The organism is Variovorax paradoxus (assembly GCF_029919115.1).
GTDB classification, from domain to species: domain Bacteria; phylum Pseudomonadota; class Gammaproteobacteria; order Burkholderiales; family Burkholderiaceae_C; genus Variovorax; species Variovorax paradoxus_O.
Genome location: NZ_CP123990.1, coordinates 3,015,498 through 3,072,874, shown reverse-complemented (window position 1 = coordinate 3,072,874; position 57,377 = coordinate 3,015,498). Strand labels below are relative to the sequence as shown.

Genomic DNA, 57,377 nt, shown 5'->3' with positions numbered 1-57,377 from the left:
GCGGTCACTTGCACCGCGAACATGTCCAACGTGGCTTTCGGCACGGTCGACCTGGTCGACGGGACCGCGCCGCCTTCGGCCAACGCAACGCTGACCTACACCTGCAACAACACCGGCAACAACGCCGAGTTCGCCAGGGTCTGCTTCAACATCGGCGATGGCGACGAAGGCTTGACCAACTTCAATCCGCGCATCATGAAGAGCGGTACGAACAGCTTGAAGTTCCAGCTCTACCAGGCAGCGAGCAGCACCATCTGGGGTTCGAACGGCAACGCAGCGGTGCCGAACCCCTTCGTCGTCACGCTGAACATTCCGGCCCGGTCGAGCAGGGGGGGAAGCGCCACCATGCGCGGGGAACTGCTTGCCTTGCAAAGCACAGTGCCTCCGGGCGCCTACCAGGACAACTTCGGCGGCATCCACACCTCGATCACGCTCTCGTCGAGCACAAATGCCACGCCGGCGACGTGCAACACCTCGATGGCGGACAACTTCGCGTTCCTGGTCACCGCAACCGTTTCCAAGAGCTGCCTGGTGACGGCCGATCCGCTGAACTTCGGCACCGTCAATGGCCTGCCGGGCCAAGCCGACCAGGACCAGACCAGCACGATCAGCGTTATCTGCACGACGCCTACCGCATACACGGTAGCTCTGACCCCGTCGAGCGGCTCGACGGCGGGTGTCGGGGCCATGGCGCCGACAGGCGGCGTACCCGGCAACACGGACACGGTGCCATACCGTCTCTATCGCAACACGGGCCGTACCAACGCCTGGGGCAGCATTGCGGCCAATACCGTTGCAGGCACAGGCAACGGCTTCGCACAAGTGCTCACCTTGTACGGCCGCGTTCTGGGTGCAAGCACCAACGTACGGCCCGACAGCTACCGCGACGTCGTGACGGTCAGCGTCACCTACTGAGCGGCGCCTGCGGGCGCTCCGGTCCGGAAAAAACCTGCTAGCCATTGGCAGGTTATGGGTAAAGAATGGCGCGCACGGCCTTCATTTTCCCGAGACTCTGCCGATAAACCTGGACAGGGCGTCAATGCGACGCCCTCCACCAGGTTGCGACGAGAGGAGGAGCTCCAATGTCCGGAAACATGTCCGCTGCAGGTGCAACTGCCCTGCGCCCGACGCGAGTGGCGCCGCCATTGGCCGCCGTCGGCATGCTGCTGCTGTTGCTGCCGCTGCCGCTGCGGCTCAGTTCGGCGGAGACGACGCATGGCATGAACAGTTCGACGGCCCGCTTCAGCGTGACGATGGTCGTCCTGCCGACCTTCAAGGTGCTCGAGGTCACGCCCGTCAAGGGTGGCCATGAATACCGCGTCTGGACCAACATGAAGTCGGTGGTCATCAAGGGCCGCGAGTACCGGTTCGACAAGATCGGCGAAACAAGGCTCATGGTGGCCGGGAACGAGGCCGATGGCCGCGACAGCCTCGCGTCCGCCTGGCAAGGCGTCGTCGGTGCGATGGCGGCGACTTCGGGCTCCGCTCCGTCGCAAGCCACCGCCCCGGCAGGGGACGGAAGCAATGCGATGCGGGTGACGGTGACCTACTGACCCCACTCCATAAAAAAAGCCTGCAGCGATGGACTGCAGGCTTTCGATCGGCAAATTCCGGCGAAACGATCTCAGAACGGAATATCGTCGTCCATGTCGTCGAAGCCCGACGACGACTTGGCCGGTGCCTGGCGCGGTGCCGCTGCCGGAGCGCGCGGTGCTGCGGCGGGCGCACGGGGGGCATAACCGCCGCCGCCGCCGCCACCGCCACCTTGCGAGTAGCCGCCACCGCCGCCGCCCTGCGAATAGCCGCCATCGTCCTCCGGGCCGCCCGACGGGCCGCCCTGGCCTTGGCGGCTGCCCAGCATCTGCATCTGGTCGGCGCGGATTTCGGTGGTGTATTTTTCGATGCCGTCCTTGTCGGTCCACTTGCGCGTGCGCAGGCTACCTTCGACATACACCTGCGAGCCCTTGCGCAGGTATTGGCCGGCAATTTCGGCCAGGCGGCCGTTGAAAACGATGCGGTGCCACTCGGTGGCTTCGCGCATTTCGCCGCTTTGCTTGTCTTTCCAGCGATCGGTGGTTGCCACGGTGACGTTCGCGACCTGGTCGCCGCTCGGGAAGGTACGCATTTCGGGGTCGCGCCCCAGGTTGCCGACGACGATGACTTTATTGACCGATGCCATATGCACTGCCCCTGATAAGTAGATGGAGGAGGAGGTTGAAAGGAACCCTCGATTGTGCCCCAGGCAGCCGCCGGCATCCCCGCCGGATGCCAGAATGAGCGTTCCGCATGAACAGAGAACCCGACTTCCTCGAGCACCTGCGCGCCGAATTGCGCGGTGGCCGCATCTGGCTCGACCGCGCCATCGTGCTCGGCTACGCCATTGCGGCCGGGCTCTTCGTGGTGGGCTTCACGGTTGCCAGCGACTGGGTCTTCGGCCAGTTCCATCGCTTCTACCAGGCCTGGCCCTGGGCGGTGCTGCTGACCACGCCGCTCATCACAGCGGCCATCGTGTGGTTCACGCTGCGGTTTTTCCCCGGTGCGGGCGGTTCGGGCATTCCGCAGATCAAGGCCGCGCTGCATCCGGCGCTGCCGGAGGAGCGGCGCTTCGTCTTCGCGTCGCTCCGGCTCACGGTCGCGAAAATCGGGCTTGGCGTTGCGGGCTTCGCGGCCGGACTGTCGATCGGGCGCGAAGGCCCGTCGGTGCAGGTTGCGGCGGGCGTGATGCAGCATGCGCGGCGCTGGCTGTCGCCCAACACCACCATCGATTCCCGCGCACTGCTAGTGGCGGGCGGCGCGGCCGGCATTGCGGCGGCCTTCAATGCGCCGCTGGCGGGCGTGGTGTTTGCCATCGAAGAACTGTCGGGCCGCCTGGAGGCGCGTTCCAGCGGCCTCATCATCACGGCCATTGTGCTGGCGGGCCTGGTGGCGGTGTCGGCTTTCGGCAATACCAGCTACTTCGGCGTGATCCGCGTGCCGCGGCTGGGCTGGGACGCGCTCGGGCCCGGGCTGCTGGTCGCGCTGCTGAGCGGCGCTGCGGGAGGTCTGTTCGCGCGGCTGCTGATTGCCTCGCTGACCGGCACGGCCGGGCGCCTCAATCGCTGGCGGGCGCGCTTTCCGGTGCGGTTCGCGGCCTGCGGCGGGCTGGCGGTGGCAGTCATTGGGCTGGTGACGGGCGGGGTCACCTTCGGTGCCGGGTCCGAAGCGGTCAAGCAGATGCTGCTGGGCCATGACGAACTGACGCCGCTCTACACCGCGCTCAAGTTCATTGCCACCTGGCTCACCGCCTGGTGCGGCGTGCCCGGCGGCATCTTCGCGCCTTCGCTTTCCATCGGCGCGGGCATCGGCGATGCGGTGGCCGGACTGGCGGGCAATGACCTCGGGCCCGCCCTCATCGCGATGGGCATGGCCGGCTTCCTGGCCGCCGTCACGCAGGCGCCGCTCACCGCCTTCATCATCGTGATGGAAATGGTCGACGGCCACTCGATGGTGCTGAGCCTCATGGCTTCGGCCATGCTGGCCAGCCTCGTCTCCCGCATGATCAGCCGGCCGCTCTACGAGACGCTGGCCGAGCACATGGTGGGCCGGGCCATCGGCAGCACCGCGCCGGTGCACCGGCCGGGGCCCGAAGCCCCCGCAGAAAAACCTTCTCAACCCGCCCCCTCGCCATGAAATGCAGGGCGGACTATCATGCTCGGTTGCCCTCGGACGATCGAACCCTTGAAATCCCCCGCCACTGACAACCCGGAACGCGACGCCTACCTGGGCGCCGTGCTCGCGCAGCAGCGCATCAGCATCCGCGGTGCGCGCACCCACAACCTGAAGAACGTCGACCTCGACATTCCGCGCAACAAGCTGGTGGTGATCACCGGCCTGTCGGGCTCGGGCAAGTCGAGCCTGGCGTTCGACACGCTGTATGCCGAAGGACAGCGGCGCTACGTGGAAAGCCTCTCGGCCTATGCGCGGCAGTTTCTGCAGCTCATGGACAAGCCCGACGTCGACGTGATCGAGGGCCTCTCGCCCGCCATCAGCATCGAGCAGAAGGCCACCAGCCACAACCCGCGCTCCACCGTGGGCACGGTGACCGAAATCCACGACTACCTGCGCCTGCTTTACGCCCGCGCCGGCACGCCCTACTGCCCCGAACACCACCTGCCGCTGCAGGCGCAAACGGTGTCGCAGATGGTCGACGCCACGCTCGCCATTGCCAATGAGCCGCGCCTGATGATCCTGGCGCCCGTCGCGCGCGAGAAGAAAGGCGAGTTTCTGGAACTCTTCGCCGAAATGCAAGCCGCGGGCTACGTGCGCTTTCGGGTCGACGGACAAACCTACGAATACAACGACCTGCCCAAGCTCAAGAAAACCGAGAAGCACGACATCGACGTGGTGATCGACCGGCTGCGCGCGCGCCCCGACATGCAGCAGCGCCTGGCCGAGAGCTTCGAAGCCGCGTTGCGGCTCGCCGAAGGCCGCGCCATTGCGCTGGAGCTGGGCACCGAGGGAGCGCCCGACAAGGAGCACCTGTTCAACGCCAAGTTCGCGTGCCCGATCTGCCACTACTCGCTCTCGGAACTGGAGCCGCGCCTCTTCTCGTTCAACTCGCCTGTGGGCGCCTGCCCGAGTTGCGACGGCCTCGGCCACCGCGAGGTGTTCGACCCGGCGCGCGTGGTGGCCTTTCCTTCGCTCTCGCTGGCCAGTGGCGCCATCAAGGGCTGGGACCGCCGCAACGGCTACTACTTCAGCATGATCGAGAGCGTTGCGAAGCACTACAAGTTCGACGTCGACGCGCCCTTCGAATCCTTGCCCGCTTCGGTGCAGCAGGTGCTGCTGCACGGCTCGGCAGCCGAGGAGATCAAGTTCAACTACACCATGGAGTCGGGCAACTTCGCGGGCAAGAAGCTCACGAAGAAGCACCCCTTCGAGGGAATCATCCCGAACATGACGCGGCGCTACCGCGAGACCGATTCGGTGATGGTGCGCGAAGACCTTGCGCGCTTTCGCAACCTGCAGCCGTGCCCCGACTGCGGCGGCTCGCGCCTCCGGCCCGAGGCGCGCAACGTGTTCCTGGTGGACGAGGCCAATCGCCCGGCCGATGGCGGCGAGCCGCCGCGCATGGCGATCTTCGAACTGAGCCATCTCACGCTGCGCGATTCGCTCGCCTGGTTCCAGAACCTGAAGCTGCGCGGCGCCAAGGCCGACATTGCCGACAAGGTGGTGCGCGAAATCGGCCTGCGCCTGAAGTTCCTGAACGACGTGGGCCTGAACTACCTGAGCCTGGACCGCAGCGCGGAAACCCTTTCGGGCGGCGAGGCGCAGCGCATTCGCCTGGCCTCGCAAATCGGCTCCGGCCTTACGGGCGTGATGTACGTGCTCGACGAGCCGAGCATCGGCCTTCACCAGCGCGACAACGACCGCCTCATCGGCACGCTGAAGCACCTGCGCGACATCGGCAACAGCGTGATCGTGGTCGAGCACGACGAGGACATGATCCATGCCGCCGACCACGTGATCGACATGGGCCCCGGCGCCGGCGTGCACGGTGGCCGCGTGATGGCGCAGGGCACCTACGCCGAGGTGTCGGCCAACCCCGATTCGCTCACTGGCCAATACCTGTCGGGCACGAAGAAGATCGAAGTGCCCAAGCACCGCACCGCCTGGCTGCCGGTCGTGAAGAAGCCGGCCTTCAACGAAGGCAAGAAGGCCTCGCGCTTTCCGCCGAGCCCCGCGGCCGAGCGGCGCGCCGCGCGCGAAGCGGCGCACCTTGCCTCGCAAACCGACCTGCAGGAGATCCGCGTGGTCGGCGCCACCGGCAACAACCTGAAGAACGTGAGCGTGGCTTTTCCGGTCGGCCTGCTCACCTGCGTCACGGGCGTTTCGGGCTCGGGCAAGTCGACGCTGGTGAACGACACGCTCTACACCGCCGTGGCGCGCACGCTCTACCGCGCGCACGAAGAGCCGGCCGCGCATGAATCGGTCGAGGGCATCGAGTATTTCGACAAGGTCATCAATGTCGACCAGAGCCCCATCGGCCGCACGCCGCGCAGCAACCCGGCCACCTACACGGGCCTGTTCACCCCCATCCGCGAGCTGATGGCCGAGACCAACACCGCGCGCGAACGCGGCTACGGCCCGGGGCGCTTCAGCTTCAACGTGGCGGGCGGCCGCTGCGAAGCTTGCCAGGGCGACGGCGTGGTGAAGGTCGAGATGCACTTTCTGCCTGACGTGTACGTGCCCTGCGAGGTGTGCCACGGCCAGCGCTACAACCGCGAGACGCTCGAGGTCCAGTACAAGGGCAAGAACATTGCGCAGATCCTCGAGATGACGGTCGAGGTGGCGCACGAATTTTTGAAGGCCGTGCCGACTATCGAGCGCAAGCTGCGCACGCTGCTCGACGTGGGCCTTTCGTACATCAAGCTCGGCCAGTCGGCCACCACGCTCTCGGGCGGCGAGGCGCAGCGCGTGAAGCTGGCGCTGGAGCTCAGCAAGCGCGACACCGGCCGCACGCTCTACATCCTCGACGAACCGACCACCGGGCTGCACTTTGCCGATATCGAGTTGCTGCTGAAGGTGCTGCACCAACTGCGCGACGCGGGCAACACCATCGTCGTGATCGAGCACAACCTGGACGTCATCAAGACAGCCGACTGGCTCATCGACATGGGGCCGGAGGGCGGCGCCGGCGGCGGCACGGTGGTGGGCGAAGGCACGCCGGAAGATATCGCCGCGAATGAGGCGAGCCACACGGGGCGCTACCTCAAGCGGCTGCTGTAGTAGCCGGCGCCGGCTTCCTGCACGAATGCGCAAGCCGCGCCACAATCGCGGCCCATGCCTTCCTTCACGCCGCGCCAGTTCGTCCTGCTCGTTCTCCTGACCCTTGCATGGGGCCTCAACTGGCCTGTGATGAAGCTCGGCGTGGCGGACTATCCGCCGCTCGCCTTCCGCGCTATTTCCATCTGGCTGGGCCTGCCGGTGCTGGGCCTCGCGCTGGTGTGGATGAAGGTGCCCTTTCGCGTGCCGCGAAGCGCGTGGCCCGAACTGGTGTGGCTGGGCGCCACCAACATGTTCGTCTGGCATGCCTCAATCATCCTTGCGGTGAAGGCGCTCTCTGGCGGGCGCGCGGCAATCCTGGGCTACACGATGCCGGTGTTCTCGGCGGTGATCGGCGCCGTGCTGTTCTCTGCCGTGCTCACGCGGCGCGCATGGATCGGCGTGGGTGCATGCGCGGTGGGCGTGGGGCTCTTGCTGTGGCACGAACTCACCGACCTTGCAGGACGGCCCGGCTACGTGGCGCTCGCACTGGCGGCTGCCGCAACATGGGCGTTGGGCACGCAGCTGCTGCGGCACACGCGCATCGGGCTTCCCACGCTCACGCTCTCGTTCTGGATGACCGCAATGACGGCTGTCGTGATGACGGTGCTCACGCTGCTCTTTGAGCGCGACCAATGGCGTTGGCCGGGCCAGGTGACCTGGGGTTCGATTCTCTACAACGCGGTGCTGATCTTCGGCTTTGCGCACGCAGCGTGGTTCTACCTGGCGCGCGGCCTTCCGCCGGTGGCATCGACGCTCAGCGTGATGTTCATCCCCGTGCTCGGTGTGTTCAGCGGCGCGGTGTGGCTCGGCGAGGTCGTGCACTGGCAGGACTGGGTCGCCGTCGCGCTGATGATGGTGGCGATCGCCTCGGTGCTCTGGCCCTCGCGCAGCGCCGCCGCCAAGGCCTGACGAAGACGGCTCAGGTCGTCGTCTGCACGTGCAGCCGGCTGGTCTTGCAGCGGTGCAGCGCGCGGTAGTGCTCCAGCGGCCGTCCGTTGGCACCGTAGGCAATCGAATCGATGCGCAGCAGCGGCTCGGGCTGCGGCAGGTCGAGCAGCTTGCAGGTTTCGGCATCGGGCAGCACGGCATCGATCCAGCGCTCGGCGCGCACCAGCCGCAGCCCGTATTGCCGGCGCAGCACGTCGTACAGCGAGCGGTCTTCCAGGCGTGCTCGGTGCAGCCCGGGTGCAAGATCCGCCGGCACCACGGTCTCGACCAGCAGGCGCAACTCGCCATCGACGCTGCGAAGGCGCTTGAGCGCGACGACTTGCGTATCGTCGGCCAGCCCCAGTGACGAGGCCTCTTGCGCGGTGGGCGCGCGCAGTTCCTGCGTGAGGATCTGCGTGCGCACCGAGCGGCCCTTGCGCTCCATCTCGTCGGAGAAGCCCAGCACGGTCGAAACAAAATCTTCGTCGCGCTCGCGTGCCGACACGAAGGCGCCGCGACCCTTGATCTTGTAGATGAGGTTGTTGCGCACCAGGTCGGCCAGTGCCTCGCGCACCACGATGCGCGAAATGCCGAACTGCTCGCCCAGCTCCGCTTCGGAGGGCAGCTTGGCGCCGATGGGCAGCACGCCTTGCAGGATCTGCAGGCGAATGGCGTCGCGAAACTGCGCCCACAGCGGCGATTCGGAGTTGCGGTCGAGCACGGTCGACATGTCGTTGGGACTGTTCACTTTTAGGCTTGGCCAAGCACTGGGTTGGCCATCAATGATGCATCGAAAGAAGGTTGTTCGCCTGCCGGCACGGCATGAAGGCGTACGTTGTGCCGCTCGCGCAGCGCCGTGGTGCAGGCGCACAGCTCGTTGTGGGCATGCACGGCGTCCCAGCCCAGCGCCTCGGCCGCAACGCCCGCGATCTCGGCCAGGGCTGCGTCGGTCACCAGGCCGCGAATGGCCAGCAGCGTGCGGCGAATCACGAGGTCGTCCAGGTGCACCACGCCGGTTTCAAGGCACAGGTACGACAGCTCGACGGCCGAATAATCCGGCGCATGCTCGAGCGGCACGTCACCCGACGCCGCAAGGCGCTGCGCAAGCGGCAGCGCCTTCGAGCCGTAGCGCGCCAGCAGGTTCAGCGCGCGCGTGCGGCCCATGCCGGAGGCCGCCATCATCTTCTCGATGAAGCGGTCGGCCGCCGCTGCATCGGCCGGCAGCTCCGCGCCACCGCCAATGGGCAGCAACTCGGTCGATGCGGTGCGCGAGCGGCCCAGCAGCTGCATCACTTCGTTGGTGGCTTCTTCGGCCAGCGAGCGAAAGGTGGTCCACTTGCCGCCGACCAGGCCGACGATCGCAATGTCGCGCGTCGCATTCGGCGGATCGACCACCACAGAATGGTCGCGCGAAATCTGGCCCGGCTTGTCCGCATCGGAGCGCGCAAGCGGCCGCACGCCAACGTAGGTGTAGACCACGTCGCCGCGGCCGAAGGCCATGTTGGGGAAAACCTCGCGCAGCACGTCGATCAGGTAGTCGACCTCCGCCGGTTCGGTGACGATCTGGTCCGGGTCTTCCACCGGGATGTCGGTGGAGCCCACCAGCACGCGGTCCAGGAACGGGTAGACGATGCACACGCGCCCGTCCACCGCCTCGAAGTAGGCCATGCGGCCATCGAGCGCGTCGCGCAGCGCCGGGTGGTCGAGCACCAGGTGCGAGCCCTTGGTGCCCATCACGCGCGGACCGCCGCCGCCGAGCACGGCCGCGCTGCGGTCGAGCCATGCGCCCGTGGCATTCACCACGGTGTCGGCCGTCACGCGCACCAGTGCGCCGGTGATCTCGTCGCGCAAGGTGAGGATGTTGCCCGCGCAGCCCATCACGCGGCAGTAGTTCGAGGCCGCGGAGCGCGGCTGGTCGCGGCAGGCATCGCCGATGAGCTCAAGGATGAGCCATTCGGGATGGCTGATCCACGCATCGAAGAAGGTGGCGGTCCAGCGGATGGCCGCGCGGAACAAACCACGGTCGGCCGAAGGCACGCGGCTGATGCGGTGCCCCGGCATCACGCGCTGGCGGCGCCCCAGCAGGTCATAGAGCCGCAGGCCCAGCGCCACCGCCAGCAGGCCGCGTGTGCGCTGCGGCGGCGTACGGCCGAAGAACTTGAGCGCGCTGCTCATCAGTCCGCCGAAGAAGTTGGCAAGCGGCACCACCGTCTTGAGCGGCCGCACCAGGTGCGGCGCATTGCGCAGCAGCAGGTTGCGCTCGCGCGTGGCTTCGGCCACCAGCGAGAAGCTGCCGCTCTCCAGGTAGCGCAGGCCGCCGTGGATCATGCGCGAGGGCGCGCTGCTGGCGCCTGCGCCAAAGTCGCCCTTGTCGACGATGAGGCAATCGACGCGCTGCAGCGACAGGTCGCGAAACACGCCGACGCCGTTGATGCCGGCGCCCACGATCACGGTGGAAAAATGGCGACCCGCCAGCGAGGCGGGACGCACGAAAGGAAGTTGCCAGGCGCTCATCTCGCACTTCCCGAGATGGGGGTGAATACAGGTGACATGCTGTCGATCAGTTCGTTGAAACCGGCGTTGAAATCCGCATGGGCGCTGGCGTCCCGTGCATCGGGTTCGACCACTTCGCAGGGCGCGAGCAATGGGCTGCCCTGGGCCGCGTCGTCGAGGCCTTGCGACATGGCCGCATAGATTGCGGCGCCGCGCGCACCGGTCTCGTCGTCGGCGCAGCGCTCGACCGGGCGCCCAAGAAAAGCGGCGAGCAGGCGCACGAGGCGTGCATCGCTCGCGCCGCCGCCGAGCACCGTCATCTGGCTCACCGCGAGGCCGCCTGCGGCCAGGCGCGCCGTATGCCGCGCGTGCAACGCCGCCACGGAATCGACCACGGCACGTGCCATGTCCGAGCGCGTGTGATGGCTCTTGAGGCCCACGAAGCCGGCGGTCACGCCACCGCCTCCGTTGACGAAGGGCAGAAAGCGCAGGCCGCCAGCGCCCAGCGGCACCGTCATGGCCAGGTCGACCACCGCGCGTGCATCGGGCAGTGCGAGCACGCCGGCCAGCCAGGCGATGTTGGCCATCGACGACGGGCTGTTCTCCATGTAGAGCCGCTGGTTGCTACGGCCGAAGTTCACGACGGCTGCGACGGCGGGCTTGGGCGCCATCACCGGCCCGATGACCGCGTTCACGCACCAGGTGCCGAACACCGACACCGCGCGGCCGCGCTCTTCTGCGCCAATCGCCGTCATCGAGGCGAGCAGGTCGATGGCGCCCATGGCCACCGGAATGCCCGCGGGCAATCCGCACAGCGCGGCCTCGGAGGGCAAGAGCTTTCCGATCACGCTGCCGCTGGGCACGATGGGACCGAAGGCACGCGGACTCAGGTCCGCAAGGCCCGAGGCATCAAAGGCCGCCTGCGACCAGGTGCCGGTGGCGAGCGACACCAGGCCGGCGGTGCTCGCATCGCTCGCGTCGGTGGCAATTTCGCCGGTCAGCAGAAAGCCGAGGTAGTCCTTGGCGAACAGCAGGCGGCGCAGTTCGCCGCGCTGCACCGCGTCCGTGCCCAGCAACTCGGCGGCGATCACCGTGGGCTGCCCTGGCCAGGGGCTGCAGCCCACGTCCTCGAACAGTTGCGCACCGTGGCTCGACGCCAAGGCGCGCGCCCGGGCATCGGCACGCTGGTCGGTCGATGCGACGGCACGGCCGCCCGCGAGCTGGTTGTCGGCATCGAGCGCATAGAGGCCGGCGCCGTGACCGGTGCAAGCCATGGCGCGAACCTCGGCCGTGCGCGCGCCGAGCTGCCGGGCGACATCTCGCAGCACGTGCGTCAGTGCCGCGCGTATCGCCGCAGCGCCCACCTCGCAGCCGCCACCGGCCAGCCGGTCGTGCGGCAAGGGCATGCGGGACAACGCAACGGTGCGGCCGCTCGCAGCTTCGAGGGCCAGCGCCTTCAGGCTGCTCGAGCCCATGTCGACGCCGATCAATATGTTTGGCTTCATGTCATAACAGCTTCTGCGACTTGAAAGCGGGTCGCCAGTAGCGTTTCCCCTAGTTATCGCGGCAAACAACCCGCGATTACATTCTACCTGTCATAACAACTGTCGTGACAACAAGGTCCCAAAGATCTGCTCCCCAAAGGCAGGTCGCAAGCTCTGCCAGTCAACGCGAGGAGACACAAGATGAGGCGAAATTTCCTGAAGTCCGCTGCGGCCGCCGGTATCGGCCTGGCCGGCACCAGCGCATTTGCGCAGTCCACCCCCACGGCCGCCGCCACCGGATTGCGCGGCAATGCCAGCGACGTGTACGTGATGAACGTGATGGTGTCGGGCGTCGAATACTGGTTTCCGGTCTACGAAATGATGAAGCAGCTCGGCCGCACGCTGGGCGTGCGCACGCGCTACACCGGCACGCCCGAGTACGACGTGAACAAACAGCTGGCCTCGTTCGAGCAGGAACTGGCGCGCAAGCCCGCGGGCATCCTGCTGCACCCGATGAACCCCGATCCGTTCATCGAGCCGATCAACCGGGCGGTGGCCATGGGCATCCCGGTCGTGACCTTCGCGGCCGACTCGCCCAACTCCAAGCGCGCCTCCTTCGTCACGTCGGACAACGACCGCGAAGGCACGCAGGCGGCCGACGCGATTGCGGCGGCACTGGGCGGCAAGGGCGAATATGCGGTGCTCGAGAACCCGGGCCAGGACAACCACGACCGCCGCATCGCGGCCTTCATCAACCGCATGAAGGCCAAGCACGCGGGCATGAAGCTGGTGGGCCGCGCTGCCAGCAACCAGGACCCGAGCAAGGCCTACCAGGCGGTGCTGAGCCTGGCGCAGGCCAACCCGAACCTGGGTGCGCTGTTCATGCCCGAAGCCAACTCGGCGTTGGGTGCAGCGCAGGCCAAGATCGAATCGAAGAAGAACATCCGCGTGATGTGCTGCGACGTGAACGCCAAGATCCTCGACATGATCAAGGCCGGCGACGTGTTCGGCGCCATCAACCCCAACCAGGGCATGCAGGGCTACATGGGCATGATGATGCTGTTCCTGGCCAAGAACCCTTCGCTCATCGACCCGATGAACGACGCCAAGCGCAACGGCACCAATCCCATGTCGGTGCCGTTCCTGGACAACGGGCTGTCGGTGGTGAGCAAAGCCAACGCCGACGACTTCTACTGGGACAAATACCTCGCTCGCCGCGGCACCAAGGGAATCGGCGAATGAGCGCAGCGCCGGGCCGCCCCAAGCAAGCTCGCACCGCAGCGCATGGCGCGGAGGTTGCCGAGTGACCACCTTGCTCGAACTGCGCGGCATCAGCAAGCGCTTTGGCGCTTCGCGCGCGCTCTCGGGCGTGGACTTCTCGCTGCATGCGGGCGAGATCCACGCCCTGTGCGGCGAGAACGGCGCGGGCAAGTCGACGCTGATGAACATCATCGACGGCATCCACCGGCCCGACGAAGGCGACATCGTTCTCAACGGCGAGAAGGCGGCCATCGACGGCCCGGCGCATGCCATGCGCCTGGGCATCGGCCTGGTGCACCAGGAGATCGCCCTGTGCGGCGACGCCACCGTGGCCGAGAACATCTTCATGCCGGAAATCAACGCGGGCAAGCAGGCGTGGATGAACTACGCCAGCCTGAACGCGCGCGCCGCCGAAGTGCTGGCGCGGCTCGGGCAAGACATTGATACCGCCACGCCCGTGAGCGAACTCAGCATTTCGAGCCAGCAGCTGGTCGAGATTGCCAAGGCGCTCACGCTGGACTGCAAGGTGCTGATCCTCGACGAGCCCACGGCCGCGCTCACCGACAACGAATCGGCCGCGCTCTTCCGCGTGCTGCACGACCTGAAGGCGCAGGGCATCGGCATCATCTACATCAGCCACCGCATGGCTGAAATATTCACCCACTGCGACCGCGTCACGGTGTTGCGCGATGGGCGCAACGTGCATTGCGGCCCGCTGGCCGGGCTGACGGCCGACGAGCTGGTGCGCCGCATGGTCGGCCGCGAGCTCGGCAACTACTACCCGCCCAAGCAAGCCGGCGCCGATCCTTCAGGCCCCGTGCTGGAGGTGGCCGACATCGGCGACGGCGAGCGCGTGCACGGCATTTCGTTCGAGCTCAAGCGCGGCGAGATCCTTGGCGTTGCCGGCCTGATGGGCGCCGGCCGCAGCGAACTGGCCGAAACGCTATGCGGCCTGCGTGCCGCCACGCAAGGCACGGTGCGCCTGAACGGCAAGGCGCTTGCCATCCGCAAGTACAGCGACGCGCTGCGCGAAGGCATTGCCTATCTCAGCGAAGACCGCAAGGCCGCGGGCGTGTACCTCGACCTGCCGATTGCGCAGAACATCTCTTCGATGGCGCTGGGGCGCGTGAGCTCCGCCTGGGGCCTGCTGCAGCGTTCGGCCGAACACCGCCTGGCACGCGAGCTGGGCGCCAAGCTCAACCTCAAGTCGGACGGGGTGGCCATCGAGGTGTCGAGCCTGTCGGGTGGCAACCAGCAGAAGGTGGCCATTGCCAAGCTGCTGGCCACCAACCCGTCGGTGCTGCTGATGGACGAGCCCACGCGCGGTGTGGACGTGGGCGCGAAGTCCGAGATCCACCACATCCTGCGCGAGCTTGCGAACCAGGGGGTGGGCGTGATCGTGATCTCTTCGGAGCTGCCCGAGATCATCGGCCTGTGCGACCGGGCGCTGGTGATCCGCGACGGGCGATTGGCCGGCGAATTGAATTCCAACGAAATGACGGAGGAAGCCCTGCTGCGGCTCGCCTCCGGACTCTGCGAACAGGAGATGGCATGAACTATCCGGCACAACTCGATGCGGGCATCGCACCCAGGCAGTCAGGAGGCGGGCCCGCAAAACCCACCAACAAGCTCACGAGCATGCGCGAGATGGGCCTGCTGCTGATCATTGCGGTGCTGTGCGTGGCAATGAGCTTTGCGTCGCCCTACTTCCTTACCTGGGAGAACGTGCGCGCGATGCTGCTGTCGTTCTCCATCGAAGGCATCGTGGTGGTCGGCATGACCATTCTGCTAATCGTCGGGGGCATCGATCTTTCGGTGGGCTCCGTGGTCTGCTTTGCGATGGTGGTCACGGGCAAGCTGTTTCTGATGGGCGTGGACCCGTGGATCGCGAGCCTGGTGGCCATTGGCGCGAGCGGGCTTATCGGGGCGATGATCGGTGGCTGCGTCACGCGCATCGGGCTGAACCACTTCATCGCATCGCTCGCCTTCATGGTGATCGTGCGCGGGCTGTGCCTTGCGCTCACGCAGGGCACCCCGCAGTCGCTGTTCTCGCTACCGCCCGAGTTCAAGTTCATCGGGCAGGGCACGCTGTTCGGCGTTCCCGCCGTCATCCTGATCTTCATTGCCATCGTCGTCGTGAGCGACTTCGTGCTGCGCCGCTCGACCTTGCTGCGGCGCGTGTTCTACACCGGCAGCAACGAGAAGGCGGCGCTTTATTCGGGCATTCGCGTGGGCCGCGTGAAATTCTGGGTCACGGTGCTGTGCGCCGCGTCGGCGGGCCTTGCCGGTGTGATCTACACGGCGCGCTTCGGCGCCGCCACGCCCACCTTCGGCGTGGGCATGGAACTCAACGTGATTGCCGCCGCGGTGATCGGCGGGGCCAGCCTCAAGGGCGGCTCCGGCACGGTGCTGGGCGCGGTGCTCGGCCTGGCGCTGCTGTCGGTGGTGACCAGCTCGCTGATCCTGCTGGACGTTTCGCCTTACTGGCAGGACGTGATCAAGGGCCTGATCCTGCTCGCGGCCGTGACCATCGACCACCTGTTGAACACGAGGAAGAAGACCAGATGAAGAGCGAGATGAAGCAGACCACGCTGGGCCCGTCGGGCATCGAATGCTCGGCCATCGGCCTGGGCACCTGGGCCATGGGCGGATGGATGTGGGGCGGCGGGGACAACGCGGCGGCCGTCGTCGCCATCCAGGCTTCGCTGGACGCGGGCGTGAACCTGATCGACACCGCGCCGGCCTACGGCCTGGGGCGCTCCGAAAGCATCGTGGGTACCGCGCTCAAGGGGCGCCGCCACGAGGCCGTCATCGCCACCAAGTGCGGCTTGGTGTGGCACACGCAACAGGGAACGCATTTCTTCGAGGAAGACGGGCACCCGGTGTACCGCTACCTCGGCCGCGATTCGATCTTCCATGAATGCGAAGAGAGCCTGAAGCGCCTGCAGACCGACTACATCGACCTCTACATCACGCACTGGCAGGACAGCACCACGCCCGTTGCCGAGACCATGGACGCGCTGCTCGACCTGAAGAAGCAGGGAAAGATCCGCGCCATCGGCGTGAGCAACGTGAGCCCCGAGACACTCGCGGAGTACCTGCGCCACGGCCCGGTCGATGCGGCGCAGGAGCGCTACAGCCTGATCGACCGCGAGATCGAAACCACGCTCGCGCCCTTGTGCAGCGAGTACAACGTGGCGGTGCTGGGCTACTCGTCGCTCGCGCTCGGCCTGCTAGCCGGCCCGATCGATCCGGCACGCGAGTTCAAGGGTGACGACCAGCGTGCGAGCAATCCGCGCTTCAGCGAAGCCAACCGCTCCAGGCTCAAGGCCTTCTTCGAAGAACTCGACCCGCTGCGCACGCAACTGGGCTGTTCGTTCGGCCAATTGATGATCGCCTGGACCATTGCACGAGGCACGGTCTCCGTCGCGCTGTGCGGCGCACGCGTGCGCCAGCAGGCCATCGAGAACGCCGGGGCCGGCGCGGTCGACCTGGGCGACGACGCCCTGCGGCAGATCGATGCCGCGGCCAAGCGACACCTGGGCGCACTCGCCTGACCTCCCCCCTTTTTTTTTCTCGACCCCAACAAGGAGTTCTTTCCATGTCGAAAGACAAGACAGCGCGGCTCAACCGGCTGCTGACCAATGGCCGCTGCCTGGACATTGCCCTGGACCACGGCGTGTGCAACGAGCCCTCGTTCCTCGACGGCCTGGAAGACATGCCTCAGGTCATGGACAAACTCCTGGCCGCAGGGCCTGACGCGATCCAGCTCAACTACGGGCAGTCCGACCTGCTGCAGGACCGGCCGGGCCGCGACAAGCCCGCGCTGGTGATGCGCATCGATATGGGCAACCCCTACAACGCCACGCTGCACCGCGTGATGTGGGCCCAGCTGCAGAACGAGCACGACCCGGTGCTGCCAGCCGTGCAGCGCGACGCGGCCTGCGTGGTGGTCAACCTCTTCATGCTGCCGAACGAACCCGACCTGTTTCGCCAGTGCGTGCAGAACATTGCGCGCGTGCGCGCCGACTGCGACCGCTACGGCATGCCGCTGATGATCGAGCCGCTGGTGATGCAGTCGCCCACGCCCGGCAGCCGCTACCAGGTCGATGGCGACGCCGAAAAGATCGTCACGCTGGTGCGCCTTGCGCGCGAAATGGGCGCCGATATCGTCAAGGCCGACCCGACCAGCGACCCCGCCGACTTCCACCGCGTGGTGCAGGCGGCGCGTTGCCCCGTGCTCGTGCGCGGCGGCGGGCGCGAAGACCTGCAGCAAGTGTTCGCACGCTCGCGCACGCTGCTGGACCAGGGCGCCGTCGGCATGGTGTACGGACGCAATGTGTACCAGCACGCCAACCCTTCGTCGGTGGTGAGCGCGCTGATGGCCATGATCCACCGCGGTGCGAGCGCGCAGGAAGCCTGGGCGCTCTACGAATCGGGCGGCGCCGCCTAGGCAACGAAAAAGCGCCGGCGCAAGAACCAAGAAGAAATCAGCACGGCAGGCGATGCACCCGTCGCCTGCCGGGGTGCGTCCTGCGCGCGCACTGGAGAGAGGTCGAGCAACGGGTTGCCCTGCGAACTTCTAACAATCTGGAGGCGACGATGAAGATCCGGTATTTCTTGATGGCGTTCCTGGCCCCGCTCGTCACATTGCTGACGCATGCGGCCATCACCGGGGTCAGCCCGATGACCACCCTCGACAACATGGCAACGGCTGTAGCCGATGCCATGGCCGATCCGCTCCCGCTGCAGGGGCCGGGCCTCGGCAACCTTAGCTACACGTCGGCCGAGCTGTTCAAGCCGGTGTCGATGATCACCAGCCTCGCGCACCCGCTCGATCCTGCGCACAGCAGTGCCTACGAGTCGCGCGAGGTGCCTGCCACATACCCGGGCCGCAAAGACTACGGCATGAACGCGGGCATCATGATCAACGGCTACTTTCTCACCTCCTTCGCGCCGGACAGCGGACTGGGCCCGGGCGGCTTTCTTCTGTACGACGTGTCGAATCCGCGGCAGATCAAGCTGGTGAAAAAGATCTACGAACCCGAAGCCCGCACCAAGGAGTTCCGCGAAACGCACTCCTTCGGCACTGCAAAGATCGGCGGCAAGACCTACGTGGTGCTGCCTAGCATCTACGGGGTGGAGTTCTGGGACTTCACCGACATCAACGACATCAAACAGGTAAAGAAACTGGCCCTGCCCGGCGTCAACGCCGGCGACTACGAAGACGTGAGCTGGCAGCTCTGGTGGCAGGCGCCCTACCTGTACGTGGCCTCGGCGGGCCGCGGCATGTTCATCGTCGATGCCAGGGACCCCGCGAACGCGGTGGTTGCGAACCGCGGTGCCGGCAAGCCCAACCCGGTGCCCACGGGCGAGCTCGGCAACTTCCGGATCGGCCCGATCTTCACCATGGGCAACCACATGGTGCTGACCGCGATGGAGAGCAACGGCGGTTTCGCGAGCCTGGACATTTCGGATCCGCTCAACCCCAAGGTGCTCGACTCGATCGTGGGCACAACGCCGTTCTACTACGCCACCTGCTTCGACGGCCGGAACCTGCACGCTTCCACGCGCGGCGGCGGCGCCAAGATGTACAGCTACGACCTGAGCGACCGCTCGCGCTTCGTGGCCGAGGACAACCGGTTGGTCATCGACGAACAGCTGTACTGCGCCACGCAGGACAACTATGTGATCCAGGGCGCGCAGACACGCATCCACAAGGTCGACGTGAGCAATCCGCTGAACCACCTCGAGGTGGGCCGCGGCAGCATCCTGCGCGAGGACGACCCGAACTTCTCGCATTCGGACAACGGCCAGGTCGCGATGTTCGGGAACCTCGTCTTCGTGGGCAACGACCACGGCTCGGGCAGCGGCTTCATCGTGCATGCTGTGGACCCGGACGCCACCAAGCCTGAAGTGAAACAGGTCTCGCCGGCCAACGGCGCGAAGCAGCAGGCGCTCACCTCGCGCATCGGCATCGGCATGACCGACAACATTCGCCCCGAGAGCGTGAACGCCAACACCTTCGTCGTTCGTGCGGTGGGCGGCAACACGCTCGCGGGCACGTACAGCGTGCAGCTGGGCATCATCAACTTCCATCCCGAGCAGCCTCTGCAGCCGGGCACCAGCTATGAAGTGTTCCTGCCGGCCAACGGCGTGAAGGACTATGCGGGCAATGCCATCGGGGCCGACTTCAAGTCGGTCTTCAACACCGGCAATGCAACCGACATCAACCTGCAGCACTACTGGACGTTGGCGGGCAACCTCTCCGACCAGATCGGCAGCAACAACGGCACTCCGGCGTCGGGCGATGCGTTCGAGAGCATCGGCATGAGCTTTGCGGCGCGCACCGCGGGCGTGCCGCTGAAGAACGACACCGTCGCCACGACGCTCGGCGGCACCGCCTCGCTGAGCTTCTACATGAAGACCACGCAGGCAGGCAGCGCCAACCCATGGACCGCGCCCGGCATCTTCGGCCGCGACCAGGCCAACGGCGCGGACGATGTGTTCTGGGGCTGGATCGACAACAGCGGCTTCATGAACCTCTCGGTCGCCAACAAGGCCACCAACAACCCGGGCACCCGCTCGCAAACTGCCGTGAACGACGGCAACTGGCACCACGTGGTGATGACCCGCGACGCAGCCTCGGGCGCGCAGGCCATGTACGTGGACGGCGTGAAGACAAGCTCTACCGGCCTCACCGGCACCAAGGGGTTGGCAAACAAGTTCCAGGTCATGGGCCAGATCCAGGGCAACACCGACCTGTTCAAGGGCACGCTCGCAGAGGTGCGCGTGTACAGCCGTGTGCTCACCGACAGCGAGGTGGCCACGCTGCGCGGGCAGGCCATCATCGGCGACCCCGGCATCGGCGGCGGGCCGAAGATCGTCAACGGGCAACTGGTGTTCGATCCCGCCACGCTCGGCAGCAGCGGTGCGCAGTTCCGCTGGAACTTTGGCGACGGCACGCAGACGGCCTACTCCACCCAGCCGCGCTACACCTACACCTACACGCGCCCGGGCCACTACACCGTGACGCTCACGGTGCGCGATGCGAGCGGGCGAGAAAGCTTCTACACCTACAACGTGACGGTGATCGCACCGGTCACCGCAAGGCCGCCCACGCACACCACCAACATCACGGGCGATGCGAACGCGGTGTACGCCGTCAACCCCGACAGCGGCACGGTCGCCGCCATCGACGCGCAGACCCTGGCCAAGCGCTGGGAAGTGCGCGTGGGCGACGAGCCGAAGACGCTGGCCGTGGGCCCCGATGGGCGCATCTGGGTCACGGTGCAGGGCGAGGACAAGCTGGTGGCGCTCAGCGCGGCCGACGGCAGCCTCTCGGCCACCGTGCCGCTCGCCTATGGGAGCGGCCCCTACGGCGTGGCCTTCACCCCCGACGGCGCAAAGGGCCTGCTGACGCTGGAGAGCAAGTCGGTGCTGATGAGCTTCGAACCGAGCAACGGCGCCACCACCGGCGCGGTTGCGCTCGAAGGCAACCTGCGCGGCATTGCGGTGAGCGCCGACTCGCAGCTGGCCTATGTCACGCGCTTCAAGTCGAAGATGACCGGTGGGCAGCTGCACAAGGTGAACCTGCAGAGCATGAGCGCCATGACCGCCATCGCACTGCCGGTGGACACCACCACCGTGGACACCGAGAGCCGCGCTCGCGGCGTTGCCAACTACCTGAGCCAAGTGGTGATCTCGCCCGACGGCCGGCGCGCGGTGCTGCCTTCGAAGAAGGACAACATCGTTCGCGGCAAGTTCAGGGACGGCAACAACCTGCTGCACGACCAGACGGTGCGCTCCATCCTCTCGCAGGTCAACCTGCAGACCGCCGCGGAAGTGTTCGACGAGCAGATCGACTTCGACGACCGCGCACCCGCGCGCGCGGCGCTGTTCTCTTCATCGGGCGATTACCTGTTCGTGGCGCAGATGGAAGGCAACCGCGTGGCCATCGTCGACCCTTACAGCCGCACGGTGCGCGGCGAGATCAACGCCAGCAGCGCGCCGCACGGCCTTTACCTGGACTCGGTGCGCAAGCGGCTGTTCGTCAACAACTTCCTGGCACGCTCGGTGTCGGTGCACGACGTGGCCCTGGTGCTGAGCTCGGAGACCAATGCCGCGACCTTCCTGCAGAACGTTTCGACGGTGGCGCAGGAGCCCATGGCGGCCGCAGCCCTGCGCGGCAAGCAGGTGTTCTACAACGCCTCCGACCGGCGCATGAGCAAGGACAACTACATCTCGTGCGCGAGCTGCCATGCCGATGGCGGCGACGACGGCATGGTGTGGGACTTCACGCAGCGCGGCGAGGGCCTCCGACGCACCATCAGCCTCATGGGCAAGCGCGGCGCGGGCCACGGCAAGATGCACTGGACCGCCAACTTCGACGAGGTGCAGGACTTCGAGAACGACATCCGCAACGAGTTCGGCGGAACGGGCTTCCTGAGCAACGCCGACTTCGCGGCCACGGCCGACCCGCTGGGTGCGCCCAAGGCCGGCAAGAACGCGCAGCTCGACGACCTTGCGGCCTACCTGGGTTCGCTGAACAAGTACATGCGCAGCCCGGCGCGTGCGGCGGACGGCAGCCTGAGCGTGGAGGCGGCGCGGGGCCAGACCGTGTTCAACACGGCGCAGTGCGCCACCTGCCACACCGGCGGCACCTTCCGCGACGGCCTGCGGCACGATGTGGGCACGATCCAGCTCTCATCCGGCAAGGGCATCAACCAGCCGCTGGCGGGCCTGGGCTTCGACACGCCCACGCTCTCGGGCACCTGGAACACCACGGCCTTCTTCCACAACGGGCAGGCGGCCACCTTGCAGGATGTGCTGAGCGGCGGCCACGGCAACGCGTCGAGCTTGCCGGCGACCGACGTGGTGGCGCTGCGCGAGTACGTGCGCTCGCTGGACACGGCCCCGGCGGTGGTCACGCGCCTGCGCTCGGACCTGAACCCCACGATGTGCGTGAACATCAAGGGCGCGCTCACCACCAGCGGCACAACGGCGGTGCAGTGGCCCTGCGGCAATGCGGCCAACGAGAAGTTCACGGTGAACAGCATCACCGGCGGCTACGTGCAGTTCGTGGCCGAACACAGCGGGCTGTGCCTGGCGCAGAACGGCACCGCAACCACCAACGCCCCGGTGGTGCAGGTGGCCTGCTCGGCCGGCAACACGGCGCAGTGGAGCCTGGTGGGCGGAAGCATCCGCAACCGCGCATCGGGTTCGTGCCTCGACGTGCCGGGCAGTGCGACGGCGCAGGACACCGCGCTCATCACCTGGACCTGCAACGGCGGCACGAACCAGAACTGGACGCAGCTTCCGTAGGCGCCGCGAAGCTTCATGAAAAGCTGGCCGTTTCGACGGCCGGCTTTTTCAATTGCCCTCGGGCGAACGCGGCCCGATCCGTCAGAAGCGGCGGTTGTAGGAGAAGGTCACTCCCGCGCTGCCGAGAACGGCGGCCTGTATCGCATCCCGAGGGGTCAGGCGCCAGCCGATCGCCGGAATGATGGCCGGTGAGAAGCCGCCAACGTTGAATGGCACCTTGTCCTTGAAGCGCCCGCGGTAGCCATAGATGATGCCGCCGGACAACTTGAAATACAGGGAATCGGTGCCCGGCAGCGCATTCCACTCGTGGCCGTAGTAGACATAGGCGGAGGCTTGGCCGAAGGAATTGCTGAAGAGTGCGCCTCCCACTGTCGAACCGTCAGGTGCAATGCGCTCCAGCCCGAGCAGAACGACACGGCGGTGCTCCGCGTCCTTGTGCCAGTGATGCGTGAAGGGCGCAACCACAAGCTCCCACTTCGCTGCGGCAACCGGCTCGGGAGAGTTGGCTGAACCGGCTCCCACGCTCGCGTATGCGGTTGCACAAACACTGGCACAAGCGCTCGCCGCCAACATGGCTACCGCCCGCCAGGCATTGCATTTCTTCATTGTTGATCCCTGGTGTTTTATTTATTGGACGCGGTTGCCGGCGACAGATGGTCTGTGCCGGTCGAGGTCCCCGGTCCGGGATCGAGCCTACCCCCGGTCCGGCAGGCCGCCAGGGCGTGGCCGGCCAGCAAACCACACGAAGCGCCTCATTCTTCACGGTTAGGGGGCGCCATAAGCATGACCTCCCGCGTCATGGACCGCGCGCACCCGCTTTGAGAAAGTACCTCCATCGATCAACCACAAGGAGAAAACACCATGACCGGCTTCAACATTCTTCCGCTCGCAGTGGCCCTGCTGATCGGCATCGCGGCGCTCGGCTCCTGCCTGGGCATTGCGCTGGTCGGCCAGAAGTTTCTCGAGAGCAGCGCACGCCAGCCCGAAATGATCGACGCGCTGCAGACCAAGTTCTTCCTGGTGGCCGGCGTGACCGACGGCGCCTTCATCATCGCCACCGGCATCGGCCTCTGGTTTGCCACCGCCAGCCCGTTCGGCTGAGGCGGGCCGCGCACCAGGAAGTGACACGATTCACTGGCACCATTCGTGCTAGCACCGTTGACACCGAATTGTTTATGGTTAAAGTATTTAGCTATCAACGGTTCGATGTTCCTGGCACCGCATGGCGCGGTGCCGGTGCATCGTTTCACCCTTCCTTTGCCCGGAGAACCCATGAGCCACCCGTCCCCGAAGTTGCCCGCGCTGCCGCGCACCTTGCTCTCGCTGCTGCTCTGCGGTGCAGCCCTTGGCGGTGCGGCATCCGCCACGGCCGCGCCCGTCAAGGTGGGCCTGGCGCTCGACATCTCTGGGCCCTTTGCGGCATTGGGTGCCGAGGCACGCGACGGCTTTGCGCTCGGCATCAAGCAGCTGGGCGGCAAGCTCGGCGGGCAAGACGTGGAGTTTGTACAGGCCGACATGGCCGGCAGCCCCGACCAGGCCAAGCAGCTGGTCGACCGCATGATCCAGCGCGACAAGATCGATATTTTCAGCGGCCCCATCGGCTCGAACGTGGCACTGGCCGTCGGCCCGACGCTGTTCAACGCCAAGGTGCCGTACCTTTCGGCCAACGCAGGCCCCAGCCAGTTTGCGGGCGCCCAGTGCAATGCATTCTTCTTCGGCACCGCATACCAGAACGACCAGTTCCATGAGGCCGCCGGCAAGTTCGCGCAGGACCGCGGCTTCAAGAAGACCGTGCTCATCGCGCCGAACTATCCCGCCGGCAAAGACGCGCTGGGCGGCTTCAAGCGCCAGTTCAAGGGCCAGGTGGCCGACGAGCTCTATACCAAGCTCGGCCAGATCGACTACGCGGCCGAGCTCGCGCAATTGCGCGCGGCCAAGCCCGACTCGATCTACTTCTTCCTGCCCGGCGCGATGGGCATCAACTTCATCAAGCAGTTCGTGGGCGCGGGTCTCTCGAAGGACATCACGCTCGTGACCAGCGGCTTCTCGGCCGACGAAGACGTGATCGGCGCCGTGGGCGAGCCGATGCTCGGCCTGTTCAACACCTCGCACTGGGCGCACGACCTGGACAACGCCGCCAACAAGGCGTTCGTGGCCGCCTTCCGCAAGGAATACAACGGCCGCTATCCGTCTGTGTATGCAGCGCAGGCGTATGACGCCATTCTTGCGATGGACGCCGCCGTGAAGCAGGCCGGCGGCAACGCGCAGAACCGCGAAGCCGTGGTGGCCGCTCTCAAGAAGGCCAACTACGCCTCGACGCGCGGCAACTTCAAGTATGCGAACAATCACTTTCCGATCGAGAACTTCTACCTGCGCGTGATCGGCAAGGATGCACAGGGCAAGGTCACGAACAAGCTGATCAACACCGTTCTCACGAACTACGGCGACTCGTACGCCGCAAAGTGCCCCCTCAAGTGAGCGGCATCCTCGTTCTCGAGCAGCTGCTCAATGGCCTCGGCTATGGGCTGATGCTGTTCCTGCTGGCGGCGGGGCTCACGCTGGTGTTCGGCATCATGGACGTGCTGAACCTGGCGCACGGCTCGCTCTTCATGTCGGGGGCCTATGTGGCGGCCGAGGCGCACACGCGAACCGGTTCGTTCACCGCGGCCATCGTCATTGCGGTGGCCGTGACGGTCGTGGTGGCGCTGCTGCTCGAAGTGCTGCTGATGCGGCGCCTCTACACGCGCGACCACCTCGCGCAAGTGCTCGCCACCTTCGGCGTGATCCTGGTGGCGGACGACATCGTCAAGATGGCATGGGGGCCTTCGCCGGTAATGGCGCCCACTCCGGCCGCCCTGTCGGGGCCGATCGAGCTGGTGGACGGCCTGCCCTACCCGGCGTACCGCCTCGTGATCCTTGCCGGTGGTCTGCTGGTGGCGCTCGCGCTCTACCTCCTGGTCAACCACACGCGCATCGGGATGCGGGTGCGCGCGGGCGCTTCGGACCGACCGATGGCCGAGCTGATGGGCGTGCGCGTGGGCCGCATCTTCAATGGCGTGTTCCTGCTCGGCGCGGCGCTGGCTGCACTGGCCGGCGCGCTGATGGGGCCCATCGTCGCGGTGCAGGTGGGCATGGGCGAAGCCATCCTGATCCCGGCGCTGGTGGTGCTGGTGATCGGCGGCATCGGCTCGGTGCGCGGCGCCTTCGTGGCCGCACTGCTGGTGGGCGTGGTCGACACCATCGGCCGCGCCTTCGTGCCGATGCTGCTGCGCGCCACGCTGCCGCCTGCCACGGCGGCCGACCTCGGCCCGCTGTTCGCCGAAGTCGCGATGTACGCGCTGATGGTTGTCGTCCTCATCTTCCGGCCCTCCGGCCTTTTCTCGGCACGGTCGTGAAATGAAGTCTTCCTCACGCTATATCGGACTCGGGCTGCTCTTTGTGCTGCTCGCGGCGTTTCCGCTGGTCGCACCGCTGCTCGGGCTCGACTTCTACATCGGCTTCGTGCGGCGCGTGCTCGTGGTGGCGCTGGCCGCCGCTAGCCTCAACTTCATCCTGGGCTTCGGCGGCATGGTGGCGCTCGGGCATGCGGGCTTCATCGGCATGGGCGCGTACACGGTGGTGGCGCTCAGCGACGCGGGCGTGATGTCGGCGTGGGTCATGTGGCCCCTGGCCGCGGTGGTCGCCGGCGCGGTTGCGGCGCTCATCGGCACGGTGGCGCTGCGCACGCGCGGCGTGTACTTCATCATGACCACGCTGGCGTTTGCGCAGATGCTCTACTTCGTGGTGGTGTCGCTGCGACGCTATGGCGGCGACGACGGCTACACGCTCATGAGCCGGCCCACGCTGCTGCCCGGGCTCGACTTGGGCAACGAGTCGAACTTCTATTGGGTGGTGCTGGTCATCGTTGCGCTGGCGCTCTGGTGGCTGCAGCGCGCAACGCGGTCGCGCTTCGGCCACGCGCTCATGGGCATTCGCGACAACGAGACGCGCATGCGGGCGCTGGGCTACCCGGTGTTCCGGCTGCAGCTGGTGGCCTTCACCATTGCCGGCGCCATTGCGGGGCTGGCGGGTGCACTGCTTGCAGGCGGCAATGGCTTCGTGAGCCCGGCGACGATGCACTGGACGCAATCGGCCACGCTGCTCGTGATGGTGGTGATCGGCGGGCTGGGGCGCAGCTGGGGCGGGCCGGTGGGTGCCATCGTGTGGCTGCTGCTTGAAGAGTTCTTGAAGCAGCACACGGAGCATTGGCACATGCCGCTCGGGTTGTTGTTGATTGCCGTTGCGTTGTGGGCGCCTAAAGGGCTTGCTGCACTCTATAAGCGCCGCTTGCCCCTCACCCCGGCCCTCTCCCCAGAGGGGCGAGGGAGTAAAGCATGAGCCTTTTCAGAATCGAAGGGTTGGTCAAGCGCTTTGGCGGCTTGCTCGCAACCGACCATGTGAACCTGACCGTGGAGCGCGGCGAAGTGCATGCGCTCATCGGGCCCAACGGCGCCGGCAAGACCACGCTGGTCAACCTGATCACCGGGCTGCTCAAGGCCGATGCCGGGCGCATCCTGCTCGATGAGAAGGACATCACCGGCTTCAAGGACCACCAGCGCGTGGCGGCCGGCATGTCGCGCTGCTTCCAGGTGACGCGCGTGTTTGCCAAGGAAACCGTGCACGACAACCTCATGCTCGCGGCGCAGGCCCATGCGGGCAGCAGCCTGCGCTTCATGGCGCCGCGTGCAACCGAGCGTGGCCTGGTGGATCGCGCCGTGGCGCTGGCCGAACGCGTAGGCCTTGGCAGCGAACGCCACCGCATTGCGGGCACCTTGCCGCACGGCGCGCAGCGCGCGCTCGACGTGGCGCTGGCGCTCGCGGCCGAGCCCAAGCTGCTGCTGCTCGACGAGCCGATGGCCGGCATGGGCCCCGACGAATCGGCACGCATGGTGGAGCTGATCGAATCGCTGCGCGAGTCGATGGCCATCCTCTTGATCGAGCACGACATGGACGCGGTGTTCCGCCTGGCCGACCGGCTCACGGTGCTGGTGCAAGGGCGCGTGCTGATGAGCGGCACGGCCGACGAAGTGCGCGGACACCCCGACGTGCAGGCGGTGTATCTCGGGACGGAAGCAGAGGGGCACGCATGAACGCCGCCACCACATTGCTCGACGCGAAATCCGTCGAGGCCGGCTATGGCGCCAGCCAGGTGCTGTTCGGCATCGATTTGAAGATCGGCGCGGGCGAAGTGCTCGCGCTGTTAGGCCGCAACGGCATGGGCAAGAGCACGCTGCTGAAGGTGCTGACGGGCACGCTCGCGCCGATGCGCGGCAGCGTGCATTTCGGCGGCGATGCCATCGGCGGCCACAAGCCGGACGCCATTGCGCGGCGCGGCGTGGCCATCGTTCCCGAGGGGCGGCACGTGTTTCCCAACCTCAGCGTCGACGAGCACCTGCGCGCCTTCGCACGGCCACGCCCCGGCAGCGCGCCGCGCTGGACGGTCGAGGCGCTGTACGGCCTGTTTCCTCGCCTTGCCGAGCGCAAGGCCAATGCAGGCAACCAGCTTTCGGGCGGCGAGCAGCAGATGCTGGCGATTGCCCGTGCGCTCTCCACGCACCCGCGCCTGTTGATCCTCGACGAAGCCACCGAGGGCCTGGCCCCGGTGATCCGCGAGGAGATCTGGCACTGCATCGCCACGCTCAAGGCCGAAGGCGAAGCGATCCTGGTGGTCGACAAGTATGTGCAGCGGCTGCTGCCGCTGGCCGACCGGCATGTGATCCTGGAGCGCGGACGCGTGGTGTGGCAGGGCGACTCGGCCGCACTCGACGCCGACCGCTCGCTCTGGACGCGCTACCTGGGCGTGTAGCTCGGCTCGTTCGGTGCGGCGCACCCGGCCGGCGCCAAGTGCCGCGTCGGCGGCCTACTCGGGCGCCGCGTCGAGCCTCAGGATAAGGTCTCGGCTGGCCTGGTTGAGCCCGGTGACCTCCACCACGCTGCCATGCTTACGCAGTCGCTCGACCACCTTGTTGAGCGCGGCCACAGCGGTCACGTCCCAGAAGTGCGCTTGCGACACATCGATGTGCACGGGTGCGCCGTCGATCTCGCGCACGTCGAAGGCATCGACCAGCATGTCGGCCGACGCAAAGAACACCTGCCCGCTCACGCGATAGACGCGCGTGCCGCTTTCATCGACGGCTTCTGCATGCACATGCAGCAGGCGCGCGACCTTGAATGTGAAGAACACACCGCTCAGCATCACTCCGGTGGCCACGCCCGCAGCCAGGTTGTCGGTAGCGACAGTGACCGCCACCGTCGCGAGCATGACGGCGCTGGACATGCGCGGGTGGCGCACCAGCGTGCGCAGAGAACCCCAGTCGAAGGTGGAGGCCGACACCATGACCATGATGGCCACCAGCGCCGCCACCGGCACTTGCGACACCCAGGGCTTGAGCAGCACCATGAGAATCAGCAGGAAGACGCCCGCGAACAGCGTGGACAACCGGCCGCGCCCACCGTAGCGCACGTTGCTCACGGTCTGGCCGATCATTCCGCAGCCCGCAATGCCGCCGAAGAAACTCGCGGCGACATTGGCCACGCCCAGGCCGCTGCATTCGCGGTTCTTGGAGCTCGGCGTGTCGGTGAGGTCGTCCACCACGCTGGCGGTCATCATCGATTCGAGCAGCCCGACCATCGCGATGGCGAAGGCCGGCAGCGCAATGATTCGCAGCGTTTCGAGCGACATGGGGACCGACAGCCAGGCGAAGGTCGGCAGCGCGTCGGGAAGGTGGCCCAGGTCGGCCACAGTCTTGAGCGGCAGGTCCAGCCAATGGCCCGCGAGCGTGACCACCACGATGCACACCAGCGGAGATGGCACGGCTGTGGTGATGCGCGGCAGCAGGTAGATGATGGCAAGCCCCAACGCCACCATGGCCCATGTGGCCGTGTTGGCGCCGATGAAGTGCGGCATCTGCGCCGCGAAGATCAGGATGGCCAGCGCGTTGACGAAGCCCGTGCGCACCGATGTGGAAACGAAGCGCATCAGCACGCCGAGCCGCAGCAGGCCGAACAGGATCTGCATGGCCCCGGCCAGCACGCCGGCTGCCAGCAGGTACGGCAGGCCGTGCGCATGCACCAGCGGTGCGGCCACGAGCGCCACCGACCCCGCTGCGGCCGAGACCATGGCTGGCCGGCCTCCGGTAAAGGCAATGACGATGCTGATGACGAACGAAGCAAACAGCCCGACGGCCGGATCGACACCGGCCACGAAAGAGAAGGCAATGACTTCGGGAATGAGGGCGAAGGTGGCGACGGCGCCGGCCATCAGTTCGCGCGGAATGCTCGGGAACCATTCGGCTCGCAAGCGGCTGTGTGGAGAAGACATGAGTGGAGAGCGGCCCGCGCGCGGCGACAAGAAAGGCCGCCACGCCTCACGGGCAGATGCTCTCGATTGTAGGTAGGGCCTCAGCCGCCCGACCTCGGGCCGTCACACCGAGCGCGTGATGCCGCCGTCCACGCGCAGGTTCTGGCCGGTGATATAGCCCGCGCCTTCCGATGCGAGAAAACCGATGACGGCCGCAATCTCGCTGCTCTTGCCGTAGCGGCCCATCGGAATGCGCGAACGAAACTCGGGCTTCTCGGGCAAGCTGTCGATGAAGCCCGGCAGCACGTTGTTCATGCGCACGTTCTGTGCGGCGTATTTGTCGGCAAAGAGCTTGGTAAAGGCCGCGAGCCCCGCGCGGAAAACGCCCGAGGTCGGAAACACCGGGTCAGGCTCGAAGGCGGCAAAGGTCGAAATGTTGATGATGGTGCCGCCGCCCTGCTTCACCATGAGCGGCGCCACAAGGCGGCTCGGGCGCACCGCGCTCAGCAGGTAGACATCCATGCCGCGATGCCAGTCTTCATCGGTAATCTCGAGAATGGGTGCGCGGGGACCGTGGCCCGCGCTGTTGACCAGCACATCGACGCGCCCCCATTCTTCAGTGACCTTGTCGACCAATCGCCTCAGGTCGTCGTTCGACTGGTTGGAGCCGGTCACGCCAATGCCACCGAGTTCGGCGGCGAGCGCTTCGCCCTTTCCGGATGACGAGAGGATGGCTACGCGAAAGCCGTCGTCCGCAAGTTTGCGTGCTGCTGCGGCGCCCATGCCGCTGCCGCCGGCGGTGACTATGGCTACTTTTTTGGGTGCTTCGGAAGACATGCGAGGTTCCTTGGTTCGTGCGAAGGCTGCATTTAGCCAAGGATTCGGGGCGTTTGCACGGGCTGGGACTCTTGTTCAGGGCGTGTGCAAAGGCCACCGGGTACTCCCCTCCGCGAATGTCCCCCGTCGGCTCCTCCTTTATTTCGCTGCGGGGAGCACCCGATGCCCTGTGCACTGGGGCACGCTGCTGGTGCAACGCTGATCAACGACCGGCGTGCATAACGCTCCCGTCGATGGGGTGCCTTGCGCAGCGAAATAAAGGAGGAGGCCGCAGGCCGGGGGACATTGCAGCGAAATAAAGGAGGAGGCCGCAGGCCGGGGGACATTCGCGGAGCAAGGTACCCCGTCGGCGGGAGCGCCGCCCCGAACGACGGCATAAAAAAAGCGGCACCGCCGCGAAGCGATGCCGCCTTTCCCAGAGAACCTAAGCGATCTGAACGAACCGCTTACACGCTCATGATCGAAACAGCCTTGGTGTTCAGGTAAGCCTCGAGCGCCTCCGGGCCGCCTTCCGAGCCATAGCCCGAATCCTTCACGCCGCCGAACGGCATTTCCGGCGACGGCGCGGCAGGCTGGTTGATCCACAGCATGCCGAGCTCGAGCCGCTGGCTCAGCAGATGCGCGTTCTTGATCGACTTGGTGAACGCGTAGCCTGCCAGGCCGAACGGCAGGCGGTTGGCTTCGGCAATGGCTTCTTCGAGCGTGTCGAAACCGCGGATCGCTGCAATGGGGCCGAAGGGTTCGTTGTTGAACACGTCGGCATCGAGCGGCACGTCGGTCAGCACGGTGGGTGCGAAGAAGTTGCCCGTGTCGCCGACACGTTCGCCGCCGGCCGCAATGGTCGCGCCCTTCTTGCGCGCATCGTCCAGCACATGGGCCATGGCCGTGAGGCGGCGTGCGTTGGCGAGCGGGCCGAGGGTCGTGCCTTCGGCCAGGCCGTCGCCGAGCTTCAGGCCTTCGGTGTACTTGACCAGCGTGCGGGCGAATTCTTCGCGCAGGCTGTTGTGCACCAGGAAGCGGGTGGGCGAAATGCAGACTTGGCCCGCATTGCGGAACTTGGCGGCGCCTGCGGCCTTGACGGCCAGGGCGACGTCGGCGTCTTCAGCCACGATGACGGGTGCGTGGCCGCCCAGCTCCATGGTCACGCGCTTCATGTGCGCGCCGGCCAGCGCGGCCAGCTGCTTGCCGACCGGCGTGGAGCCAGTGAAGGTGACCTTGCGGATGATCGGGTGCGAGATCAGGTAGTTCGAGATTTCGGCCGGGTTGCCGAACACCAGGCCCACGGTGCCGGGCGGAATGCCGGCATCGACGAAAGCCTGCAGCAGCGCGGCGGGCGATGCCGGGGTTTCCTCAGGCGCCTTCACCAAAAACGAGCAGCCAGTGGCCAGCGCGGCGCCGAGCTTGCGCACGATCTGGTTGATGGGGAAGTTCCACGGCGTGAAGGCGGCGACGGGGCCGAGCGGCTCCTTGATCACCAGTTGCTGCGCAGCCAGGTTGCGCGAGGGCACGATGCGGCCGTAGACGCGGCGGCCTTCGTCGGCAAACCATTCGATGATGTCGGCGGCGGCCAGCGTTTCGCCCTTGGCTTCGGCCAGCGGCTTGCCCTGTTCCTGGGTGAGCAGCTTGGCGATTTCAGGGGCGCGTTCGCGGATGAGGCCGGCGGCGCGGCGCATGATGGCGGCGCGCTCGTTGGCGGGCGTGTTGCGCCACTTTTCAAAGCCGCGCTGGGCGGCAGCCAGGGCACGGTCGAGGTCGGCGATGCTGGCATGCGCCACCTTGCCGATGGCCTTGCCGGTGGCCGGGTTCACGACGTCCAGGGTCTTGCCGCCGGTGGCGTCGACCCATTCGTTGTCGATCAGCAGGCGGGTGTCGGTGTAGCTGGCGGTCATGGCGAACTTTTCCTTCGAGGACTGGATGGTGAAAAAGGGGAAATCTGGATGCGCGGTGCGGCACCCGGAAGGTGCGCTTGCGACAGCGGCGGCAATTTGCCGCCGGGTGCATAGATTAACCCGAGTTCGCGAAGCCCGCCGGAGCCGGGAAACCGGCCCCTTTTGCCATTGCGGCCGCTACAGGATCAGGAGCGCGCGAAAGTCGTTGACGTTGGTGTTCGTCGGCCCGGTCACGAAAAGGTCGCCAATGGCATCGAAATAGCCGTACGCATCGTTGCGGTCGAGGTGGTCCGACAGCTTTCGGCCGGCCGCGGTGGCACGCGCCAGCGTATCGGGCGTCACGAAGGCACCCGCGTTGTCTTCCACGCCGTCGATGCCGTCGGTGTCCGCGGCCAATGCCCACACCTGCGGCTGCCCCATGAGCGCGCCGGCCAGGCCCATGCAGAGTTCGCCAGCCCGCCCGCCCCGGCCCTTGGCCTGCCCGGGCTGCCGCGGGCGGATGGTGACCGTGGTTTCCCCGCCCGAAAGAATGACGCACGGCCGCGCAAAGGGCTGGCCGCGATTTGCCACGGCGCGTGCGAGCGCGGCGTGCATCTTGCCGACCTCGCGCGATTCGCCTTCGATTTCGTCGCTGAGGATGTGCGCCTCGATGCCGGCCTCGCGCGCCGCCTTGGCCGCGGCTTCGAGCGACTGCTGCGGCGTGGCGATCATGTGGACTTCATGGCCGTTGAAAACCGCGTCGCCCGGCTTCGGCGTTTCGAGCTCGCCGCTCTCGAGTTGGGCGCGCACGGGCGCCGGCACCTCGATGCCGTAGCGGTCGAGGATGGCCAGCGCGTCGGCGCAAGTGGTGGCGTCGGGAACCGTGGGGCCGCTCGCGATGACTGCCGCATCGTCGCCCGGCACATCGCTGATGGTGAGCGTGACCACCCGCGCCGGGGCGCAGGCCGCGGCCAGCCGGCCTCCCTTGATGCGCGAAAGGTGCTTGCGCACGCAATTCATCTCGCCGATGTGCGCGCCGCTGTCGAGCAGTTGCTTGTTGATGCGCTGCTTGTCTTCCAGCGTGAGGCCCTCGGCGGGCAGCACCAGCAGCGACGAGCCGCCGCCCGAGATCAGGCACAGCACGAGGTCGTCGGCCGTGAGGCCCTGCGTCAGCGCGAGGATGCGCTCTGCGGCCTGCTGCCCGGCCGCATCGGGCACCGGGTGCGCGGCTTCGACGAGCTCGATGCGCTGGGGTACGCCCTCGGGCCGCGGCGGAATGTGGTCGTAGCGCGTGACGACGAGGCCCGACAGCGGCGCATCGGCTGGCCACAGGGCTTCGAGCGCCTGCACCATCGAGCCGCCCGCCTTGCCTGCGCCGAGCACCAGCGTGCGGCCCTTGGGCGGCTTCGGCAGATGGGCGCCCAGCGTGGAAAGGGGCAATGCGCGGTCCACCGCCACGCGGTACAGATGTTCGAGGAAGGCGCGCGGTGCTTCGCGCGGATCAGGCGCGGGCCCGAGTGACTGGATCGATGCGGTCATGGCTTGCGTTGTCTCCATCCGGCGATTGTGCGGCGAAAGGCGCGCCGCTCTCTTGACCGCGGTCTATCCCCGCGTCTAGTTCGTCTTGGCGCCGGCCTGGAACCAGCGGCCGATCAACGCCCGCTCTTCATCGGTGATGCCTGTTGCGTTGTTCATCGGCATGATCTTGGTGACCACCACCTGCTGATAGATAGCCTGCGCATGCGCCGCCACCTGGTCGGGCGTGTCGACGCGCACGTTCTTCATCTGCACGGCGGCGCCGTGGCACATGAAGCAGCGCTGCTCGAGCACCTTCTGCACGTCCTTGAATGCGACGGCCGGGGCCGCTGCTGCAGCCGCGGGCGCCGCAGCCGGCTCGGGCTTCATCCACACGATGGTCAGGCCCAGCACCACGATGCCGATCAGCGCATAGGGCAGCGGGTTGCCCGCGTTGCCAAGCTTGAAGCGATGCCGCACCACGAAGAACTGCCGGATGGCCGCACCGCCCAGCATGATGAGCAGCAGCACGATCCAGTTGTACTTGTGTGTGTAGGTAAAGCTGTAGTGGTTGCTCAGCATGGCAAACAACACCGGCAGCGTGAAGTAGGTGTTGTGCACGCTGCGCTGCTTGCCGCGCTGACCGTGCACCGGATCGACCGGCCGGCCTTCGCGCAGTGCCTGCACATTCTTGCGCTGGCCCGGAATGATCCAGAAGAACACGTTGCCGCTCATCGTGGTGGCCATCATCGCGCCCACCAGCAAAAAGGCCGCGCGGCCCGCGAACCACTGGCAAGCCAGCCAGGTCGCAAAGGCAATGAACACCGCGACCAACACGCCCACGATGGTGTCGCCGTGCTTGCGGCGCCCGAAGACCTGGCAGATGCCGTCGTAGACCATCCAGAACACCACGAAGAAGGCCAGCGCCACGCTGATGGCCGCGCCGGGCTGCCAGTCCATCTTGCTCTTGTCGATCAGGTAGGTGCTGGCGTTCCACAGGTACGACATGGTGAAGAGCGCAAAGCCCGTGATCCATGTGCTGTAGCTCTCCCAGTACGACCAATGCAGGTGGTCGGGCAGCTTCTTGGGCGCCAGCGCGTACTTCTGCATGTTGTAGAAGCCGCCGCCGTGCACCGCCCACTGCTCGCCGCCCACGCCCTTGTCGAGCGATTCCTGGTCCTGCGGCTTCTCGAGGCTGTTGTCCAGCATCACGAAGTAGAAGGAGGCGCCGATCCAGGCAATGGCGGTAATGACGTGGACCCAGCGCAGCAGCAGGTTGGCCCAGTCGAGGTAGTAACTTTCCATGTGTGGTGCTCTCTCTCAACCCCTTGGGCGCGTGGGGACGCCGCCAAGGGGTTTCTTCAGCCTGCTCACCACTGCGGGCGCTGTAAGCAGAGAAAGTGCCGCGAACGCAGGCTCCATGACATGGGCCTCGCTCCGCTGCGGCTTGTTGTGGACCGAAAGTGTATACAGTTTTGGCAAGTGGCGGGTTGCTTTTTTGAAGGCGTCGCCGCCGGGAAAACCCTGTTCAACCCAGCGATTGCAACAACTGTGCCGCCACCGCCACGGCAATCACTTCCGGCTCCTTGCCGGTGATGCCGGGCACGCCGATGGGGCAGGTGATGCGCGCCAGTTCTTCGGGCGTGAAGCCCCGCGCCTCGAGCCGGTGGCTGAAGGTGGCCCACTTGGTCTTGCTGCCGATCAGGCCGATGTAGGGCAGGTCGTTGTGCGTGCGCAGGCGCTTGAGGCAGGCGATGACGATGTCCAGGTCTTCGGCATGGCTGAAGCTCATGATCAGCACGCGGCTGCCCGGTGCGAGCGCGGCCACGGCGTCCTGCACGGGCTCGGAGTGCTCGGTGTCGATCTGCGCGGGCAGCGCCTCGGGGAACACGCCGTCACGGCTGTCGATCCAGCGTACGGTGAACGGCAGGCTGGCCAGCAGCCGCGCGAGCGCAGCGCCCACATGGCCGCCGCCGAACAGCGCCACAGGCTTGAGCTGCGCGACCAGCTCGCGCTGCAGCGCCGGCGCGTCGGCGGCCGCGATGCGCCGGTACGAAAGAAACACCACCCCGCCGCAGCACTGGCCCAGGCTCGGGCCGAGCGGGTAGCGCTCGACGTTGTCGATGGTGCGCCGCCCCGCGAGCAGTTCGCGCGCCTCTTGCGTGGCCTGGAACTCGAGCTGGCCGCCACCGATGGTGCCCGTGAGCCCTTCGGCCCACACCGCCATCCATGTGCCGGCTTCGCGCGGCGCCGATCCTTGGGTCGATTCGACGCGCACCAGCACCGCGTCTTCGCGCGCAAGGCGCGCCAGCAGTTGATCGACCATGCCGTTCATTTCCGATACCTTCGGTTGCGGGGTTGCACGAGACTCACGGTATAAACCCGGCGATGAATCGTCAGCTTACGCCCCGTCGCCTTGCCTTGGCGGCATCCGTTCTTTCTTGCGCTCTCTGGCTTGCCGGCTGCGGGAGCACCGGCACCGTTCCGGGACAGCTGAGCGACGTCAAGACCGATCGGGGCGGGGCCGGCGCCGCGCCCCGCGCATCGAATGCCGCCACCGCACGCGAGTACCGCCGCGATGCCGCACGCCACATCTACGAAGCCCACAGGTCGCGCATCTACAGCGGCCAGCTGCCGCCCCTGCTGTACGCCGTCGGCACGCTGCAGGTCAACCTCGATGCCGGCGGCAAGGTGGTGTCGCTGCACTGGATGCGCGCGCCCAAGCATGCGCCCGAGGTCATCGCCGAGATCGAACGCTTCGTGCTGCAGGCCGCGCCTTTCCCTGCGGCCACGCGCCTGGGTGCCGTCACATGGACCGACACCTGGCTGTGGGACAAGAGCGGGCGCTTCCAGCTCGACACGCTCACCGAAGGGCAGTTGCAAGGCGACTGACCCTCAGGAGCCGCGGTAGGTGGAGTAGCTCCACGGGCTCACGAGCAGCGGCACGTGGTAGTGCTGGTCGGTGTGCGCCACGCCGAAGTCCAGCGACACCTTGTTCAGGAAATTGGGCTCGGGCAGCTTCACGCCGCGCGCCTTGAAGTAACCCGCCACGTCGAACACCAGCCGGTAGGTGCCGGCCTTGAGCGAGTTGTTGTCGTAGAGCGGCCCGTCGCTGCGGCCGTCTGAATTGAGCGTGAAACGCTTCACCAGCGTCGCATCGTCGCCTTGGGTGGTGTACAGCGCCACCTCCATGCCGGCGGCGGGGCCGCCGTGCATTGTGTCGAGTACGTGGGTGCTCAGGCCCATGGGGCTCTCCTTCAATGATGGAACCACGAGGCTCCGGTCGGGGCGGGAAATTCCGGTGGACAAAAGTGTATACAGTTACCGGCTTTGGGTCTATCATGAAAAACATGGAGTCCTCCACCACCCGTTCGATCGTCGACGCGCTCACCAAGGCAATCGTCGAGCACCGGCTGCAGCCCGGCACCAAGTTGGCCGAGCAAAAGCTGGCCGACCATTTCGGTGTGTCGCGCACGCTGGTGCGCCAGGCGCTGTTCCAGCTGTCGCAAAACAAGCTCATCCGCCTCGAGCCCGCGCGCGGCGCCTTCGTGGCGGCACCGGCTGTCGACGAGGCACGCCAGGTGTTCGCGGTACGCCGCATGCTCGAGGCCGAGATGACGCGCGAGTTCGTGCGCACCGTCACGCCCGCGAAGATCAAGGCGCTGAAGGAACACGTGGCGCTCGAAAAATCCGCCGTCTCGGGCGAAGACATTTCGGGCCGCACCGAGCTGCTGGGCGACTTCCACGTGCGCATGGCCGAGCTCATGGGCAACCAGGTGCTGGCGCAAATTCTGGGCGAGCTGATCTCGCGCTGCGCGCTCATCACGCTCATGTACCAAAGCACGAGCGCGGCCGAGCACTCCAACGACGAGCACGCCGACATCGTGAAGGCGCTGGCCGCCCGCGACGAGGAGCGCGCCGTGCGCCTCATGACCGAACACCTGGAACACGTCGAGGCCAACCTCACGTTCGACCGCAAGGTTCCGACCAACGACATCTCGCTTGCACTGTCCTGAACATTCCATGACCGTCTACGACACTACCCTGCCCTACCCGCGCGACCTCGTCGGCTACGGCCGCAACCCGCCGCATGCCCAGTGGCCCGGCGGCGCGCGCATTGCGGTGCAGTTCGTCCTCAACTATGAAGAGGGCGGCGAGAACGCCACGCTGCACGGCGACGCGGGCTCCGAGCAGTTCCTTTCCGAGATGTTCAACCCGGCGAGCTTTCCGGACCGACACATCAGCATGGAAGGCATCTACGAGTACGGCTCGCGCGCCGGCGTGTGGCGCATCCTGCGCGAGTTCGAAAAGCGCGGCCTGCCACTCACCGTGTTCGGCGTGGGCATGGCGCTCGAGCGCTACCCCGAGCTCACCGCCGCCTTCAAGGAACTCGGCCATGAAATCGCCTGCCACGGCTGGCGCTGGATTCACTACCAGAACCTGGACGAAGCCACCGAGCGCGAGCACATGCGCCTGGGCATGGAAGCCATCGAAAAGCTCACCGGCGAGCGCGCGCTCGGCTGGTACACCGGCCGCGACAGCCCGCGCACCCGCCGACTGGTGGCCGACTACGGCGGCTTCGAATACGACAGCGACTACTACGGCGACGACCTGCCCTTCTGGATGAAGGTGCAAAAGACCGACGGCACGGTGGTGCCGCAGCTCATCGTGCCCTACACGCTTGACTGCAACGACATGCGCTTCGCGCTGCCGCAGGGCTACTCGCATGCCGATCCGTTCTTCCAGTACATGAAGGACACGTTCGACGCCCTCTATGCCGAAGGCGACCCCGCCGGCGACAACAGCCCCAAGATGATGAGCATCGGCATGCACTGCCGGCTGCTCGGGCGGCCCGGCCGCATTACCGCGCTGCAGCGCTTTCTCGACCACATCGGCCAGCACGACCGCGTGTGGGTCTGCCGGCGCGTGGACATCGCGCGGCACTGGAAGCAGGCGCATCCCTTCGAATCTGCCGCCTCAGGAAGCTGACCATGAGCCTCACCATTGCCCAACTCAACGCGGCCGTACCGGCCGATGCCGTGGCCCTGCTCGACGGCATCTACGAGCATTCGCCCTGGATTGCGCAACGCGCGCTCGCCGCGCGCCCCTTCCGCTCGCTCGCGCACCTGAAGCATGCGCTGGTGCAGGCATTGGCCGCTTCGTCGGGCGACGAAAAGATCGGCCTCATTCGCGCCCACCCCGAGCTTGCGGGCAAGGCCATGGTCAGCAAGACGCTCACGGCCGAATCGACCAACGAGCAGAGCAAGGCCGGCCTGACCGACTGCACGCCCGAAGAGTTCGCAAAGATCCAGAAGCTCAATGCCGACTACAACGCGAAATTCGGCTTTCCCTTCATTCTTGCGGTGCGCGGGCCGCGCGGCACGGGTCTTTCGAAGCGCGAGATCATCGACACCTTCGAGCGCCGGTTGTTCAACCACCCTGAATTCGAGCTCGGCGAAGCGCTGCGCAACATTCACCGCATTGCCGAGATCCGCCTGGACGACAAGTTCGGCGCCGACATCTCGCTTGGCAACGACGTGTGGGACTGGCACGAAGCACTCTCGGCGCACACCGACCCGGGCTACGCCGAAAAAGGCCAGCTCACCGTGACCTACCTGACCGATGCGCACCGCGCCTGCGCGCAGCAGATTTCGAGCTGGATGCGCGATTGCGGCTTCGACTCCGTGCACATCGATGCGGTCGGCAACGTGGTCGGCCGCTACGAAGGCGCAACGCCCGATTCCAAGACCCTGCTCACCGGCTCGCACTACGACACCGTGCGCAACGGCGGCAAGTACGACGGGCGCCTGGGCATCTTCGTGCCGATGGCCTGCGTGCGCGAACTCAAGCGCCAGGGCAGGCGCCTGCCCTTCGCCTTCGAGGTGGTTGGCTTTGCGGAGGAAGAAGGCCAGCGGTACAAGGCCACCTTCCTGGGATCGGGCGCGCTCATCGGCCACTTCGATCCGCGCTGGCTCGACCAGAAGGACGCCGACGGCATCACCATGCGCGAAGCCATGAAGCACGCGGGCCTGGACGAAGCCGACATTCCGAAGATCCAGCGCGACCCGGCGCGATACCTCGGCTTTGTCGAAGTGCACATCGAGCAAGGCCCGGTGCTCACCGAGCTCGACCTGCCGCTGGGCATCGTCACGGCCATCAACGGCGGCGTGCGCTACGTGGGCGAGATCATCGGCACGGCGAGCCACGCGGGCACCACGCCCATGGACCGCCGCCGCGACGCGGCCGCCGCGGTAGCCGAACTCATTCTCTACACCGAGCAGCGCGCCGCAAAGGACGGAGATTCGGTCGGCACCGTGGGCATGCTCGAAGTGCCCAGCGGTTCGATCAACGTGGTGCCGGGGCTCTGCAAGTTCAGCCTCGACATGCGCGCGCCGAACAATGCGCAGCGCGATGCGCTGACCGACGATGTGCTGGCCGAACTCAAGGCCATCTGCGCACGCCGCGGCGTGCGCTACGAAATCGAGGAAAGCATGCGGGCCTCCGCCGCACCGAGCGCACCCGCTTGGCAACAGCGCTGGGAGAGGGCGGTCGATGCCCTCGGCATTCCGCTCTTCCGCATGCCCAGCGGCGCGGGCCACGACGCAATGAAGCTGCACGAGGTGATGCCGCAGGCCATGCTCTTCGTGCGCGGCATCAACTCGGGCATCAGCCACAACCCGCTCGAATCGAGCACCAACGACGACATTCAGCTAGCGGTCGAAGCCTTCCAGCATCTGCTGAACGACCTCGCCACCGAACAAGCTCACTGAAAAGAAAAGACATGACCGACTACGCCAAGCTCGACGCCTGGATCGACGCGCACTTCGACGAGGAAGTGCAGTTCCTGCAGCAACTGGTGCGCGTGCCCACCGACACCCCGCCCGGCAACAACGCGCCGCACGCCGAGCGCACGGCCGAGCTGCTGAGGGGCTTCGGCCTGGACGCCGAGAAGCACGCCGTGCCGGAGCAAGAGGTGAAGGACTATGGCCTCGAGTCGATCACCAACCTGATCGTTCGCCGCCCCTACGGCGCCGGCGGCCGCACCGTGGCCCTCAATGCACATGGCGACGTGGTGCCGCCCGGCGAAGGCTGGACGCACGACCCGTACGGCGGCGAAATTGCCGACGGCAGCCTTTACGGCCGCGCGGCCGCCGTGAGCAAGAGCGACTTCGCGAGCTTTACCTTCGCGCTGCGCGCGCTCGAAGCCGTGGCCAAGCCGACCAAGGGCAGCGTGGAACTGCACTTCACCTACGACGAAGAGTTCGGCGGCATCCTCGGCCCGGGCTGGCTGCTCAAGCAGGGGCTTACCAAGCCCGACCTGATGATCGCGGCCGGCTTCAGCTACGAAGTGGTCACCGCCCACAACGGCTGCCTGCAGATGGAAGTGACGGTGCACGGCAAGATGGCCCATGCGGCCATTCCGACCACCGGCGTCGATGCGCTGCAGGGCGCGGTGAAGATCCTCAATGCGCTCTACGCGCAGAACACGCTCTACCAGCAGGTGACGTCGAAGGTCGAGGGCATCACGCACCCATACCTCAACGTGGGGCGCATCGAAGGCGGCACCAACACCAACGTGGTGCCAGGCAAGGTGGTGTTCAAGCTCGACCGCCGCATGATCCCCGAAGAGAACCCGGTCGAGGTCGAAGCCACGATCCGCAAGGTGATTGCGGATGCGGCCGCGGAGAGCACCGGCATCACGGTCGAGATCAAGCGCCTGCTGCTCGCCAACTCGATGAAGCCGCTCGCGGGCAACAAGCCGCTGGTCGATGCGATCCAGAAGCATGGCCAGGACGTGTTCGGCGAGCCGATCAAGGCCATGGGCACGCCCCTCTACACCGACGTGCGCCTTTATGGCGAGGCAGGCATTCCGGGCGTGATCTACGGCGCCGGCCCGCGCACGGTGCTCGAATCGCATGCCAAGCGCAGCGATGAACGCGTGGTGCTCGAAGACCTGCGCCGCGCCACCAAGGTGATTGCGCGCACGCTGAGCGACCTGCTGGCCTGAGCCTCCGAGCGGACCGCCTGCCTGCGTTGCGGCCGTCCGACGCAGCGCGTCAGCGGCCACCTACACCCGTCGGCACTTAGCGGCGCAGCATGGAGGGATGACCGAACGCAGTTCCTCCATGCCCGCCGATGTCCATGCGGTCTCGCATCGCTTCATCGATGTCGACGGGATGCAGATCTTCTACCGCGAAGCCGGACCGCGCGATGCGCCGGTGCTGCTGCTTCCGCACGGCTATCCGTGTTCGTCTTTCCAGTACCGCCGGCTCATGCCCGCACTGGCCGACAAGTGGCGGCTGGTGGCGCCGGACTATCCTGGCTTTGGCCTGAGCGATACGCCGCCTGCCGACACCTTCGCTTTCGACTTCGATGCCTATGCGGGCTTTCTCGAGGCCTTCTGCGACAAACTGGAGATCGGCAGATACGGCCTGTACCTGCACGACTACGGTTCGCAAATCGGCCTGCGCCTGGGCATTCGGCGCCCTGAGCGCGTGGCCGCGCTCATCATCCAGAACGGCGACATCTACGAAGACACGCTCGGCCCCAAGTACAAGGCCATCCAGGAATTCTGGCGCGACCCGTCGGCCAAGAACCGGGCGGTGCTCGAAGAGGCGGTGAGCGAAGACGGCTTTCGCGCGGAGTTCGTTGGCGAGGTATCCGAAGCGCAGGCCGCGCAGATTCCGCCCGACCTGTGGAAGCTGCATTGGCCGCTGATGAACACGCCGCAGCGGCGGGAGGTTTCGCGCAAGCTGATGGAAGGCCTGAAACAGAATCTCGAGTGGTTTCCACGCTACCAGGCCTATCTGCGCGAACACCAGCCGCCCGCCCTCATCGTCTGGGGACCGAACGACGGCTACATGCCCGAGGCTTCCGCGCGTGCCTACCTGCGCGACATTCCGAAAGCCGAGCTGGTGCTGACCGACGGCGGGCACTGGCTGCTCGAGACCCACCTCGAGCAGGTGGTTCCGGTCATCCGGCGGTTCCTGTCCGCAGCCCTTTCGCGCTGAGGGCAATCTCCTGCGTGACGTGGAGAAACTTCTCCATGTCGGCCAGCGAGTTGCAGTGCAGCGGTGAGACGCGCACGGTGCCTTCGAGCCCGAACGAGTCGAGCATGCGCTTGGAGTAGATGCTGCTTGCCACGCGCTCGTACACCGTTACGCCTCGCTTGCCGTACTCGACCACGGCCTGCGTGCAGTCCAGGTGCTCGAAGCCGATGCCGATGATGAGGTCGCGTTTCGTCAGGTCCGGGTGATCGAGGAAGACCTTCACGCCTTCGATATTGCGCAGGCCCGTGATGTCGCCGCTGCCGTCGAGCAGCGCCGCGAGCAGCGCCCGCTCGTGCAACTCGATGTGCGCGATGCCGGCTTCGAACAGCGCCCGCCGCTCGGCAGCATTCGAAAAATGGCCGCCGAGCCAGCACACGTAGTCGACGATTTCGGTGACCACCGCAAACTGCCACGGCGCCGAGCTGCCCAGGTCCCAGAAGTCGGGCTTCTTGCCTGCCAGCTTGTGATGTGGCAGCAGCGCCGCGCGGTCCGACACCCATGACAAGCCCGAGCCCCGGCAACCGAAGAACTTGTACGGTGCCATGTTGATGCCGTCCACCGGCGTCTTCTGCAGGTCGATGAGCCCGTGCGGCGCATGCTGCACGGCGTCCACCACGATGTAGAGATCGGGCTTGATCTCCCTCGCGCGTCGCACGATCTGCTCCAGGTCGAGCTTGGCGCCCGAGATGTTCGATGCGTAGATGACGTTGAGCAGGCAGGTTTCCTTGTCCACCAGCCGCACGATCTCGTCGGCATCGACGCCGCCGGTCTCGGGGTTGCTCCGGGCCACCCGCAGCTCGCGGCCGGCCCTTTGCGCATAGAGGCTCATCGCGTCGAACGACGAGGGATGCTCCAGCACGGTGGTGACCATGTTCGTGCCCGGCACGTTCTCGGCCACCGCGCGCACCATGTCGAACATGGCGCCCGACGCGGTCAACGACGCATACACACTGCCGCCGCGCGCGTTGAAGATGGTGCGCAGGTCGTCCGTGCCGCGAGCCTGGATCTGCTGCAGTTCGACGGCCGCGGCGTGAATGCGCTCCGCGTTGTCGGGAATGGCATCGACCTGCGCGAAGCGCTCGACCGCCGCCTTCAGCCGGAACGAGCCGCCCGCGTTGTCGAAGTAGAGGCGCTCGCGCCCATGGTGGTCGTGGTCGACGTTGAGAAAGCGCTGCTTCACCGCGCGCATGAGCGCTTCGGGAAACGCCAGCCCGTTGGCGTGGTGTGTGGTTGCCGGCATCCTCAAACGCCCTTGTTGTTCGGGTTCTTGTAGGCCTCGCGCACCGCATCGGACATCGGGAAATTGAGGTTCACGTTGCGCGGCGGAATGGGTGACATGAACCACTTGGCGTAGAGCTTGTCGATGGCACCCGACTTCATCATCTCGGTCACCGTCTGGTCGACGATGGCCTTGAACTCGGGGTCGTCCTTGCGCATCATGATGCCGTAGGGCTCTTGCCGCAGCACGTCCTTCAGCAGCTTGTAGTCGGAGGCATTGGGCTGGTTGGCAATGAGGCCGGCGAGCTGCACGTCGTCGAGCACGTAGGCCACGGCGCGGTCGCTCGCCAGCAGCAGGAAGGCGTCGGCCGTGTCCTTGCCCGCGATCTCCTGCACCTCGATGTTCTCGGTCTTGCGGAAGCCGCGCAGCAGCTGCATCGAGGTGCTGCCGGCAACGGTGGCCACGCTCTTGCCCTGCAGGTCGGCAATCGAGTTGATGCCCGAGTTCTTCTTGACCGCGGCGGTGATGTTGGTGACGAAGTGGCTCGGCGCAAAGTCGACCTGCTGCTGGCGCTGCACCGTGTTGGTGGTGGTCGCGCAGTCGAGGTCGACCGTGCCGTTCTGCACCAGCGGAATACGGTTGGTTGAATTGAGCAACGTGTAGCGCACCTCGATCTTCTGCATGCCCAGCTTGGCCTTGATGGCGTCGACCACCTTCAGGCAGATTTCGTTGGTGAAGCCGATGGGCGCGCTTTCCGCACCCGTCTTGTAGGAGAACGGAATCTGCGTGTCGCGGCTGCCGATCTGCACGGTGCCGCTTTCCTTGATCTTGCGCAGCGTCGGGCTTTCTTGCGCCGCCGCGGCACCGCAGGCCAGCGCGATGCCGGCGCCAAGCACGAGGGACAGTTTGAAGTTCATGGAATGTTCCTTTGAAGATGAAGCAGGAAGTACACGGAGCAGCACGGTGCGAATCTTCAGCTCGGGTTCAAATTTCCAAAAGCGATTTTTTGTGATTGAATTACATGAATAAAAGTATTCATTTCAGGAGCCACGGCGCATCGTGATGACCTTCAAGCAGCTCGAGGCCCTGTACTGGATCGCCAAGCTCGGCGGCTTTGCGCAAGCCGCCAACCAGCTTCACACCTCGCAATCGGCCGTGTCCAAGCGGGTGCATGAACTCGAGCTGCTGTTCGACACCGAGCTTTTCGACCGCACCCAGCGCACCGCGCGGCTGACCGAAAAAGGCGAAGAGATGTTCGTTCTCGCGTCCAGGCTGCTCGAACAGCGCGATGCCGCCGTCGAGCAGTTCAGCAAGCCGGGCGTGGTGGAGCGGCGGCTGCGCATAGGCGTGACGGAGCTCACCGCAATGACCTGGCTGCCCCGGCTGGTCGGGCTGATCCAGCAGCACTACCCCAAGGTCATTCTCGAGCCCGACGTGGACGACAGCCTGCAGCTGCGCGACAAGCTGCTGTCGGACGAACTCGACCTGGTGATCGTGCCCGACACGTTTGCCGATTCGCGCATGCAGAGCAAGGCCATCGGCAAGGTGCAGAGCGCCTGGATGTGCAAGCCGGGCGTGGTGGCCGCCGCCGGCACCGTGCGGCTGCACGAACTCGCGCGGCACCGCATGCTGGTGCAAGGCAGCAACTCGGGCACGGGCCGCGCCTATGACGCCTGGATGAAGGACCAGGGCGTGCAGCCGTCCGACACCATCGTGGTGAGCAACCTCGTGGCGCTGACCGGGCTCACGGTGTCGGGCCTGGGCGTGAGCTACCTGCCGCGCCAGTGCCTCGACCCGCTCGTTTCAGCCGGCATGCTCGCCGTGATCGACGTGGCACCCGCCCTGCCTGCGGTGCACTACGTGGCCATGCACAAGGGCGAGCACCGCAGCGCGCTCACCTCGTCGATCGTGATGCTGGCACAGGAGTGCTGCGACTTCACGCGCATGTTCCAGGCCCAAGCCGATGAAGAACACGATAAAAACCGCGAGGAAGAACGCAAGCAATGAGCAAGGTGGCTGGTGCACACTTGGGCCCATGAAACGCCGCAAGCAAACCTCGTCCACGCCGTTCATCCGCGTCGGGCCCAGCGGAGTGCACGGGCTCGGCGCCTTTGCAACGCGCGACTTGCCCGCCTACGCATTCCTCGGGCTCTACGAAGGCCGCCGCTACACGCAGCAGGAAATCGCCGCCGGCGCGTGGAACGACCAGCTCACCTACCTGTTCACCCTCTCCAACCACGAGACCATCGACGGCGGCAAGGGCGGCAACGGCACGCGCCACCTCAATCATGCCTGCGACCCCAACTGCGAGGCCGTCGAAGAGTACGACGACGCGGGCGAGCTGGTGCTGAAGTTCCAGACCATCGTGCCGGTGGATGCGGGCGACGAGCTGTTCATCGACTATTCCCTGACCGCCGACGACGGTTCGCCGGCCTCCAAATACCCTTGCCATTGCGGCTCGCCCAACTGCCGCGGCACCATGCTGGCCCCGGTCGAGGCGGAGTGACCGCACGCTGATCCGTTCACTTGGCGGCGGGGCGTGCTACGCTTGTGCGGCCCCCAACAATGCCATGGCACTCGCGCCGCAAAAGCGAGCTTTCCACGAATGAAATCCGCCTTTCACATCGCGGTCCTCGACGACGAAGTCGACATCACCCAGCTGCTGGCCAACTATCTTCAAAGCCACGGCTTTCGCGTGACCCAGCTGCACAACGGCGCCTCGCTCATGAAGCTGATGGGCAGCGACCCGGCCGACCTCGTCCTGCTCGACCTGGGCCTGCCCGGCGAAGACGGCTTTTCCATTGCCCGCCGCATGCGCGAAAACTGGCGCTGCGGGCTCGTCATCGTCACCGGCCGCGGCGATGCGGTGGACAAGGTCGTCGGCCTGGAGGTGGGCGCCGACGACTACGTGACCAAGCCCTTCGACCTGCGCGAACTGGTGGCACGGGTCAAGGCCGTGCTCAGGCGGCTGGCGCCCGACGATGCCGTTCCTGCCGCAACTGCCTCACCGGCACCGGCCGCCGCGGTTGCCACGCCGGATCGGTTGCGCTTCGCAGGCTGGCAGCTCGACCTTGCCGCGCGCAGCCTTGCCAACCCAGAAGGGCAAGCCGTGCCCCTTACCGGCGGCGAGTTCGACCTGCTGCGCGCATTTGCCCGGCACCCCGGCCGCGTGCTGTCGCGCGACTTCCTGCTCGAGCAGACGCGCGGGCGCGAAGCCGCTCCGTTCGACCGCACCATCGACGTGCAGGTCGGCCGGCTGCGCAAGAAGATCGAAGCCGACCCGGACGATCCGCAGATCATCAAGTCGGTGCGGGGCGCGGGCTACATCCTGGTTCCGCCGGTGAACCAAGGCTGAGCCGAGCGCATGGCCGACTCTTCTTTGCCCAAGGCTGCCGAGCCGGCGATTGCCGCCTTGCAGGGGCTGCCTTCGGGCATCGAAGAGAGCAGCGTCTTCCGCTCGCTCTTCATCGCCTATCCCGATGCGCTGCTGCTCGTCGACCAGGCCGGCGGCATCGTGCTGGCCAACCCTTCCGCAGCCAATCTGCTGGGCTATGCGGTGGGCGAACTGGTGGGGCTGAATGTCGACGCCCTGGTGCCCGACAGCATCCGTCCGCGCCACGCCGCCTACCGCGAGGCCTATGGCCGGGCTCCGCGCGCGCGGCCCATGGGCACGCAGATGGAACTGGTGGCCAAGCGCAAGGACGGTAGCGAGGTGATGGTGGAGATCGCGCTCAGTCCGCTGCAAAGCCATGGCTTGCCGTTCGTGGTTGCCGCCATCCGCGACATCGGCGCCTACCCGCGTGTGAAGCAGGCGCTGCAGCGGGCGCGCTACAGCGACTACCTTGCTCAGCTGGGCCGCCTGGCGGTCGACACGCGCGACCCGCAGGTGATGCTCGACCACGTGCCCACCATCGCGGCGGAAGCGCTCGAGGTGGAGGTGGCCATGGTGCTGCTGCTGGAAAGCAGCCGACTCGACTTCCGCGTGGCAAGCGGCGTGGGCCTGGTGCCCGGCGAAGAAATTGGCGCGCGCATTGCGAGCCACGCCAACACGCCGCCCGGCTTCGTGTATGCCGAAGCGCAGCCCGTGGCGGTGCCCGACTACGGCAAGGAGCGTCGCTTTGCGGTGCCGCAGGCCTACCTCGATGCCGGCCTGGTGAGCGCATTGGCCGTGCCCTTCTACGACCGGGGGCGCTTCATCGGCGTGTTGACGGTGCACTCGCGGCAGGCCAAGCGCTTCGGCGACGAGGAGTTGCGGTTTCTGGAATCGCTCTCCAACCTGCTGGCCACCAGCCTGCAGCGGGTGCAGACCGAAGAGGCGCTCAGCCACGCCCAGCGGCTCGAAAGCGTCGGCCAGCTCACGGGCGGCATTGCGCACGACTTCAACAACCTGCTCACCGTCATCCAGGGCAACCTGCAAGTGCTCGAAGAACTGCCCGCCATTGCGCAGGACGGCTATGCGCAGCAGTTGGTGGGGGCCGCGGCACGGGCCTCGCGGCGCGGCGCCGAGCTCACGGGCAAGCTGCTGGCGTTTTCGCGCCGGCAGATGCTGCAGCCCAATGCCGTGGACACGCATGCCATGCTGCATTCGCTGGCCGACATGCTGCGGCGCACGCTCGACCAGCGCATCGGCATCGTGATCGACGCGGCGCCGGATTGCCCGGCCGTGCTGGCCGACCCGGGCCAGCTCGAATCGGCTCTGTTGAACATTGCCATCAACGCGCGCGATGCCATGCCGGAGGGCGGCACGTTGCGCTTTGGCGCCGAAGCCTGTGGCGCCATGCCCCAGGAGGTGCTCAACGAGCTCGGCGACATCGGCGAGCACGGCAGCTTTGTTGCAATTTCTGTAGCCGACAGCGGCACCGGAATGACCGAGGAAGTGAAGGAGCGCGCGTTCGAGCCCTTCTTCACCACCAAGGAAGCCGGCCGGGGCACCGGCCTTGGCCTGAGCACGGTCTATGGCTTCGTGAAGCAGTCCAAGGGCGCCATTGCCATTGACACGCGCCCCGGCGCGGGCACCACCGTGACGCTCTACCTTCCCCAGTTGTACGATGCCGCGCCGCCCGCCGCGCCGGACGACGACGGCGAACAGTCGCTGCTCGAGGGCCTGCGCGTCATGTTGGTCGAAGACGATGCCGAAGTGCGCAAGGTGGTCTACACGTTTCTCACCACGCTTGGCTGCAGCGTGGTGACGGCGGAAAACGCCGAACAGGCCCTTGTGCAGATGGATTCGGATGCCGGCGGATTCGATGTGCTGCTGAGCGACATCGCATTGGGTCCCGGCATGCGCGGAACGCGGCTTGCCGCCGAGGCGCAGCAGAGGTTTCCGCAACTCGCGATTCTGCTGATGTCGGGCTTCTCGTCGGAGTTGCTCGACGCCGACCGTGAAGCGCCGCCAAGCTGGGAGCTGCTGCGCAAACCCTACTCCCGCGCCGAACTCGCGCGCGCCCTGGCCCGGGTGCTTGCCGCGCGACCCTGACCTGCCGGGAGGCTTTCACGGCGAACGCCAGGCAACGCCGTGGGCATTGTCCGACGCACGGATGCGCGAGCCTCGCGCGCACGGCGCCAGCCAGAAGACGAAAGGTGGGGCCTTCACCACCGATCGCAGGAGCCTTCCGTGTCCCCACTCTCCGCAGCGAAACCTTCGCCTTCGAGCCACCCATCCGGGCCTGCCGACGCCACGCCGAGCAAGCTGCACCAGGTGGTGGTACTCACCGGGGCTTCCAGCGGCATCGGCCGTGCCACCGCCCTTGCGTTTGCCGCACAGGGAGCCTCGCTCGTGCTGGCTGCCCGCAACCACGAAGCGTTGCAGTCGGTGGCCGATGAATGCGCGCAGGCTGGTGCACGCACGCTGGTGGTTGCTACCGACGTGACCGATCCCGCGGCAATGTCCGCCCTTGCGCAGGCGGCCATCGATCACTTCGGCCACGTGGACATGTGGATCAACAACGTGGGCGTCGGCGCGGTGGGACGGTTCGAAGACACCCCGCTCGAGTCGCACAGGCGCGTGGTCGAGGCCAACCTGCTCGGCCACATGCACGGTGCGTACGCCATCGTTCCCCACTTTCGCGCGCGTGGCGGCGGCACGCTGGTCAACATGATCTCGTTGGGCGGCTGGGTTGCCACGCCCTTTGCCACGGCCTACACCGCCAGCAAGTTCGGCATTCGCGGCTTTTCGGAATCGCTGCGCGCGGAGTTTTCGGATTGCCCGGGCATCCACGTCTGCGAGGTGTTTCCAACGTTTGTGGATTCGCCCGGCATGTCGCATGGTGCGAACTACAGCGGGCACCGTGTCGCGCCGCCTCCGCCGGTCGTCGACCCGCGCCGCGTGGCCAATGCGCTGGTGGCGCTGGCCACCCGGCCGCGAGCGCGGACCTACATCGGCGCACCCGCACGGCCGGGCATCCTGATGCATGCGCTCGCGCCCAACCTCATGGCGCGCGTGCTCGGGTGGGCGGGCGCCGTGGCCATGCGCCGAGCCGCACCGGCCGGGCACACAGACGGCAACCTGTTCGAGCCTTCGCGCGGCTGCGCCATCGATGGCGGCTTTCGGCACAAGGCGCAGCCCGCGGGCGCCCTATGGCTCGGCCTTGGTGCGCTTGCTGCCGTGGCCGGAGCCGTCTACCTGTCAAGCAACGCAAGGAGCACACGATGAAGAAATCATCCACCCCCGATCCCGCGGCAGGCGGCGAGCGCGTGCAGGCGCCCGATGCAGTGAACGGCGAAGAGCCGGCCATCGGCAACCGCGGCGCGCAAAGCCTCAAGGAAGGAATGAAAAAAGCCGCGGGCCGTGACACCGCAGCCCCGGACGCCGACAGCGAAGACACGTTGAAGCGCCGCGCCGCCCGCGGCACGCCGCGTGAAAACGATGCGGGTGCCTGAGACCCGGCGAGACGATCCGGCCCCGACTCTTTCACAGCAACCGCGAAAATTCTCATTTCGCGAAACGCCGTCGATACTCCACGAGGCTCACTCCGAGGCGGCGGCTGAACGCCCGCCGAAAGCCATCCACGTTGGCATAGCCGACCTCGTCGGCCAATCGCTTGGCCGGTAGATCCGACTCTTCGGCCAGCCGCCGGGCCGCGTCTATCCGGGCGTTCTCGACAAACTCTGCCGGTGTGGTGCCGGCCTCAGCCCGGAAGATCCGCGCGAAGCTGCGTTCGCTCATGCCTGCGCGGGCCGACAGCGCGGGCACCGACAGGTCTTCCTTCAGATGCGAGAGCACGTGATCCTGCACCTGGCGCACGCTCGAGCGTTCAGAGGTCTGGGCAGCCAGATGGGCGCTGAACTGGCTCTGGCCGCCGGGGCGCTTCAGGAACATCACCAACTCGCGCGCCACCCGCAGCGCAAGCTCGCGTCCATGGTCCTCCTCCACCATTGCGAGCGCGAGGTCCATGCCGGCGGTCACGCCGGCGGAAGTGAACAGATTGCCGTCCTTTACGTAGATGGCGTCCGGCTCGACGCACGCGTGCGGGTAGGCCGCCGCCAAGCGCGCGGTGGAGTTCCAGTGCGTGGCCACCCGTTTGCCGTCCAGCAGCCCGGCGGCCGCGAGCACGAAGGCGCCGCTGCATACGGAGCCATAGCGCCGCACGGTACGCGACTGCCGCCTGAGCCACTTGTGCAGCATCGCGTCTTCGGCCATCCCGTCGATGTCCGGACTGCCCGCCACAAGCAAGGTGTCGATCGGCCCACGGTGAGTGCCGACCGTCGCATCGACCGCGAGCCGCACTCCGCTGCTGCTCTTCAGCACGCCCGCTTCGGTGCCGATCACCTGCACCTGGTAGGCGCGCGGTTGCCCCAGTTGCCGCGCCGCCTCGGCGAACACGTCGGCGGGACCGGCCACGTCGAGCAACTGGACACGGGGAAAGGCAAGGATCGCGACACGCATGGCAGTGAAGGCACAGTCATTGGCAGAAAACGTCATGCCGCGCCGGACGCGGCGCGGTCAGTTTGGCAGAAACTATCCACATCTGCAAATTCTGCCAAATGAGACCGCCATGCACGACAACTCCATCTCGCCGCCTCTCGCGGTTTTCCATCCTGCCGGCGAGGCTTCGCTGCGCAACCTCCCGGTCAATCTGTTCGGATCGGTAATGGGCCTGTCGGGCCTTGCACTGGCTTGGCGGCTGGCGCACGAAAGCCTTGCCGTGCCGGCGTTCATCGGCGAAGCCATCGGGTTCTTCTCGATTGGCGTCTTCGTGCTCCTGGGGCTGGCCTACGCGGCGAAGCTGGCGATGCACCCGCAGGCAGTGCGCGCGGAATTCCTCCACCCCATATCGGGTAACTTCTTCGGCACCATCGCCATCTCGATGCTGCTGGTGTCGGCGGTGATTGGCCCGCACAGCACGGTTGCCGCGCACGTGCTACGGACCTTGGGGGCCATTGCGACCTTCGTGCTGGGTTTTGTGGTGGTCTCCCGGCTTCTCAACGGACAGGTGGATGCATCCCATGCCGTGCCGGCCTGGCTCATCCCGGGAGTCGCCACGCTCGACATTGCCGTGACGGCGGGGCGTGACCAGCCGCTGGCATGGGCGGCGGAGCTCAACCTGCTGGCAATGGCCGTGGGAGCGGTGTTTGCCCTCGTGCTGCTCGTGCTCATCATTGGCCGGCTGGTGCACCAAGCCCCGCTCGCCCCGGCAATGACGCCCTCGCTGATGATTCTTGTCGCGCCCTTTGCCGTCGGCTTTCTCGCGTACACCAACACAATGGGAAGCATCGACCGCTTCGCCGCCCTGCTCTTCTACTTTGCGCTCTTCATGTTCGCCGTGATTGCGCCCAAGGTCTTCCGTCGGAGCATCAAGTTTTCACCGGGCTGGTGGGCAATCAGCTTTCCGATGGCCGCGCTGGCAAACGCGGCGCTCAAGTATGCGCAATTGCGTGCAACCACGCCGCTGTGGGCCATTGCGATCCTGCTGCTTGGGGTGCTTAGCCTGGTGCTTTTGGTGCTCACCGTGCGAACCGTGCGCATCGCGCTCAACGGGAAGCTGCTTAGCTGAGCCGCACGCCCTTTCCTCGCTTCCGATGGCTGCCGGCCGCCGGCCGCGTCTCAGGGAATCTACGGATATATGATTTGCCGGATGGGGTTGATTGCACACCGTTTTTGTATACAAATAACGCACCCGATACCCGGCGCGGAGTTTGCGCCGGACAAGCGGTCCCTCAATCCATCATTCGCACGAGGAAAGACCATGAGCACAGTTGTCAGCCAGGCCCCTGTGGGGGCGAGCGAAGCCGGCCATGCATCGCACGCCGAATCCAACGCGCTGACCAAGCCGGGCTACCACCCGCGGCTGACCAACGAAGACCTGGCCCCTCTCAGGAAGCAGACCTGGAGCCAATACAACATCTTTGCGTTCTGGATGTCCGACGTGCACAGCGTGGGCGGCTACATCACGGCCGGCAGCCTGTTTGCGCTGGGCCTTTCCAGCTGGCAGGTGCTGGTTTCACTCCTGGTGGGCATCGTGATCGTGCAGTTCTTCTGCAACCTGGTGGCCAAGCCGAGCCAGGTGACGGGCGTGCCCTACCCCGTGGTGTGCCGTGCGTCCTTCGGCGTACTGGGCGCGAACATTCCGGCCATCATCCGCGGGCTGATCGCGGTGGCCTGGTACGGCGTGCAAACTTACCTTGCGTCGGCGGCCTTCATGGTGCTGGCGCTGCACATGTTTCCCAACCTCGCGCCCTACGCCGACGTGGCGCAGCACGGCTTTGCGGGGCTGTCGACCCTGGGCTGGGTGGCGTTCATGATCATGTGGGTGCTGCAGGCCTTCGTGTTCTGGCACGGCATGGAAGCCATCCGCAAGTTCATCGACTGGGCCGGCCCGGCGGTGTACGTGGTAATGGCCGTTCTGTGCGGCTGGCTGGTGTGGAAGGCGGGCTGGAGCAACATCGACCTGAACCTGGGCGGCGTCAAGTTCCAGGGCTGGGACGCGCTGCCGGTGATGCTCTCGGCCATTGCGCTGGTGGTGAGCTACTTCAGCGGCCCGATGCTCAACTTTGGCGACTTCTCGCGCTACGGCAAGAGCTTCGATGCGGTGAAGAAGGGCAACTTCTGGGGCCTGCCGATCAACTTCGTGTTCTTCTCCCTGCTGACGGTGATCACCACCGCCGCCACGCTGCCCGTATTTGGCGAGCTCATCACTGATCCGGTGCACACCGTGGGCAAGATCGACAGCACCACGGCCGTGGTGCTGGGTGCGCTGACCTTCATGATCGCGACCATCGGCATCAACATTGTTGCCAACTTCGTCTCGCCGGCGTTCGACTTTTCCAACGTGGCGCCGCAGCACATCAGCTGGCGCACGGGCGGCATGATCGCCGCGGTGGGCTCGGTGTTTCTCACGCCGTGGAACCTCTACAACAGCCCCGAGGTCATTCACTACACGCTGGACGTGCTGGGCTCGTTCATCGGCCCGCTGTTCGGCATCTTGATTGCCGACTACTACATCGTGCGCAAGCAGCGCATCGACGTGGACGCGCTCTACACGATGAGCCCGAAGGGCGAGTATTGGTATAGCGGCGGCTACAACCCGAAGGCCATACAAGCTGTGATCCCGTCGGCATTGGTGCCCATTCTTTGCGTGATGGTGCCCGCGCTGCGAGGTGGCGCGAACTATGCATGGTTCATTGGCATGGGGCTGGGCTTTGTCATCTATGCCCTGCTGAACCGCAACAAGAGTTGAAATGCTGAAAGAGAAGAAAGGGCCGCGCCGTGCGCATCAAGATCATCAACCCCAACACCACCTGGAGCATGACCGAGAAGATCGGCGCCTGCGCCCGTGCGGTGGCGCAGCCCGGTACTGAAATTGTCGCGGTCAGCCCGGCCATGGGGCCGGTCTCCATCGAAAGCCACTACGACGAGGCGCTGGCCGTGCCGGGCCTGCTGCAGGAAATTGCGGCCGGTGAGCGCGACGGGATCGACGGCTACGTGATCGCCTGCTTCGGCGACCCGGGCCTGAAGGCCGCACGCGAACTGGCGCGCGGCCCGGTCGTGGGTATTGCCGAGGCCGCCATGCACCTGGCCAGCATGGTGGGCAGCCGCTTCAGCGTGGTGACCACGCTCGGCCGCACCATGGGGCAGGCCTGGCACCTGGCCGAGATCTACGGCATGGAGCGCTTTTGTGCCAACGTGCGAGCCTGCGAACTGCCGGTGCTCGAACTCGAAGAGCCCGGCTCCAATGCACGCGAGCGCATTGTCGACGAATGCCGGCGCGCGCTGGAGGAAGACGGCTCCGACTGCATCGTGCTTGGCTGCGCAGGCATGACCGACCTGTGCGAACACATCGGCGGGCTACTGGGCGTGCCGGTGATCGACGGCGTGGCCGCGGGCACCAAGCTCATCGAATCGCTGGTAGCACTGAAGCTGCACACCAGCAAGCGCGGCGAGCTGGCGCACCCACTGCCCAAGACCATGAAGGGCGCACTCGAAGGCTTTACGCTGGCTGCGCGATAGTACGAATGCTGCGAGCGCGGCAGCCATCCTGCTGAGCCACAATCCCGGCATGCCCCGCGCCAGTCCCAAATCTTCCGCCCTCCCTGCCACCGCCGCTCCGGCCGAGAGCGGCCCCGCCGTCACCGACAAAGGCAGCTCCATCGAGAGCATTGCGCAGGACATCGCCACCGCCATCGTGGAAAAGCGCCTGCCTCCCGGTACCTGGCTGCGCGAAGAGGCACTGGGCCGCGTCTATTCGGTGAGCCGCACAAAAATTCGAGCTGCGCTGCTCATGCTGTCGAAAGACAAGCTCATCGAGATCATCCCCGACAAGGGTGCGTTCGTGTGCCAGCCCACGGTGCAAGAAGCACGCGAGGTGTTCGCGGTGCGCCGCATCCTCGAAAGCGAAGTGGTGCGCCTTTTCATTGCCAATGCTCGGCCGCGCGACTACCAGGTGCTGGAGCAGCACATCCGCTTCGAGCGAACCGCATTGCGCCAGACCACCACCACGGGCACCGTGCGTGAAAAGGTGCTGGGCGATTTTCATGTGGCACTGGCCGAGGCCACGGGCAACAAGACCTTGGCCGAACTGGTGCGCGAACTGGTGGCGCGCAGTTCGCTGATCGCGATGCTCTACCACTCGTCGAACGACCCGCACTGCTCGTCGGACGAGCATTCCGAGTTCTTGCGCATCTGCCGCAAGGGCGACGCGGAAGGCGCCGTGGCCTGCATGACTGGCCACCTGGAGCGCATCGAGGCCAGCCTGGCGCTGGGCACCGAAAAGCCCGACCGGCAGCTCGACCTGGTGAAGGCGCTGCTCGCCTAGAAAGCAAGCCGCCGCGATGCGGGTTTTCCTGCATCCAGATTGCGGCATAAATTGTATACAGTTTGGCGTACACACATTGTGGACGCCACGCACCGCCGCGCCGCCCACGCATGTTCCCCTTGCTTCGCCAGGAGATACACGATGACGGCCGAGACCTCTTCCCCTGTTCACACAGTTCATCCGGTGGACCAGCGGCTGCCTTCCGGCAAGCTCGCGGCGCTCGGTCTTCAGCATGTGCTGGTGATGTATGCGGGCGCCGTCGCGGTGCCGCTCATCGTGGGCCGTGCGCTCAAGCTCTCACCCGACGAGGTCGCGCTGCTGATCTCAGCCGACCTGTTCTGCTGCGGCATCGCCACGCTGATCCAGGCGCTCGGCGCCACGCAGTGGTTCGGCATCAAGCTGCCGGTAATGATGGGCGTGACCTTCGCATCGGTTGCGCCCATGGTGGCCATTGCCAATGCCAACCCCGGACAGAACGGCGCGCAGCTGCTGTTTGGCGCAATCATTGGCGCGGGCGTGGTGTCGATACTGATCGCGCCGCTGGTGAGCCGCATGCTGCGCTTTTTTCCGCCGGTGGTCACGGGCACCATCATTGCCGTGATCGGCATCAGCCTGATGCGCGTGGGCATCAACTGGATCTTCGGCAATCCGGTGGGACCGACGGCGCCCGCATTGGTAGACCCGGTGTACGCCAAGTGGCTCGCGGAGGTTACTTCGCCGGGCAGTTCGATTCCGGCGGTGCCCAAGGGCTTTGCCATCATGCCCACTGTGCCCAACCCCAAGTACGCGGACCTGTCGGGCTTCGGCGTGGCTGCGCTGGTGCTCGTGTCCATCCTGCTGATCGTGAAGTACGCCAAGGGCTTCATCGCCAACATCTCGGTGCTGCTGGGCATCGTGATCGGTGCGGTGGTGGCCTCCGTCACGGGCCTCATGACCTACGAGAAAGTGGGCAAGGCTGCCTGGGTGGACGTGGTGCTGCCGTTTCACTTCGGCATGCCGCAGT

General features: G+C 66.3%; 49 protein-coding genes (2 of these 49 cut by a window edge). 34 read left to right on the top strand and 15 right to left on the bottom strand.

The genetic code is table 11. The annotated features are described in order from the left end of the window. Positions 1-915, top strand: the 3' portion of a protein-coding gene (locus tag QHG62_RS14955; RefSeq protein ID WP_281146427.1) for a Csu type fimbrial protein. The gene continues 90 nt to the left of window position 1, outside the view; the window shows 915 of its 1,005 coding nt (coding positions 91-1,005); its start codon lies beyond the left edge, outside the window; it ends in the stop codon at positions 913-915. 167 nt (positions 916-1,082) lie between these two features. Then, complete coding sequence (locus QHG62_RS14950; RefSeq protein WP_281146426.1) at positions 1,083-1,553, top strand: hypothetical protein; 471 nt, start codon at positions 1,083-1,085, stop codon at positions 1,551-1,553. Positions 1,554-1,624: 71 nt separating this feature from the next. Here the strand turns inward: QHG62_RS14950 and ssb are convergent, their stop codons facing one another. Continuing rightward, the gene (gene ssb, locus QHG62_RS14945) at positions 1,625-2,179 is read right to left on the bottom strand and encodes a single-stranded DNA-binding protein (protein ID WP_281146425.1); all 555 of its coding nucleotides are present in this window, start codon (positions 2,177-2,179) and stop codon (positions 1,625-1,627) included. Between the two features lie 107 nt (positions 2,180-2,286). On the opposite strand from ssb, the gene QHG62_RS14940 reads away from it, so the two are divergent. Genes QHG62_RS14940 through QHG62_RS14930 form a run of 3 tightly spaced genes read left to right on the top strand, consistent with a single transcriptional unit; the run spans position 2,287 to position 7,716 of the window. Beyond that, a complete protein-coding gene (locus tag QHG62_RS14940) occupies positions 2,287-3,669 on the top strand; it encodes a chloride channel protein (protein WP_281146424.1) in 1,383 nt (460 codons plus the stop codon). A gap of 18 nt (positions 3,670-3,687) precedes the next feature. Further along, the gene (gene uvrA / locus QHG62_RS14935; RefSeq protein WP_281146423.1) at positions 3,688-6,768 is read left to right on the top strand and encodes an excinuclease ABC subunit UvrA; all 3,081 of its coding nucleotides are present in this window, start codon (positions 3,688-3,690) and stop codon (positions 6,766-6,768) included. A 54-nt stretch (positions 6,769-6,822) separates the two neighbouring features. After that, positions 6,823-7,716 (top strand): DMT family transporter, encoded by an 894-nt coding sequence (locus QHG62_RS14930; RefSeq protein ID WP_281146422.1) that lies wholly within the window; start codon positions 6,823-6,825, stop codon positions 7,714-7,716. Positions 7,717-7,726: 10 nt separating this feature from the next. Here QHG62_RS14930 and QHG62_RS14925 read toward each other — a convergent pair whose 3' ends face one another. Genes QHG62_RS14925 through QHG62_RS14915 form a run of 3 tightly spaced genes read right to left on the bottom strand, consistent with a single transcriptional unit; the run spans position 7,727 to position 11,732 of the window. After that, the gene (locus QHG62_RS14925; protein ID WP_432445616.1) at positions 7,727-8,464 is read right to left on the bottom strand and encodes a GntR family transcriptional regulator; all 738 of its coding nucleotides are present in this window, start codon (positions 8,462-8,464) and stop codon (positions 7,727-7,729) included. A 20-nt stretch (positions 8,465-8,484) separates the two neighbouring features. Then, the gene (locus tag QHG62_RS14920; RefSeq protein ID WP_281146420.1) at positions 8,485-10,248 is read right to left on the bottom strand and encodes a glycerol-3-phosphate dehydrogenase/oxidase; all 1,764 of its coding nucleotides are present in this window, start codon (positions 10,246-10,248) and stop codon (positions 8,485-8,487) included. Further along, positions 10,245-11,732, bottom strand: a complete 1,488-nt coding sequence (locus QHG62_RS14915; protein WP_281146419.1) for an FGGY family carbohydrate kinase — start codon at positions 11,730-11,732, stop codon at positions 10,245-10,247. Before QHG62_RS14915 ends, QHG62_RS14920 begins: the two co-directional genes overlap by 4 nt. Before the next feature lie 180 nt (positions 11,733-11,912). On the opposite strand from QHG62_RS14915, the gene QHG62_RS14910 reads away from it, so the two are divergent. The 6 genes from QHG62_RS14910 (at position 11,913) to QHG62_RS14885 (ending at position 22,295) form a co-directional block, all read left to right on the top strand. After that, on the top strand, positions 11,913-12,953 hold the full coding sequence (locus QHG62_RS14910) for a substrate-binding domain-containing protein (RefSeq protein WP_281146418.1): 1,041 nt from the start codon (positions 11,913-11,915) through the stop codon (positions 12,951-12,953). Positions 12,954-13,014: 61 nt separating this feature from the next. Then, positions 13,015-14,526: a sugar ABC transporter ATP-binding protein gene (locus QHG62_RS14905; protein ID WP_281146417.1), complete on the top strand. Its 1,512-nt coding sequence runs from the start codon at positions 13,015-13,017 to the stop codon at positions 14,524-14,526. Beyond that, positions 14,523-15,539: an ABC transporter permease gene (locus QHG62_RS14900; RefSeq protein WP_281146416.1), complete on the top strand. Its 1,017-nt coding sequence runs from the start codon at positions 14,523-14,525 to the stop codon at positions 15,537-15,539. Before QHG62_RS14905 ends, QHG62_RS14900 begins: the two co-directional genes overlap by 4 nt. Then, positions 15,536-16,528 (top strand): aldo/keto reductase, encoded by a 993-nt coding sequence (locus tag QHG62_RS14895; RefSeq protein WP_281146415.1) that lies wholly within the window; start codon positions 15,536-15,538, stop codon positions 16,526-16,528. The genes QHG62_RS14900 and QHG62_RS14895 overlap by 4 nt, the downstream gene beginning before the upstream one ends. 44 nt (positions 16,529-16,572) lie before the next feature. Continuing rightward, the gene (locus tag QHG62_RS14890) at positions 16,573-17,424 is read left to right on the top strand and encodes a class I fructose-bisphosphate aldolase (protein ID WP_281146414.1); all 852 of its coding nucleotides are present in this window, start codon (positions 16,573-16,575) and stop codon (positions 17,422-17,424) included. A 149-nt stretch (positions 17,425-17,573) separates the two neighbouring features. Then, positions 17,574-22,295, top strand: a complete 4,722-nt coding sequence (locus QHG62_RS14885; protein WP_281146413.1) for a LamG-like jellyroll fold domain-containing protein — start codon at positions 17,574-17,576, stop codon at positions 22,293-22,295. An 81-nt stretch (positions 22,296-22,376) separates the two neighbouring features. Here the strand turns inward: QHG62_RS14885 and QHG62_RS14880 are convergent, their stop codons facing one another. Continuing rightward, positions 22,377-22,817: an ABC transporter ATP-binding protein gene (locus QHG62_RS14880; protein WP_281146412.1), complete on the bottom strand. Its 441-nt coding sequence runs from the start codon at positions 22,815-22,817 to the stop codon at positions 22,377-22,379. Between the two features lie 339 nt (positions 22,818-23,156). On the opposite strand from QHG62_RS14880, the gene atpE reads away from it, so the two are divergent. The 6 genes from atpE to QHG62_RS14850 all read left to right on the top strand — a co-directional run bounded on the left by atpE (position 23,157) and on the right by QHG62_RS14850 (position 28,140). Then, positions 23,157-23,396, top strand: a complete 240-nt coding sequence (atpE, locus tag QHG62_RS14875; RefSeq protein ID WP_157611649.1) for a F0F1 ATP synthase subunit C — start codon at positions 23,157-23,159, stop codon at positions 23,394-23,396. Between the two features lie 171 nt (positions 23,397-23,567). Then, the gene (locus tag QHG62_RS14870) at positions 23,568-24,773 is read left to right on the top strand and encodes an ABC transporter substrate-binding protein (protein ID WP_281146411.1); all 1,206 of its coding nucleotides are present in this window, start codon (positions 23,568-23,570) and stop codon (positions 24,771-24,773) included. Continuing rightward, on the top strand, positions 24,770-25,690 hold the full coding sequence (locus QHG62_RS14865; protein ID WP_258503584.1) for a branched-chain amino acid ABC transporter permease: 921 nt from the start codon (positions 24,770-24,772) through the stop codon (positions 25,688-25,690). The genes QHG62_RS14870 and QHG62_RS14865 overlap by 4 nt, the downstream gene beginning before the upstream one ends. Before the next feature lies 1 nt (position 25,691). Beyond that, a complete protein-coding gene (locus QHG62_RS14860) occupies positions 25,692-26,672 on the top strand; it encodes a branched-chain amino acid ABC transporter permease (RefSeq protein WP_281146410.1) in 981 nt (326 codons plus the stop codon). After that, positions 26,669-27,424, top strand: coding sequence for an ABC transporter ATP-binding protein (locus QHG62_RS14855; protein ID WP_281146409.1), 756 nt, complete (start codon positions 26,669-26,671; stop codon positions 27,422-27,424). The genes QHG62_RS14860 and QHG62_RS14855 overlap by 4 nt, the downstream gene beginning before the upstream one ends. Then, positions 27,421-28,140, top strand: a complete 720-nt coding sequence (locus QHG62_RS14850) for an ABC transporter ATP-binding protein (protein WP_281146408.1) — start codon at positions 27,421-27,423, stop codon at positions 28,138-28,140. Before QHG62_RS14855 ends, QHG62_RS14850 begins: the two co-directional genes overlap by 4 nt. 54 nt (positions 28,141-28,194) lie before the next feature. Here the strand turns inward: QHG62_RS14850 and QHG62_RS14845 are convergent, their stop codons facing one another. The 6 genes from QHG62_RS14845 to xdhC form a co-directional block, all read right to left on the bottom strand. Next, entirely contained in the window at positions 28,195-29,655 is a 1,461-nt protein-coding gene (locus QHG62_RS14845) for a SulP family inorganic anion transporter (RefSeq protein ID WP_281146407.1), read from the bottom strand. A gap of 102 nt (positions 29,656-29,757) precedes the next feature. Then, positions 29,758-30,471 (bottom strand): SDR family oxidoreductase, encoded by a 714-nt coding sequence (locus QHG62_RS14840; RefSeq protein ID WP_281146406.1) that lies wholly within the window; start codon positions 30,469-30,471, stop codon positions 29,758-29,760. Between the two features lie 446 nt (positions 30,472-30,917). Next, positions 30,918-32,360 carry an NAD-dependent succinate-semialdehyde dehydrogenase gene (locus QHG62_RS14835; RefSeq protein WP_281146405.1) on the bottom strand — a complete coding sequence of 481 codons (1,443 nt, stop codon included), beginning with the start codon at positions 32,358-32,360 and terminating at the stop codon, positions 30,918-30,920. Between the two features lie 177 nt (positions 32,361-32,537). Next, positions 32,538-33,878 (bottom strand): glycerate kinase type-2 family protein, encoded by a 1,341-nt coding sequence (locus QHG62_RS14830; RefSeq protein WP_281146404.1) that lies wholly within the window; start codon positions 33,876-33,878, stop codon positions 32,538-32,540. Between the two features lie 75 nt (positions 33,879-33,953). Then, positions 33,954-35,159 (bottom strand): urate hydroxylase PuuD, encoded by a 1,206-nt coding sequence (locus QHG62_RS14825; protein WP_281146403.1) that lies wholly within the window; start codon positions 35,157-35,159, stop codon positions 33,954-33,956. A gap of 223 nt (positions 35,160-35,382) precedes the next feature. Beyond that, positions 35,383-36,189, bottom strand: coding sequence for a xanthine dehydrogenase accessory protein XdhC (xdhC, locus tag QHG62_RS14820; RefSeq protein ID WP_281146402.1), 807 nt, complete (start codon positions 36,187-36,189; stop codon positions 35,383-35,385). Between the two features lie 53 nt (positions 36,190-36,242). Between xdhC and QHG62_RS14815 the strand changes: the two genes are divergently transcribed. Then, positions 36,243-36,746 carry a hypothetical protein gene (locus QHG62_RS14815; RefSeq protein WP_281146401.1) on the top strand — a complete coding sequence of 168 codons (504 nt, stop codon included), beginning with the start codon at positions 36,243-36,245 and terminating at the stop codon, positions 36,744-36,746. Positions 36,747-36,749: 3 nt separating this feature from the next. On the opposite strand, the gene uraH is transcribed toward QHG62_RS14815, so the two are convergent. Next, positions 36,750-37,100, bottom strand: a complete 351-nt coding sequence (uraH, locus tag QHG62_RS14810; RefSeq protein ID WP_126748146.1) for a hydroxyisourate hydrolase — start codon at positions 37,098-37,100, stop codon at positions 36,750-36,752. Between the two features lie 104 nt (positions 37,101-37,204). Between uraH and QHG62_RS14805 the strand changes: the two genes are divergently transcribed. From QHG62_RS14805 to QHG62_RS14785, 5 genes are all read left to right on the top strand, one after another. Next, on the top strand, positions 37,205-37,870 hold the full coding sequence (locus QHG62_RS14805; RefSeq protein ID WP_225612662.1) for a GntR family transcriptional regulator: 666 nt from the start codon (positions 37,205-37,207) through the stop codon (positions 37,868-37,870). Between the two features lie 7 nt (positions 37,871-37,877). Then, a complete protein-coding gene (gene puuE / locus QHG62_RS14800) occupies positions 37,878-38,843 on the top strand; it encodes an allantoinase PuuE (RefSeq protein WP_281146400.1) in 966 nt (321 codons plus the stop codon). Positions 38,844-38,845: 2 nt separating this feature from the next. Continuing rightward, the gene (gene uraD / locus QHG62_RS14795; RefSeq protein WP_281146399.1) at positions 38,846-40,624 is read left to right on the top strand and encodes a 2-oxo-4-hydroxy-4-carboxy-5-ureidoimidazoline decarboxylase; all 1,779 of its coding nucleotides are present in this window, start codon (positions 38,846-38,848) and stop codon (positions 40,622-40,624) included. A gap of 11 nt (positions 40,625-40,635) precedes the next feature. Beyond that, on the top strand, positions 40,636-41,862 hold the full coding sequence (locus tag QHG62_RS14790) for a M20 family metallopeptidase (RefSeq protein WP_281146398.1): 1,227 nt from the start codon (positions 40,636-40,638) through the stop codon (positions 41,860-41,862). Positions 41,863-41,959: 97 nt separating this feature from the next. Then, positions 41,960-42,865 (top strand): alpha/beta fold hydrolase, encoded by a 906-nt coding sequence (locus tag QHG62_RS14785; protein WP_281146397.1) that lies wholly within the window; start codon positions 41,960-41,962, stop codon positions 42,863-42,865. Here QHG62_RS14785 and QHG62_RS14780 read toward each other — a convergent pair. Continuing rightward, on the bottom strand, positions 42,828-44,144 hold the full coding sequence (locus QHG62_RS14780) for an aminotransferase class V-fold PLP-dependent enzyme (RefSeq protein WP_281146396.1): 1,317 nt from the start codon (positions 44,142-44,144) through the stop codon (positions 42,828-42,830). The two genes, QHG62_RS14785 and QHG62_RS14780, sit on opposite strands and share 38 nt — an antisense overlap. Positions 44,145-44,146: 2 nt before the next feature. Beyond that, complete coding sequence (locus QHG62_RS14775; RefSeq protein WP_281146395.1) at positions 44,147-45,040, bottom strand: amino acid ABC transporter substrate-binding protein; 894 nt, start codon at positions 45,038-45,040, stop codon at positions 44,147-44,149. A gap of 145 nt (positions 45,041-45,185) precedes the next feature. Here QHG62_RS14775 and QHG62_RS14770 point away from each other — a divergent pair, with 145 nt between their 5' ends. The 6 genes from QHG62_RS14770 (at position 45,186) to QHG62_RS14745 (ending at position 51,002) form a co-directional block, all read left to right on the top strand. Further along, the gene (locus QHG62_RS14770) at positions 45,186-46,130 is read left to right on the top strand and encodes a LysR family transcriptional regulator (protein WP_281151656.1); all 945 of its coding nucleotides are present in this window, start codon (positions 45,186-45,188) and stop codon (positions 46,128-46,130) included. A 28-nt stretch (positions 46,131-46,158) separates the two neighbouring features. Then, on the top strand, positions 46,159-46,629 hold the full coding sequence (locus tag QHG62_RS14765; RefSeq protein WP_185868136.1) for an SET domain-containing protein: 471 nt from the start codon (positions 46,159-46,161) through the stop codon (positions 46,627-46,629). A 99-nt stretch (positions 46,630-46,728) separates the two neighbouring features. After that, complete coding sequence (locus tag QHG62_RS14760; protein ID WP_281146394.1) at positions 46,729-47,478, top strand: winged helix-turn-helix domain-containing protein; 750 nt, start codon at positions 46,729-46,731, stop codon at positions 47,476-47,478. 9 nt (positions 47,479-47,487) lie between these two features. Next, positions 47,488-49,599 (top strand): PAS domain S-box protein, encoded by a 2,112-nt coding sequence (locus QHG62_RS14755; protein WP_281146393.1) that lies wholly within the window; start codon positions 47,488-47,490, stop codon positions 49,597-49,599. Positions 49,600-49,737: 138 nt separating this feature from the next. Further along, a complete protein-coding gene (locus QHG62_RS14750) occupies positions 49,738-50,775 on the top strand; it encodes an SDR family oxidoreductase (protein ID WP_281146392.1) in 1,038 nt (345 codons plus the stop codon). Continuing rightward, a complete protein-coding gene (locus tag QHG62_RS14745; RefSeq protein WP_281146391.1) occupies positions 50,772-51,002 on the top strand; it encodes a hypothetical protein in 231 nt (76 codons plus the stop codon). Before QHG62_RS14750 ends, QHG62_RS14745 begins: the two co-directional genes overlap by 4 nt. A 52-nt stretch (positions 51,003-51,054) precedes the next feature. Here the strand turns inward: QHG62_RS14745 and QHG62_RS14740 are convergent, their stop codons facing one another. Next, on the bottom strand, positions 51,055-52,008 hold the full coding sequence (locus QHG62_RS14740; protein WP_281146390.1) for a GlxA family transcriptional regulator: 954 nt from the start codon (positions 52,006-52,008) through the stop codon (positions 51,055-51,057). Between the two features lie 109 nt (positions 52,009-52,117). On the opposite strand from QHG62_RS14740, the gene QHG62_RS14735 reads away from it, so the two are divergent. From QHG62_RS14735 to QHG62_RS14715, 5 genes are all read left to right on the top strand, one after another. Further along, positions 52,118-53,116 carry an SLAC1 anion channel family protein gene (locus QHG62_RS14735; RefSeq protein ID WP_281151654.1) on the top strand — a complete coding sequence of 333 codons (999 nt, stop codon included), beginning with the start codon at positions 52,118-52,120 and terminating at the stop codon, positions 53,114-53,116. A gap of 192 nt (positions 53,117-53,308) precedes the next feature. Then, entirely contained in the window at positions 53,309-54,799 is a 1,491-nt protein-coding gene (locus tag QHG62_RS14730; protein ID WP_281146389.1) for an NCS1 family nucleobase:cation symporter-1, read from the top strand. 29 nt (positions 54,800-54,828) lie between these two features. Next, positions 54,829-55,569 (top strand): aspartate/glutamate racemase family protein, encoded by a 741-nt coding sequence (locus QHG62_RS14725; RefSeq protein WP_281146388.1) that lies wholly within the window; start codon positions 54,829-54,831, stop codon positions 55,567-55,569. Between the two features lie 49 nt (positions 55,570-55,618). Then, positions 55,619-56,374 carry a GntR family transcriptional regulator gene (locus QHG62_RS14720; RefSeq protein ID WP_281146387.1) on the top strand — a complete coding sequence of 252 codons (756 nt, stop codon included), beginning with the start codon at positions 55,619-55,621 and terminating at the stop codon, positions 56,372-56,374. Between the two features lie 141 nt (positions 56,375-56,515). After that, positions 56,516-57,377: the 5' portion of a nucleobase:cation symporter-2 family protein gene (locus QHG62_RS14715; RefSeq protein ID WP_281146386.1), read on the top strand. Its footprint extends 635 nt past the window's final position; the window shows 862 of its 1,497 coding nt (coding positions 1-862); it begins with the start codon at positions 56,516-56,518; its stop codon lies beyond the right edge, outside the window.

Coding starts and splice junctions, on each gene's coding strand:
- puuE (WP_281146400.1), top strand. CDS start 37,878: ATGACCGTCTACGACACTACCCTGCCCTACCCGCGCGACCTCGTCGGC.
- QHG62_RS14940 (WP_281146424.1), top strand. CDS start 2,287: ATGAACAGAGAACCCGACTTCCTCGAGCACCTGCGCGCCGAATTGCGC.
- uraH (WP_126748146.1), bottom strand. CDS start 37,100: ATGGGCCTGAGCACCCACGTACTCGACACAATGCACGGCGGCCCCGCC.
- QHG62_RS14850 (WP_281146408.1), top strand. CDS start 27,421: ATGAACGCCGCCACCACATTGCTCGACGCGAAATCCGTCGAGGCCGGC.
- atpE (WP_157611649.1), top strand. CDS start 23,157: ATGACCGGCTTCAACATTCTTCCGCTCGCAGTGGCCCTGCTGATCGGC.
- QHG62_RS14720 (WP_281146387.1), top strand. CDS start 55,619: ATGCCCCGCGCCAGTCCCAAATCTTCCGCCCTCCCTGCCACCGCCGCT.
- QHG62_RS14835 (WP_281146405.1), bottom strand. CDS start 32,360: ATGACCGCCAGCTACACCGACACCCGCCTGCTGATCGACAACGAATGG.
- QHG62_RS14770 (WP_281151656.1), top strand. CDS start 45,186: ATGACCTTCAAGCAGCTCGAGGCCCTGTACTGGATCGCCAAGCTCGGC.
- QHG62_RS14900 (WP_281146416.1), top strand. CDS start 14,523: ATGAACTATCCGGCACAACTCGATGCGGGCATCGCACCCAGGCAGTCA.
- QHG62_RS14890 (WP_281146414.1), top strand. CDS start 16,573: ATGTCGAAAGACAAGACAGCGCGGCTCAACCGGCTGCTGACCAATGGC.
- xdhC (WP_281146402.1), bottom strand. CDS start 36,189: ATGAACGGCATGGTCGATCAACTGCTGGCGCGCCTTGCGCGCGAAGAC.
- QHG62_RS14925 (WP_432445616.1), bottom strand. CDS start 8,464: ATGTCGACCGTGCTCGACCGCAACTCCGAATCGCCGCTGTGGGCGCAG.
- QHG62_RS14860 (WP_281146410.1), top strand. CDS start 25,692: ATGAAGTCTTCCTCACGCTATATCGGACTCGGGCTGCTCTTTGTGCTG.
- QHG62_RS14910 (WP_281146418.1), top strand. CDS start 11,913: ATGAGGCGAAATTTCCTGAAGTCCGCTGCGGCCGCCGGTATCGGCCTG.
- QHG62_RS14855 (WP_281146409.1), top strand. CDS start 26,669: ATGAGCCTTTTCAGAATCGAAGGGTTGGTCAAGCGCTTTGGCGGCTTG.
- QHG62_RS14775 (WP_281146395.1), bottom strand. CDS start 45,040: ATGAACTTCAAACTGTCCCTCGTGCTTGGCGCCGGCATCGCGCTGGCC.
- QHG62_RS14895 (WP_281146415.1), top strand. CDS start 15,536: ATGAAGAGCGAGATGAAGCAGACCACGCTGGGCCCGTCGGGCATCGAA.
- QHG62_RS14885 (WP_281146413.1), top strand. CDS start 17,574: ATGAAGATCCGGTATTTCTTGATGGCGTTCCTGGCCCCGCTCGTCACA.
- QHG62_RS14830 (WP_281146404.1), bottom strand. CDS start 33,878: ATGACCGCATCGATCCAGTCACTCGGGCCCGCGCCTGATCCGCGCGAA.
- QHG62_RS14840 (WP_281146406.1), bottom strand. CDS start 30,471: ATGTCTTCCGAAGCACCCAAAAAAGTAGCCATAGTCACCGCCGGCGGC.
- QHG62_RS14760 (WP_281146394.1), top strand. CDS start 46,729: ATGAAATCCGCCTTTCACATCGCGGTCCTCGACGACGAAGTCGACATC.
- QHG62_RS14785 (WP_281146397.1), top strand. CDS start 41,960: ATGACCGAACGCAGTTCCTCCATGCCCGCCGATGTCCATGCGGTCTCG.
- QHG62_RS14765 (WP_185868136.1), top strand. CDS start 46,159: ATGAAACGCCGCAAGCAAACCTCGTCCACGCCGTTCATCCGCGTCGGG.
- QHG62_RS14915 (WP_281146419.1), bottom strand. CDS start 11,732: ATGAAGCCAAACATATTGATCGGCGTCGACATGGGCTCGAGCAGCCTG.
- QHG62_RS14790 (WP_281146398.1), top strand. CDS start 40,636: ATGACCGACTACGCCAAGCTCGACGCCTGGATCGACGCGCACTTCGAC.
- uraD (WP_281146399.1), top strand. CDS start 38,846: ATGAGCCTCACCATTGCCCAACTCAACGCGGCCGTACCGGCCGATGCC.
- QHG62_RS14845 (WP_281146407.1), bottom strand. CDS start 29,655: ATGTCTTCTCCACACAGCCGCTTGCGAGCCGAATGGTTCCCGAGCATT.
- QHG62_RS14870 (WP_281146411.1), top strand. CDS start 23,568: ATGAGCCACCCGTCCCCGAAGTTGCCCGCGCTGCCGCGCACCTTGCTC.
- QHG62_RS14730 (WP_281146389.1), top strand. CDS start 53,309: ATGAGCACAGTTGTCAGCCAGGCCCCTGTGGGGGCGAGCGAAGCCGGC.
- QHG62_RS14950 (WP_281146426.1), top strand. CDS start 1,083: ATGTCCGGAAACATGTCCGCTGCAGGTGCAACTGCCCTGCGCCCGACG.
- QHG62_RS14780 (WP_281146396.1), bottom strand. CDS start 44,144: ATGCCGGCAACCACACACCACGCCAACGGGCTGGCGTTTCCCGAAGCG.
- ssb (WP_281146425.1), bottom strand. CDS start 2,179: ATGGCATCGGTCAATAAAGTCATCGTCGTCGGCAACCTGGGGCGCGAC.
- QHG62_RS14735 (WP_281151654.1), top strand. CDS start 52,118: ATGCACGACAACTCCATCTCGCCGCCTCTCGCGGTTTTCCATCCTGCC.
- QHG62_RS14930 (WP_281146422.1), top strand. CDS start 6,823: ATGCCTTCCTTCACGCCGCGCCAGTTCGTCCTGCTCGTTCTCCTGACC.
- QHG62_RS14740 (WP_281146390.1), bottom strand. CDS start 52,008: ATGCGTGTCGCGATCCTTGCCTTTCCCCGTGTCCAGTTGCTCGACGTG.
- QHG62_RS14815 (WP_281146401.1), top strand. CDS start 36,243: ATGAATCGTCAGCTTACGCCCCGTCGCCTTGCCTTGGCGGCATCCGTT.
- QHG62_RS14825 (WP_281146403.1), bottom strand. CDS start 35,159: ATGGAAAGTTACTACCTCGACTGGGCCAACCTGCTGCTGCGCTGGGTC.
- QHG62_RS14755 (WP_281146393.1), top strand. CDS start 47,488: ATGGCCGACTCTTCTTTGCCCAAGGCTGCCGAGCCGGCGATTGCCGCC.
- QHG62_RS14745 (WP_281146391.1), top strand. CDS start 50,772: ATGAAGAAATCATCCACCCCCGATCCCGCGGCAGGCGGCGAGCGCGTG.
- uvrA (WP_281146423.1), top strand. CDS start 3,688: ATGCTCGGTTGCCCTCGGACGATCGAACCCTTGAAATCCCCCGCCACT.
- QHG62_RS14805 (WP_225612662.1), top strand. CDS start 37,205: ATGGAGTCCTCCACCACCCGTTCGATCGTCGACGCGCTCACCAAGGCA.
- QHG62_RS14920 (WP_281146420.1), bottom strand. CDS start 10,248: ATGAGCGCCTGGCAACTTCCTTTCGTGCGTCCCGCCTCGCTGGCGGGT.